Here is a 57,671-nt window from a genome sequence, read left to right on the forward strand (position 1 = left end):
TGATATCACCTTTGACTCCCGCCTGCGCGAGCTGGATATGGGCGTGCTGGAAAAGCGCCAGATCGATTCGCTGACGGAAGAAGAAGAGGGCTGGCGTCGTCAGCTGGTCAACGGCACGCAGGATGGCCGCATTCCCGGTGGGGAATCGATGCAGGAGTTGAGCGATCGCGTTCATGCCGCGCTGGCGTCCTGTCTGGAGCTACCGCAGGGCAGCCGACCTTTATTGGTCAGTCACGGTATCGCGTTGGGCTGTCTGGTCAGTACTATACTGGGACTACCCGCCTGGGCGGAACGCCGGTTACGTTTGCGCAACTGCTCTATTTCCCGCATCGATTACCAGGAAAGTCAGTGGCTGGCGTCTGGGTGGGTGGTAGAAACCGCAGGGGACGTTTCGCATCTGGACGCCCCTGCATTGGATGAGCTACAGCGTTAACGGCGAATCGGGATCAGAAATTCGCAGCGCAGGTTGATAGGGCGATCGCCGGTTTTGGTATCGTCTGACGGGTAGTATCGCTCTATATCCTGTCCTTTACGACGGGTCAGATTCAGCATTGGCATACAGGTGCCGTAAACGGTCAGGATAAAATCCTGCACGCCGGTTCCTAACCCTTCATAGGTGAACATGACGTATTCACCGCCCTGCAACAGCACAGGATGCGCCGACTGAACATAGCCATCGGCCTGCTCTTGCGGCAGTGCGGTGGTATAGAATACTTCCTGCTCATCGTCTTTCTCCATGCTGGGGCGCGTTTCATTAAGCCCATAAAGCACTGGCGGAATAGTTGGCGAATGACCGAGGAAATCATGCCAGAATTGCACGCGCATTTCGTGGCGGAAGTCGGAAATCTGTTCCAGCGAGCAGGAATAGCTCTGCGTGACGCCAAGGAGCGGCGTATCTTCCAGCGTAACGAACTGATGTTCCGGCACGGTAAACTCGCCCAGCCGTAATGGCGGGCGAATGCCAAAGGCGCTCCATTCCGAGGAGCGACGATACAGCGCTGGCGTCTGGGAAAACTGTTTCTTAAAGGCGCGCGTAAAGGTTTGCTGAGAATCGAAGCGGTACTGAAGAGCAATATCCAGAATTGGACGCGCGGTCAAACGCAGCGCCACTGCTGATTTCGATAAACGACGGGCGCGGATGTAAGCGCCAATGGCGTGGCCCGTCACGTCCTTAAACATTCTCTGCAGGTGCCACTTGGAATAGCCTGCTTTTGCCGCCACATTGTCAAGTGACAGCGGCTGATCCAGATGACCTTCCAGCCAGATTAACAGGTCGCGAATTATGCCAGCCTGATCCATAAAATATCCCCATCCTTTCAACAACGAGCACCCGATATCAGGTAAGAGGATAATAGCATTTTTTGTTCTTTTAGCATTCAGTGTTTTTTTTGAGCTTAAATGCTTTTTTTAGGCAACGTGACAGGTAATTATTCTAATCCTGTGATCTATAACCATTTTATTTTAGAATGTCTAATAATTACGCAACGTAACTTTTATGAATGGTAACAATATGAAATACAAGAGCTTAGTACTTTTCTCAATTTTGTTGCTGCTGGGGCAGAGCGCCCGCGCGGAACAAATTGGTTCAGTCGATACGGTATTTAAAATGTTCGGTCCTGACCATAAAATCGTGGTGGAAGCTTTTGACGATCCTGATGTCAAAAACGTGACGTGCTATGTTAGCCGGGCGAAAACGGGCGGCATAAAAGGCGGATTAGGGCTGGCGGAAGATACGTCTGACGCCGCTATCTCTTGCCAGCAGGTCGGGCCTATTGAACTGAGCGACAAAATTAAGAACGGCAAGGCGCAGGGAGAGGTGGTTTTCAAAAAACGCACCTCATTGATATTTAAGTCATTGCAGGTTGTGCGTTTCTATGATGAGAAACGCAACACGCTGGCGTATCTGGCCTACTCCGACAAAGTAGTCGATGGGTCGCCGAAGAACGCCATCAGCGCGGTGCCGGTCATGCCGTGGCGACAATAACAGGGAAAGAGTATGCAGCAACCGCAGGTCTGGTTAGTCGAGGATGAACAGGGAATCGCCGATACGCTCATCTACACCCTGCAACTGGAAGGGTTTACCGTTGAGCTATTCGCTCGCGGGCTGCCCGCGCTGGAAAAAGCGCGTCAGCAACGGCCGGATGCGGTGATTCTCGATGTGGGACTACCGGATATCAGCGGCTTTGAGCTGTGTCGGCAGTTGCTGGAACGCCATCCTGCGCTGCCGATTCTTTTCCTGACTGCCCGTAGCGATGAAGTGGATCGATTGCTTGGTCTGGAGATCGGCGCAGATGATTATGTCGCCAAGCCGTTCTCGCCGCGCGAAGTGAGCGCCCGCGTGCGCACGCTGTTGCGTCGGGTGAAAAAGTTTGCTGCTCCGTCGCCGGTGGTGCGTACCGGACATTTTGAGCTCAATGAACCGGCGGCGCAGATCGCCTGGTTTGGTACGCCGCTCTCGCTGACGCGTTATGAGTTTCTGCTTCTTAAAACCCTGCTGCTGTCGCCGGAGCGCGTGTACTCGCGTCAGCAATTGATGGATATTGTTTGGTCTGATGCCCAGGAGACCTTCGATCGGACGGTCGATACACACATCAAAACCCTGCGCGCTAAGCTACGCGCGATCAACCCGGATCTCTCGCCAATTAACACGCATCGTGGAATGGGATACAGCCTGAGGAGCGTCTGATGCGCATCGGAATGCGTTTGCTACTGGGCTACTTTCTTATTGTCGCCGTCGCCGCCGTGTTTGTGCTGTCTATCTTTGTTCAGGAGATAAAGCCGGGCGTCCGCCGCGCGACGGAAGGGACGCTGATTGACACCGCAACGCTGCTGGCGGCGCTGGCCCGCGACGATCTCCTTTCCGGCAACCCGACTGACGGCCAGTTGGCGAAGGCATTCGCCCAGCTGCAACATCGCCCGTTTCGCGCCAATATCAGCGGGATCGTCAAAGTGCGCAATGAATACCATGTCTACATGACGGATGCGCAGGGGAAGGTGTTGTTTGATTCGGAAAACAAAGCGGTGGGGCAGGATTATTCTCGCTGGAATGACGTCTGGCTTACGCTGCGCGGACAGTATGGCGCCCGCAGCACGGCAAAAGATGCTGCCGATCCCAATAGCACGGTGATGTACGTAGCCGCGCCGATAATCAGCGATGGACGGATTATCGGCGTCCTGACTGTCGGCAAACCGAATGCGGCAATGGCGCCGGTGATTAAGCGCAGCGAACGGCGCATTCTGTGGGCCAGCGCCGTTTTACTGGGAATTGCGCTGGCGATTGGCGCGGGGATGGTCTGGTGGATTAACCGCTCCATCGCCCGGTTGACGCGCTATGCGGATTCTGTCACCGAAAACCGCCCGCTTGCGTTACCTGCATTAGGCAGCAGCGAGCTGCGTAAACTGGCGCAGGCGCTGGAGAGTATGCGCATTAAGCTGGAAGGCAAGAATGAGATTGAGCAGTATGTGTATGCGTTGACTCATGAGCTGAAAAGTCCGCTGGCGGCGATACGCGGCGCGGCGGAGATTCTGCGTGAAGGACCGCCCGCGGATGTGGTTACCCGCTTTACAGAGAATATACTGGCGCAAAATACGCGAATGCAGGCGCTGGTAGAAACCCTGCTGCGCCAGGCGCGGCTGGAAAACCGACAGGATATCCCTCTCGCGCCGGTTGCTGTTGATGAGCTATTTACGCAGCTTAGCGAGGCGCGCAGTATTCAGTTGGCGGCAAAAAATATCACGCTTACTCTACGGTCTTCCTCGCTGGTTGTCGTCGCCGACGCGGAGCTTCTGGCGCAGGCGCTGGGCAATGTGTTGGACAATGCCATCGACTTTACGCCTGAAAATGGCGTTATCACATTAAGCGCTCAGCCGATGGGGGAGAAAGCGATCCTGCAGGTGACGGATTCCGGCTGTGGTATTCCTGATTTTGCGCTGCCGCGCATTTTCGACCGATTCTATTCGTTGCCCCGTGAAAACGGGCGTAAAAGCAGCGGGCTTGGGCTGGCGTTTGTCAGCGAGGCGGCGCGGCTCCTCAACGGTGAGGTGACGTTGTGCAATCGTCCCGAAGGCGGCGTGCTGGCCTCGTTGACACTTCACCGTCACTTCACATAACTTCAAATTCTCCCCACATCGCGTTCTTACACTGCTGGCATTGCAAAGGAGAACGCTATGTTGAAATCCCCCCTGTTGTGGAAAATGATTACGTTAGGCGGCGCCATGATCCTGCTGTTAATTCCCCTGATGATGGTACGGCACACCATCGTGGAGCGTGCTGATTATCGAAGCCATGTGGAGAATGCTATTCGTCAGAGTACCAGCGGCCCACAAAAGGTTGTCGGCCCGCTGGTGGCGATTCCGGTGACAGAGCTCTATACCGTGCTGGAAGAGGAGAAAGAGGTCCAGTATAAGCGCAGCTATCTCTATTTTTGGCTGCCGGAGTCGCTATTGGTCGAAGGCAATCAAAACGTTGAAGCGCGAAAAATAGGTATTTATCAGGGGCAGGTGTGGCATACCGATATGGCGATAAAGGCGGAGTTTGATGTGGCCCGTCTGCATGAGCTGAACAGACCGAACATTACCCTTGGAAAGCCCTTTATCGTCGTGGGCGTCGGCGATGCGCGCGGTATCAGCGCAGTAAAAGCGCCGCAGGTGAATGGTGAAATGCTCACTGTAGAACCGGGGACCGGCTTACCGGAAAGTAGAGAGGGCATTCATATCCCGCTGCCGGACAGTCAGTGGGCGACGCGCAACCTGACGTTGGCGATGTCGTTAAATTTAAGCGGAACCGGCAGCTTTTCACTGGTTCCCGTCGGGCGTAGCAGTGAAATGACCCTGACCAGTAACTGGCCGCACCCAAATTTTGTGGGGGATTTTCTTCCCGGTAAACGCGATATCAGCGGTTCAGGATTTCAGGCCCAGTGGCAAACCAGCCGGTTTGCCACGAATCTCGGCGAACAGTTTGCTGATGCGCAAAAGGTGGATTGGGACAACTTACCGGCGTTTAGCGTCGCTGTATCGACGCCAGCCGATCAGTATCAACTGACGGACAGAGCGACGAAATATGCCATTTTGTTGATTACGCTAACGTTTATGGCTTTCTTTGTCTTCGAAACCCTGACGGGGCAGCGGTTACACCCGATGCAGTATCTGCTGGTGGGGTTATCGCTGGTGATGTTCTACCTGCTGTTGCTGGCACTGTCGGAACATATCGGTTTCACGCCAGCCTGGATCGCCGCAAGCCTGGTGGGCGCGTTGATGAATAGCGTTTATTTGCAGGCGGTGCTGAAAGGATGGCGCAATAGCGTACTGTTTACGTTAGCGTTATTGGCGCTGGATGGCGTGATGTGGGGATTGCTGCGTTCGGAAGATAGCTCGTTGCTTCTGGGGACCGGCGTTCTGCTACTGGCGCTTGGCGGCGTGATGTTCCTGACGCGCCATCTGGACTGGTATTCGCTCTCTTGTCAGCAACGTAAGTCATTACCGCCAGTAAAAGATGACGAATTACGTTTGTGGAAATAAATTTTACGGGCGCGCGCGTTAACGTTTTCCCGCGCAGCGCCAGAAAATGTGATGCCGTTAGTTATAGGTCAGGTTTAATGTTGCCGTGGCATTCGCTTGCCCGGCTGTTACCGTGGCGGCGGTTTTATAGTAGCGCGCGCTAATTTTCAGGGTGGTGGACATATTCATGGTTCCGCCGTTAACCGTCTGGCTGCCATCGGCATTGGTGGTAATCGTGTGAGTAAAGAGATCAATTTTTTGATTGATTGGCAAACTGTCGGTAAAGAAACCGGCGTCCGGCGCCTGAATACCCAACTGTACGCCAACGCCGGTTGCGCTGGTTGGCGCGCTCGCATTGCTCAACTGGATGACTGAATTATCAGGGTTATTTCCGCTGGCCGGTTGGGCGCTTAACGATGCGGAAATAGCGGTGCCTTGTTCGCAGGTCAATAGGATATCCTGCTCGCCTGTGCCCGCGGTTTGACTGTTAGCGAAACTGCCTAAATTGACGCTGCCTAAATCCACGGTGATGGCAGGTGTTTCTACCCGACATCCCATCGCTTTCATAATCAATTGCGTATTCCCCAAATACAGATGGGTCAGGATATCGCCGCCGGAGTCTTCCGTTGCGCTATCGCGAAAAGATACGCGCGCCAGTGGGCTTTGGAATGTCGCGGTACCGGAGGTGATCGGACCGCCTAAGGCGACCAGTTCAACATTGTAGGCGGGAGCCATCGCATGGTGTGTTTTATTGCCATCGCCATTATGGTAGGTATTATCGATTGGCATGACATTATCGTAAGGGCCAGCATTCGTTTGGGTTTTAATCGCAATGCCCACGCCGGAAATCCCGGTGCTAAATACCGGCGTGTTGTTCCCGTCATTCGCATTGATTGTCGCTGATGCATTTGACTGCGCGCTACCGGGTTCATATAAAAAACCGACCTTATAATCGCGACTACAGCCATCCATTGTGACTTCGGAGGTGGAAACCCAGCCCGATTGCCACAACACTTCGCCTGCGGTATAGGCGTGGCTATCCACCACAAGCTGCGACGGCGGGGTGATAGTGATCGCGCCTTCATTTCCGGAACGTTTACAGGAGGCGTAACCATGACCGGAATACGCGAACAGCAGAATAAGCGCCAGATATAACCTTCTCATGAAAAATTCCTGCTTTTATACCAGGTGAAATAGAAAGATGTTATTGCCATGCGATAGTGATCGTCACAACGGACGTGAAATCCCCTGCCGTGACTTTTCCATACGGGGTATACATCCTTGCGGCGACAGGCAAATTGGCTTCATGGGTATTACTGTTGATATCCACCGTGTAAGTGACGTTGTTGGCCAGATTGACCAGACTTTTACCGTCCAGGTTAAAAAGCTGTAATCCTAAATCCTGCGCCGGATTGGCCGCGCTGTTTGCATAAATCGCAGAAGCATAATTTGGATCGGGATAAGGTACGCCGTTAAATGAAATCGCGGCTTTTGTGGTCGTTGCCGGGCAATTCGTCATTTTTATGGTGAAAGGAATGGTGGCGGTATTGCCGCCGGCCACGGCGATATCCGCCCGGGCATATTGTCCAAGAGAGAGCGTGTCGGGGACCGTCACGGTACACGGATCGGCATAAATTAATCCCGTAACGTTAATGTCTACGGCATCTGCGGTATTGTATGCCGCGCTGATCGATGGCGACCATAATGCCAGACCCGTGAACGTTAACAGGGCGGCTAATGCAGCAAATCTGTTCATATTCATCTTTTATCCCACCAGAATCACTGGCATTGCTCGTGTAAGATTTCTACGCCAGAAGCGGAGGGGGAGCTCGGTATACGATAAGAGACCTGACACCGGTCTGCTGCTGTTGGTCCCCACTTCACTAATAACCGCCCTTGTTTTTCCAGTCCGGTTAACCAGGCCTGCCCCGCATCACCAACAAAACTGCTGTGATTGTCTGGTTTTGTTAAAGACGAGACGGTCGCGCCAAAAGGAACAGGCAGATTGTTTATGCGGGTTAATACCATCAATGCCTTGTAACCAATATTGGTTTTATATTCAGCCCTGACCACCGCGCCACGGGTAGGCACCAGCGTTTTACTGGTATCAATGAGCTCAATATTTTTTCTAATGCCAGTCGTATCTAAAGAGACTTCATTACGATGGTAAGGCGAAGCATAAGGTACGACGGCATAACCCCGAAAATCGGTGTCCACGCCCGTTTCGTTATTCACGGGGACACCCGCTGCGCCAGGGGCTTTAACCAATATGATGGTGTCGTCCATTGGCTGGGATAGTGTCAGGCCATTTCGATGTAACAGTACGCCGCCCTGAACGCCATAATTCAGGCGACGCATATGATTATCGTAGCTATATCCGCCGTTAATATCCGCATACGTCCCGTTATAGGTTGCGCTCACATTACCGCTGGTGGCTTTCTCTTGAGAGGAATAACCTTCCTGAACGCTCCATGAGAGATTTTTCTGTGCCAGCGCTGTTCCGTTTAAACCGACAGTATGCGTGGTATCGCCGTCTTTCGCGGAGTTCATATTGTAGGTGGCATACGTTGACGGCATAAAGGCATCTAACGGAATACTAATATTGATTGAAATTTGCTGGTCATTACTGTCTTCCGTATCGTCGTCTTCATCCTGAGAATTATCGGCGTTCAGCGTATAAGAATAGTTAATGCCATAGCTTACGTTATGCCATGTGTTGTTATAGCCAATACCTAATGATGTGGTATGAGTGTCATTCCAGTAATCTTCATTATATAAAGTGAGTGAAATGGAACCGTAGATAATGTCTTGCGATAACGACAGGTCGGTGCGATTACGTACATGATCATAGTGACTATTATCGCTATAGGTATCCAGCACATCCTCAAGAGCGTAGTAATCTTTGGTCGAATAACGGTAGCCGGCGACAGTGAAATTGGTGCCTGTTGACTGAATATCTTTGCTGTAACGAATACGCCAGGATTGTCCGGTAAGCGTATCGCTAACCACATCGCCTGCTTTAATTTTTGACCATGAGTTGGTGACGTCTAAAGACAATGCGCCCAGATCGCCAAGGTTTAAGCCTGTCCCGATGAGCGCCGCATGATAAACATCATTGCTCAGCGTACTCTCTATTCCGCCATAGGCGGTTATGCCGCCTGCTAATCCGTATAAGGCCGTCAGTTCAGCGAAGTTCTGTTGCGCGGAATGCGTATCTGATGAACGCGTGCGGCCTACCGTCAGGTCGTATTTCAGGTGGCCTTCACGCTGTAATACCGGAACGCTGGCGTAGGGCACAATGAAATGCTGTTCAGAACCATCGGATTCTTTGATGGTGACGTACAGGTCGCCCGAACCGCCGGTTGGATAAAGATCGTTGATGGCGAATGGACCCGCCGGAACGTTAGTTTTGTAGATGGTATAACCGTTTTGTTCAACGGTTACCTGCGCGCTGCTTTTGGCCACCCCGCGAATGACCGGGGCGAACCCTTTCATACTGTCCGGCAACATATCGTCATCAGAAGAGATCTGTACGCCCTTAAATGAAATACTGTCAAAGACGTCCGCGGGCGTGTTATTTTCCCCGGCGATCAGCTGTCCTTTTAAAAATTCGATATCGCGAGAAACATAGGTGTAGGCAGAATCCCAGCTATTTTGCCCATCGCTATCATGATTCCAGGTTGAGTAGTTACGAAAACGCCATGCGCCAATGTTAATACCAGGGCGCAGGTTAGCGTATTCGCTATTTTCCGTCCGGTTTTCATCAATATCGTGATCCTGCGATCCGGTAAAACTGTAGTTCAGCAAAAAAGCATTAATGCCTTCATCCCATTCGCTGGTAGGGACGAATTCTCGCGGGTCGGCGATCAACGCGATTTGAGGGATCGCTAAATCCAGCCGGTTACCGATGACATTAAACTTTGCTACAGCGCCAGCCAGCAGACTAAGATCGGTACACCCGTTTGGGTCATTTTTAAGCTCGGGGAAGTTTTCTGTTTTTACGCCCCACTGCTTGAGTTGTTCAACGCTAAGACACGGCTGTAGGGAGAGCTTATTATCTGCTGATTTTTTATTTTTAAAGGCAATATTTTTTGTTTCAACACTGGTGTTATTAATATAAATATCAACGTTATAGGTGCCTTCTGCCTGCCCCCCCTTTTCGAAAACCGATAGATCGACATTCTCCACGCCCGGTTCATCATTTTCCAACGATAATGGATTAAAATGATCATGCGCTAACGCTGGTTTTATGGAACAGCATATAAAGAGAAACGATAACGCTAATTGAGAACGGGGCTCTACTCTGGAGAATTGCACAGTAAAAGTCCTGAAAGGGTAAAAGTAAAGTGAAGTCGTTAATGGCTAGAATGAACCGGAATGCGGCTCTAAACTCATCCCATAATCGCTGATTAATCGCCACGTTACCGTGCCATGAGGGGCGGCAGTAGAACCCAATTTAAATGACGCTGATGATTTTGGCGGAACGAAGGTCGCTGATTTCACTTCATGGTTGTTAAGCGTCACACTGGCAAAGTTCATATAATAGGGGGTAGGGTTATTTACGGTAATAACATCCCCTGCCGTCTGCCATTTTAATTGTTGGCTCTGGCTATCAGGCGTCGATTTTGTTAATGCTGGCGGTCGATAAATAAGCTTTATTTGGGTATTAATGGAGATTTCCACGCGGTTCGCGGAGGCATTATCATCAATAGAAGGAATACCCTTGATATTGAGCCAGTACATAGACTCCCGATCTGCAGGTAGGGGGGCGCCAGAGCGAATAACCTGAATGCTGTTCTTTTGCCCGGCATCAAGGCGAAAAAGAGGCGGGGTGATAATAAACGCCTGCTTATTTGTGACCTGGGGATCGGCAACCGATAACCATGACTGAACAAGATTCGCTTTGCTGTCTTTATTCTCTACATTGATTGACGACTCATCATTATTGCCGTCGAAAACCAGTCGGGTTCCGCCAACAACAATGCTGGCATGGGCAACATGGCTTGTCAGTAATACGACCAACACGGATTTCTTTATGTGTTTCATTTTTTACTCTGTAAAGATGTTTTACGCTATGGACTGGCATCCTGCCTGTCCACATCAGGATGAGAATGCCTTACTGATACGAAACGGTATACGTAACCTGAGTGCTAACATCTCCACCGGTTACGGTTGCGGAACCATCGTTTGCCATGGCGGCGTAATAGGTAAAGTCTGCTGTCGAGCCGTCGGTTGGCAGGTTCACTGCGGCATCATCCGTGTTATCTGTCACATCGCTATGTGAAGCGTTCTGAATAGAAATACCGACACCCGCGGCGCCCGTTTCCGATCCTTCGTCCGCGTTTTTGAAGTACGTTGGGTTGGAATCATCTGTTGCGCCGTGGAAGCGGAACATGGCCTGGGTTGGTACGCCAGTCCCTGCTTCCGGGCAGCTAACCAGGCTTACGATAAACGGCACGTAATCGGTTGTGGCGCCTTTTTCCGCGATGCGTTCTTTGCTGTAATTACCTAAATCAATGGTGGTATCCGTGGAGCCATTAACCTGAACCGTACACGCCTGATCGTAAATTTTGCCATTGAACGTAATCGTGTTCTGGGCAAATACCGGTGTGGATGCTACGGCAGTTAACATTGCCAGGATGATAATTTTCTTATTAAACATATTAATTGTTGCCTGATTCTATTCGCTGAAAAATAAAGATAGCCATATAAAATAAAATATTATATTTTACTCTGTATGCGCTTCTTTCTGTTCTGTAGATAAGCAGGCGGCTATTCTACGTATATCAACTATGAACTCAATAAAAATTCTGATGCAATATTGAACGGCAGTCCAGTTTCGGACCCGGTAACAAAGTTTAATAAAATACCACTAAAGAAGTATGGTTGATGACTGGATTTATAGAGCAAGATCTCTTTTTTGATAATAGTTATTATTTCCTGGAGGATTTATTTAACTCTATATTGCTTTATTTTTAAGAATATACGACGCTTGTCCGTTTAAAATGAAACCGGCAGGTTTCGAAGCTCTAACAGTCTTCCATGCAGTATTTTTATATAGTCTCCCGCTTTTAGTTCTGAAAGTACCTGCATGATACGGCTGCGTGAAAGCCCGGTTCTCTGCTGTATGAAGTTCTGTGCATTGATCTCAAATCGTGAGCTTTCAGGATACGACCACAGTTCAAGTAACAGCGCTTTTATCTGGCTATAGGCGTCCTGCCCGATAAGATTTCTGTCACGGTTAGTCATGAAAGCAATGCGGTACATCAGGATGTTCGAAATGTCACGCCAGAGATGCTTTTCATCAGCTATTTCCACAAAATCTTTTACTGGGACAGGATAATATTCACAGGTGGTTTCGGCGATAAAAAAGACGTCTGAATTCTCTTCTAACTGGTATAAGTCAGCATAGGCATCTACAAGGCCTAAAATCATTGGTGAGACACCGCAGCCCATTACAATGCTGTCGATACGCCGACATACTTTAATAGCGCCTTTAGTGATTAACAGGATGTGGGATTGATTATCAATCTTGATATCCAGTGTTTTACCGGCCGTAATAGTGACAGGGGAGATGTTTTGAATAACGTGCCGATGAATATTTAAAATGGCTTGCAGGTTTTTTTCTTTCCCTGTGGGACGATACACACTCCCGCCGTTTAACTGCTTCATATCTTCCCCATTATTATGGCTGATAAAGTGGTTGACTATTAAAAGGTAAACATAAATTTAATATTTACTTAAAATTATAATTAAGTAAATTAAAATAGCCAACAAGAATATTTAAGTCAATGTATTCACCTTATCAATGCATGAGCGACAACGCTGTTTTTAAGGTTAACCATAGTAAATGTGATGATTTTATTTGCAATCATTTTATGACAGCTATCATAGGTACCGTGCTTAACGAGCGCGTAGAGCGTACAGGATAGCGAAGCGATGAACATCGCTGTTGTAGGATACGAATGAGAGAAAAGTACAAAATGCAGGCGGGCGGCGTTTTACTGAGCGAAATCGCCGCCTGCCGGAACTCCTCCCGGCGGGAGCCATAAGCGGTTAGCGGTACTGGACGATCAGGCTTTGAATCTCCGGATGATCTTTTAACGACACGTGCCGTACCGTGGCGATTCCATTCATCAACGAAATAGCGTTTCCAGACGGTGTGGCGACTGTCTGTAAATGGGGGATATTATTCCGCAAACATGATACCTCGATATTGCGATCGTGAGGCGCAAGATTACAACCATATTCGACAATCTGGCCTTTGAAATGAATAACGCCTGCGGAGACCGGCGCGGTAGCAGCCAGCGCGGCTGATGAAGCTGACATCGCTGCACAAAACAGGTAGCAGCATAATGGTGATTTTTTCATCCTGTGAAACCTCACGTCCTGTGAGCATCCCCTTATTTTTTGGGGACTAACAAATCCCGTGTATTACTCTTTAATGTAAATACACAAACTACCTTAACTTTCGCAAGCTGAGATAAACAGCGCTATACGACAATTTTTATGTAAAAGAGTACGTCATAACGGCAGGTCAGGAGGGAAAGCGAGGCCGTTTAGCGGAAGGGGGACATAAGAAACAGCCAGTAAGAATAACTTACCGGCTGTTTTTACGGTTTGGCGCCTGGGCCGAATTAATCCTGCAGGTCGCCGCAGAAGCGATAACCTTCGCCGTGAATGGTGGCGATGATTTCCGGCGTATCCGGCGTGGATTCGAAATGCTTACGAATACGACGAATGGTAACGTCAACAGTACGGTCATGCGGCTTCAGCTCGCGGCCGGTCATTTTCTTCAACAGCTCTGCGCGCGACTGAATTTTGCCAGGGTTTTCGCAGAAGTGAAGCATCGCGCGGAACTCGCTGCGCGGTAGTTTATACTGCTCGCCGTCCGGGCCGATCAGTGAACGACTGTTGATATCCAGTTCCCAACCGTTGAACTTGTAGCTTTCAACGCTACGACGCTCTTCGCTGACGGTACCCAGGTTCATGGTACGGGACAGCAGGTTGCGGGCACGGATGGTCAATTCGCGTGGGTTAAACGGTTTGGTGATGTAATCATCCGCGCCGATTTCGAGGCCGAGAATTTTGTCGACTTCGTTATCGCGGCCCGTCAGGAACATCAGCGCAACGTTAGCCTGTTCACGCAGTTCACGCGCTAACAGGAGACCGTTTTTCCCTGGCAGATTGATATCCATGATCACCAGGTTGATGTCATATTCAGAGAGGATCTGATGCATTTCCGCGCCATCTGTCGCTTCGAATACATCATAGCCTTCCGCTTCGAAAATACTTTTCAACGTGTTGCGTGTTACCAACTCGTCTTCAACGATAAGAATGTGCGGGGTCTGCATGTTTGCTACCTAAATTGCCAACTAAATCGAAACAGGAAGTACAAAAGTCCCTGACCTGCCTGATGCATGTCGCAAATTAACATGATCGGCGTAACATGACTAAAGTACGTAATTGCGTTCTTGATGCACTTTCCATCAACGTCAACAACATCATTAGCTTGGTCGTGGGTACTTTCCCTCTGGACCCGACAGTGTCAAAAACGGCTGTCATCCTAACCATTTTAACAGCAACATAACAGGCTAAGACGTACCGGACACCTAATAAAACTACGCTTCGTTGACATATATCAAGTTCAATTGTAGCACGTTAACAGTTTGATGAAATCATCGTAGCTAAATGCTAGCTTTCATCACAAATTTGCAATATTCCAACTAGTTACGTAAGCCAACTAATAAATGTGATGAATCCAAAGAACAGGATCTATTTTAAATTAAATTATCCTAAATAAACAGCAGGATAACGATGTTCTGTTAACATAAACAGCAATAGTACAGATACGCAATAGTGTAGCGTCTTTTACGAAATCAAAAATGCTTTTTCAGTGATATCCGTTAAAATTTTGTAAATTTGCGAAGCGTAATATGCTTACAAACGCCAGCTAATTTCCTGTAAATTAGTCAAAAAGAGTAATGAAATGCGTGTAACAATCGTTCTTGTCGCTCCCGCCAGAGCGGAAAATATCGGCGCAGCCGCCCGGGCTATGAAGACCATGGGATTTACTGACCTGCGTATTGTCGACAGCCAGGCGCACCTGGAGCCCGCCACCCGTTGGGTCGCACATGGATCTGGAGATATTATTGATAATATTGAGGTTTTTCGCACCCTTGCCGACGCGCTCCACGATGTGGATTTTACCGTCGCGACGACAGCCCGCAGTAGGGCAAAATTTCATTACTACGCTTCGCCCGCTGAACTGGTTCCCTTATTACAGGAAAAATCACGCTGGATGCGTCATGCCGCGCTGGTTTTTGGCCGTGAGGATTCCGGTCTGACCAATGACGAGCTGGCGCTGGCGGATGTATTGACCGGCGTGCCGATGGCGGCGGATTACCCTTCGCTCAATCTGGGACAGGCAGTCATGGTGTATTGCTATCAATTAGCAGGTTTAATGCAACAGACCACTGAATCCGTTGATATTGCTGATGAATCGCAGTTACAGGCGTTACGCGCGCGCCTTTTACGTCTGTTAACGACTCTGGAGGCGGCCGATGACCACAAATTAACCGACTGGCTACAACAGCGAATCGGCCTGCTGGGACAGCGAGATACGGTAATGTTGCACCGTTTGGTTCATGATATTGAAAAAAAACTAACAAAATAACGTGCTGTAATTTTTAAAATAATAAGAGATTACGTCTGGTTTCAAGAGATCATAACAGGGGGAATTGGTTGAAAATAAATATATCGCCAGCAGCACATGAACAAATTTCGGAATGTGATCAATTTAAAAATTTATTGACTTAGGCGGGCAGATACTTTAACCAATATAGGAATACAAGACAGACAAATAAAAATGACAGAGTACACAACATCCATGAACCGCATCAGCACCACCACCATTACCACCATCACCATTACCACAGGTAACGGTGCGGGCTGACGCGTACAGGAAACACAGAAAAAAGCCCGCACCTGAACAGTGCGGGCTTTTTTTTCGACCAGAGATCACGAGGTAACAACCATGCGAGTGTTGAAGTTCGGCGGTACATCAGTGGCAAATGCAGAACGTTTTCTGCGTGTTGCCGATATTCTGGAAAGCAATGCCAGGCAAGGGCAGGTAGCGACCGTACTTTCCGCCCCCGCGAAAATTACCAACCATCTGGTGGCGATGATTGAAAAAACTATCGGCGGCCAGGATGCTTTGCCGAATATCAGCGATGCCGAACGTATTTTTTCTGACCTGCTCGCAGGACTTGCCAGCGCGCAGCCGGGATTCCCGCTTGCACGGTTGAAAATGGTTGTCGAACAAGAATTCGCTCAGATCAAACATGTTTTGCATGGTATCAGCCTGCTGGGTCAGTGCCCGGATAGCATCAACGCCGCGCTGATTTGCCGTGGCGAAAAAATGTCGATCGCGATTATGGCGGGACTTCTGGAGGCGCGTGGACATCGCGTCACGGTGATCGATCCGGTAGAAAAACTGCTGGCGGTGGGCCATTACCTTGAATCTACCGTCGATATCGCGGAATCGACTCGCCGTATCGCCGCCAGCCAGATCCCGGCCGATCACATGATCCTGATGGCGGGCTTTACTGCCGGTAATGAAAAGGGTGAACTGGTGGTGCTGGGGCGTAATGGCTCTGACTACTCTGCCGCCGTGCTGGCCGCCTGTTTACGCGCTGACTGCTGTGAAATCTGGACTGACGTCGATGGCGTGTATACCTGTGACCCGCGCCAGGTGCCGGACGCCAGACTGCTGAAATCGATGTCCTACCAGGAAGCGATGGAACTCTCTTACTTCGGCGCCAAAGTCCTTCACCCTCGCACCATAACGCCTATCGCCCAGTTCCAGATCCCCTGTCTGATTAAAAATACCGGTAATCCGCAGGCGCCAGGAACGCTGATCGGCGCGTCCAGCGACGATGATAATCTGCCGGTTAAAGGGATCTCTAACCTTAACAACATGGCGATGTTTAGCGTCTCCGGCCCGGGAATGAAAGGGATGATTGGGATGGCGGCGCGTGTTTTCGCCGCCATGTCTCGCGCCGGGATCTCGGTGGTGCTCATTACCCAGTCCTCCTCTGAGTACAGCATCAGCTTCTGTGTGCCGCAGAGTGACTGCGCGCGTGCCCGCCGTGCGATGCAGGATGAGTTCTATCTGGAGCTGAAAGAGGGGCTGCTGGAGCCGCTGGCGGTTACTGAGCGGTTGGCGATTATCTCTGTTGTCGGCGACGGTATGCGCACGCTACGCGGCATTTCAGCGAAATTCTTCGCCGCGCTGGCGCGGGCCAATATCAATATCGTGGCGATCGCTCAGGGATCTTCTGAGCGTTCCATTTCTGTGGTGGTGAATAACGACGATGCCACCACCGGCGTGCGGGTAACGCACCAGATGCTGTTCAATACCGATCAGGTGATTGAAGTGTTTGTCATTGGCGTCGGCGGCGTCGGCGGCGCGCTACTGGAACAGCTTAAACGTCAGCAAACCTGGCTGAAGAACAAGCACATCGATCTACGCGTGTGCGGCGTGGCGAACTCAAAGGCGTTGCTAACCAATGTGCATGGCCTGAATCTGGACAACTGGCAGGCGGAACTGGCGCAAGCGAACGCGCCGTTCAATCTGGGACGCTTAATTCGCCTGGTGAAAGAATATCATCTACTCAATCCGGTGATTGTTGATTGTACCTCCAGTCAGGCGGTGGCCGACCAGTATGCCGACTTCCTGCGTGAAGGATTCCATGTGGTGACGCCAAACAAGAAAGCGAACACCTCGTCGATGGACTACTACCATCAGCTACGTTTCGCCGCCGCGCAATCACGGCGAAAATTCTTGTATGATACCAACGTCGGCGCCGGTTTGCCGGTAATCGAAAACCTGCAAAACCTGCTGAATGCCGGTGATGAACTGCAAAAATTTTCCGGCATTCTTTCCGGGTCGCTCTCTTTTATTTTCGGTAAACTGGAAGAGGGGATGAGTCTCTCACAGGCGACCGCCCTGGCGCGCGAGATGGGCTATACCGAACCCGATCCGCGCGACGATCTTTCCGGTATGGATGTGGCGCGGAAACTGTTGATCCTCGCCCGCGAGACGGGCCGCGAGCTGGAGCTTTCCGATATTGTGATTGAACCGGTGTTGCCGGACGAGTTTGACGCCTCCGGCGATGTGACCGCCTTTATGGCGCATCTGCCGCAGCTTGACGACGCGTTTGCCGCCCGTGTGGCGAAAGCTCGTGATGAAGGTAAGGTATTGCGCTATGTGGGCAATATCGAAGAGGATGGCGTGTGCCGCGTGAAGATTGCCGAAGTTGATGGTAACGATCCGCTCTTCAAAGTGAAAAACGGTGAAAACGCGCTGGCGTTCTACAGCCATTATTATCAGCCCTTGCCGTTGGTGCTGCGCGGCTACGGCGCAGGCAATGATGTGACGGCGGCGGGCGTGTTTGCCGATCTGTTACGGACCCTCTCATGGAAGTTAGGAGTTTAACATGGTGAAAGTGTATGCCCCGGCTTCCAGCGCGAACATGAGCGTCGGTTTCGACGTGTTGGGCGCGGCCGTCACACCCGTTGACGGCACGTTGCTGGGCGATGTGGTATCCGTTGAAGCAGCGGACCATTTCCGTCTGCATAACCTGGGGCGATTTGCCGATAAACTGCCGCCGGAGCCGCGTGAAAATATTGTTTATCAGTGCTGGGAACGTTTTTGCCAGGCATTGGGGAAAACCATCCCGGTGGCGATGACGCTGGAAAAAAATATGCCGATTGGTTCCGGGTTAGGGTCCAGCGCCTGTTCCGTCGTCGCCGCGCTGGTCGCGATGAATGAGCACTGCGGCAAACCGTTAAACGACACGCGTCTGTTGGCGCTGATGGGCGAGCTGGAAGGCCGTATCTCCGGCAGCATCCATTACGATAACGTCGCGCCGTGCTTTCTTGGCGGTATGCAGTTGATGATTGAAGAAAACGGCATTATTAGTCAGCAGGTGCCGGGCTTTGATGAGTGGCTATGGGTACTGGCTTATCCGGGCATTAAAGTTTCCACCGCAGAAGCACGGGCCATTTTGCCTGCGCAGTATCGCCGTCAGGATTGCATTGCGCATGGACGGCATCTGGCCGGTTTTATTCACGCCTGTTACTCGCGGCAGCCGCAGCTTGCCGCCGCGCTGATGAAAGATGTTATTGCCGAACCATACCGCGCGCGTTTACTGCCGGGCTTTAGCCAGGCGCGACAGGCGGTGTCGGAGATCGGCGCGCTGGCGAGCGGGATTTCCGGGTCGGGGCCGACGCTGTTTGCGCTATGCGATAAACCGGAGACGGCGCAGCGCGTCGCGGACTGGCTGAGCAAACATTATCTGCAAAATCAGGCAGGCTTCGTTCATATTTGCCGGCTGGATACGGCGGGCGCACGAGTAGTGGGATAATCAATGAAACTCTATAATCTGAAAGACCATAATGAGCAGGTCAGCTTTGCGCAGGCCGTCACGCAAGGACTGGGCAAACAGCAGGGACTTTTTTTTCCGCACGAACTGCCGGAGTTTAGCCTGACGGAAATTGATGAGATGCTCAACCAGGACTTTGTCAGCCGTAGCGCAAAGATCCTCTCGGCATTTATTGGCGATGAAATACCGCAGCAAATTCTGGAAGAGCGCGTCCGCGCGGCGTTTGCGTTCCCGGCGCCGGTAGCGCAGGTAGAAAGCGATGTCGGCTGCCTGGAGCTGTTCCATGGTCCGACGCTGGCCTTTAAAGACTTCGGCGGGCGTTTTATGGCGCAAATGCTGACGCATATCAGCGGCGACAAACCGGTGACGATTCTGACCGCAACGTCAGGTGATACCGGCGCGGCGGTGGCTCACGCGTTCTATGGCCTGGAAAATGTGCGGGTCGTTATTCTCTACCCGCGCGGTAAAATCAGTCCGTTGCAGGAAAAACTGTTCTGTACGCTGGGCGGCAACATTGAAACCGTGGCGATCGACGGCGATTTCGACGCTTGCCAGGCGCTGGTGAAACAGGCATTTGATGACGAAGAACTGAAAACGGCGCTGGGGCTGAATTCGGCTAATTCGATTAATATCAGCCGCCTGTTGGCGCAAATTTGCTACTACTTTGAAGCCGTGGCGCAACTGCCGCAGGGGGCGCGTAACCAACTGGTGATCTCCGTCCCCAGCGGCAACTTTGGCGATTTGACGGCAGGACTGCTGGCGAAGTCGTTAGGCCTACCGGTGAAACGCTTTATCGCCGCCACCAACATTAACGATACGGTGCCGCGTTTCCTGCAGGACGGGAAGTGGGCGCCAAAAGCGACGCAGGCGACCCTGTCGAATGCGATGGATGTCAGCCAGCCGAATAACTGGCCGCGCGTGGAGGAGCTATTCCGCCGTAAAATCTGGCGTCTGACTGAGCTGGGCTATGCGGCGGTGGATGACACTACGACACAACAGACGATGCGCGAGCTGAAAGCGAAAGGTTATATCTCGGAACCTCATGCGGCGGTAGCGTATCGGGCATTACGCGACCAGTTAAACCCTGGCGAGTATGGCTTGTTTCTCGGAACGGCGCATCCGGCGAAGTTTAAAGAAAGCGTGGAGTCCATTCTGGGAGAAACGCTGGCCTTGCCTGAAGCGCTCGCCGAACGCGCCGATCTGCCGCTGCTTTCACATCATCTGCCTGCGGATTTTGCCGCCCTGCGTAAGCTGATGATGACCCGCCAGTAACCATTGCGCCCGGTGGCGCTGTCGCTTACCGGGCCTATGGGGTGGTGTCGATTTGTAGGCCGGATAAGGCGTAACCGCCATCCGGCGATGCCGTTACTGCTCGTAGCGTTTAAAGACCAGCTCGTCTTGTGTGGAGGTTTCTTCATCAAAGAAATACCCTTCACGGTCAAACGCGGTAAGCTGTTCCGGCTTCGTTAAGCGGTTTTCAATAATAAAACGGCTCATCAGTCCGCGCGCTTTTTTGGCGTAGAAGCTTACCACCTTAAACTTGCCGTTTTTCTCATCAAGGAACACGGGCTTAATCAGTTCGGCATTCAGTTTCTTCGGCTTCACCGATTTAAAATATTCCTCGGAGGCCAGATTCACTACCACCCGATCGCCCTGCGCCTCAAGCGCTTCGTTGAGCTTATCGGTAATGATATCGCCCCAGAATTGATAAAGATCTTTGCCGCGCGGATTCTCCAGGCGAATCCCCATCTCCAGACGATAAGGCTGCATTAAATCCAGCGGGCGCAATACGCCATACAAGCCAGAAAGCATACGCAGATGTTGTTGAGCAAAATCAAAATCCGCGTCGTTGAACGTTTCCGCCTGTAGGCCGGTATAAACATCGCCTTTGAACGCCAGAATCGCCTGGCGTGCATTATCCGGCGTAAAATGAGGCTGCCAGTCATGAAAACGCGTGGCGTTGAGATCCGCCAGTTTGTCGCTAATTCCCATCAGCCTGGAAATTTGCGGCGCCGAAAGCTGGCGGGCCTGTTGAATAAGCTGCTGGCTGTGATCCAATAGCTCCGGCTGGGTATAGCGGGTCGTGGCCAGCGGGCTTTGATAATCAAGCGTTTTTGCAGGTGAAATCAGAATCAGCATATCCAGTCCTTGCAGGGAATTTTCTGCGACTTTAGCAAAAAAACGCCGCAGAGTTGACCGATGGTTGCGATTGTCGGCTTAATCGCGCGATGCCGCATCCCAGGTATCTGGCGCCAGTTGTGGTTCGATATCCGGGAAGCGCCGCGGATCGAACTGCGGTCTTACGCCCAGTTTCCGTTGTCGCAGATAATCGCCGGCGAGGGTATACACCACCGGTGAGAGCAACAAAATCGCCGTCAGATTGGTAATAGCCATACAGGCCATGATCATGTCAGCGAGCTGCCATATCAGCGGAAAACTGATGAGCGTACCGGCGATGACCATGCCAAGCGTCGCAAGGCGTAATAGCCAGATGGCCTTTGCGTTATGTAACCGCAGAAAAAACAGATTGTTCTCGGCGTAAATATAGTTGGCGACGATAGAACTGAACGCGAACAGAATGACGATAAGCGCGACAAAACTGGCGCCCCATTCACCGGTCAACGAAACCATTGCATGTTGGAGAAGCTGAATGCCTTCTGTTGACGAATGGGACGCGTGATTCCCCGCCAGCAGGATAATCATCGCGCTGGCGGTACAGATGATAATGGTGTCGCTGAATACGCCAATCATTTGCACAATCCCCTGCGCGACAGGATGAGGTGGATACGACGTTGCCGCTGCGGCCGCATTAGGCGTTGACCCCATTCCCGCTTCATTAGAGAACATCCCACGCTGAAAACCGCTGGTAATAGCCTGGGTGAGCGTATATCCGGCTGCGCCTGCCGCGGCTTCCTGCCAGCCAAATGCGCTTTTGACTATCGAGGCGATAACGCCAGGCATTTGCTCAATATGCCAGAGGCAAATGAATACGCTGCCGGCGACCCACAATAACGCGATGATGGGAATCAACCATTGCATCAGACGGGCGACGCCTTTGATGCCGCGAATGATAATTAACAGGGCACAGAACGCCAGAGCAATGCCGGAGATAAGCGGCGGAATGTTGAAGGCGAAATGGAGCGCGCGTGAGACGGCATTCGCCTGCACGCTATTAAAAATCAACCCGTAGGCGACGAGCAGAAAGAGGGCGAAAACCACGCCCATCCAGCGCATTCCCAGCCCACGCGCCATATACCACGCCGGGCCGCCGCGGAACTGGCCTGTCGGGTCACGTTCTTTATAAAGCTGGGCAAGCGAACACTCGGCGAAGGAGGTCGCCATGCCAATGATGGCCGAGACCCACATCCAGAATACCGCGCCGGGACCGCCTGCGGCGATAGCCAGCGCCACGCCGGCCAGATTACCGCTGCCAATCCGCGCCGCGAGGCTGGTACACAGTGCCTGAAATGACGTCAGGCCGCCTGGCTGCGGGCTAAGGCTGCCTTTCAGACTGCGGCTAAATTGGCGAATATAACGAAATTGAATGAATCCGGTACGCCAGGTAAACCAACATCCTGCGCCGAGCAGCAGGTAAATCATTACCGAGCCCCAGAGTATTTCGTTAATAAAACTGAAAAACTCAGGCATTAACGTCCCTCTTGTTGATGCCGTCACGCTTTGATGATCCTGTATAAGCGTGACCCATGATGTAGATGACCTTGTCAGACTAATATTAACGGCAGTTTACCATAAATACGGCGGTATCCTTTAATTGCGCATCAACCGTCGGCAGATACGCAAACAGTTCACAAGGGCAGCCAGGTGCATGTAGGCGGTTGCGCTGTGAGTGCGTCGTGTTATCATCAGGGTAGACCGGTTACATCCCCTAACAAGCTGTTTAAAGAGAAACTCTATCATGACGGACAAATTGACCTCCCTTCGTCAGTTCACCACCGTAGTGGCTGATACCGGAGATATCGCGGCAATGAAGCTGTACCAGCCGCAGGATGCTACAACTAACCCTTCTCTCATTCTTAACGCAGCGCAAATCCCGGAATATCGTAAGCTGATTGACGATGCTGTCGCCTGGGCGAAGCAGCAGAGCAGCGACCGCGCGCAGCAGGTTGTTGACGCGACCGATAAGCTGGCGGTGAATATTGGCCTGGAAATCCTGAAGCTGGTGCCGGGGCGTATTTCTACCGAAGTTGACGCGCGTCTGTCTTATGACACTGAAGCGTCTATCGCCAAAGCAAAACGTATCATTAAACTCTACAATGATGCGGGTATCAGCAACGATCGTATCCTGATCAAGCTGGCGTCCACCTGGCAGGGCATTCGTGCAGCCGAACAGCTGGAAAAAGAAGGCATCAACTGTAACCTGACGCTGCTGTTCTCCTTCGCGCAGGCGCGTGCGTGCGCCGAAGCGGGCGTCTACCTGATCTCGCCGTTCGTAGGTCGTATTCTTGACTGGTATAAAGCCAATACCGACAAGAAAGACTATGCGCCAGCTGAAGATCCGGGCGTGGTTTCCGTAACGGAAATCTACGAGTACTACAAACAGCATGGTTACGAAACCGTCGTTATGGGCGCAAGCTTCCGTAACGTAGGCGAAATTCTGGAACTGGCGGGCTGCGACCGTCTGACTATCGCGCCGGCATTGCTGAAAGAACTGGCGGAAAGCGAAGGGGCGATTGAGCGTAAGCTCTCTTTCTCCGGCGAAGTCAAAGCGCGCCCGGAACGCATTACCGAAGCCGAGTTCCTGTGGCAGCATCACCAGGACCCCATGGCGGTTGACAAACTGGCGGATGGTATCCGTAAGTTTGCGGTAGACCAGGAAAAACTGGAAAAAATGATCGGCGATCTGCTGTAATCATTAACGCGTGGCCCTGATATGGGTCACGCTACCTCTTCTGAAACCTGTCTGTCCTTCCCTTCGCAGTGTATCATTCTGTTTAACGAGACTGTTTAAACGGAATAATCATGGATACCTTACGTATTGGCTTAGTTTCTATCTCCGACCGCGCTTCAAGCGGCGTTTACCAGGATAAAGGCATTCCTGCGCTTGAGGAGTGGCTCGCTTCTGCGCTGACCACGCCTTTCGAGGTCCAACGGCGCTTAATTCCTGATGAACAGGAAATTATCGAGCAAACGTTGTGTGAACTGGTTGATGAGATGAGCTGTCATCTGGTGCTGACCACTGGCGGTACCGGTCCGGCGCGTCGCGACGTCACGCCGGACGCGACCCTTGCCATCGCCGACCGTGAAATGCCAGGTTTTGGCGAGCAGATGCGCCAGATCAGCCTGCGCTTTGTGCCGACCGCCATTCTTTCCCGCCAGGTGGGCGTTATCCGTAAACAGGCGTTAATTCTTAATTTGCCTGGACAGCCAAAATCGATCAAAGAAACGCTGGAAGGCGTAAAAGCGGACGATGGCAGCGTTAGCGTGCCGGGCATTTTTGCGAGCGTGCCGTATTGCATACAGCTGCTTGACGGGCCGTATGTCGAAACCGCGCCGGAAGTGGTTGCCGCTTTCCGTCCGAAGAGCGCCAGACGTGAGAATATGTCATCCTGACCGGAAGAGACTGATAGTAGGGTTATTCCTCCCGGTGCGGGAGGAATAAAAGAGATTTAGTGCGCCTCGCCGATTGGCAGAATAGTGCGGCCAAATTGCTCGTTTAGCACTTCACCCATCGCCAGATAAATAGCGCTGGCGCCGCAAACCAGACCAACCCAGCCTGCGATATGGATAATGGCTTCGTTACCGGTGATATTGCCGACCGCCAGCAGAGCGAACAGTACGGTCAGGCTCAGGAAAACAAATTGCAGCGCGCGGGCGGCTTTCAGCGTACCGAAGAACATAAACAGCGTGAACACGCCCCACAGACCCAAATAAGCGCCGAGTAGCTGAGCGTCAGGCGCATCCGTCAGGCCCATTTTCGGCATCAGCAGGATAGCGACCAGCGTCAGCCAGAACGAACCGTAAGAGGTAAAGGCCGTTAAACCAAAGGTATTGCCTTTTTTATACTCCAGCAGACCGGCAAAAATTTGCGCGATACCGCCGTAGAAAATCCCCATCGCCAGAATAATACCGTCCAGGGCGAAAAAACCGGCATTGTGCAGGTTAAGCAGAATGGTGGTCATGCCGAAGCCCATCAGGCCCAGCGGTGCCGGATTAGCCAACTTAGTGTTGCCCATAATTCCTCAAAATCATCATAATTGAATGGTGAAATAGTTTCCCAGAATAACGAGTTCCGTATTCGGGGCGCGGCATAATAATCAGGGGGAAGAGGACTGTCTATGATCTAATAAGGGGGAAAAGAAAATATTTCCCCCTGTGAGGGCATTCACGCCTGAACGGCTGCCATCATTCGTCGCAGGCAGGCTATTTGCAACACCGCCGGAATAGTCACGCAATACGCGCTGCCGCTCATCGCTTTGACGCCGTTTAACGCCGCGCCGACTGGGCCGCCAAGACCTGCGCCGCGCAGCAATCCGTGGCCCAGGATGCTCATTGCGGCATGGGTACGCAAAATGCGGGTAAGCTGGGTGGAAAGCAGGTGGGAGACCCCTTTTGCCAGACTGCGATCTTTCATGAGCAGCGGCAGCAGTTCTTCCAGTTCAGAAACTTTGGCGTCTACGGCTTGCAGAAATTCCTGCTTATGCGCCGCGTCCATCTTCTGCCAGGTATGACGTAAAAAATGCTCCAGCAGTTGCTGTTCTATTTCAAACGTCGACATGCTTTTATCTGCTTTGAGTTTTAGCCGTTTTGCGACATCCAGCAGAATCGCGCGGTACTGTTTTCCGTGTCCGCGCAATTTGTTGGCGATACTGTCGCCGCCGTAATGCTGAAACTCGCCGGCAATGAGCTGCCAGTTACGGCGGTGTTGCTCCGGGTGACCTTCCATCGCTTTGAACAGTTCGTTATGACTAAGGACGCTTGACAAGCGAGCTTTGCCCTTTTCGTTATGCGTCAGCAAACGGGCGAAATCGGCGAGTTGTTCTTCGCTACAATGCTGAAGAAAGTCTAAATCCTCGTCGTGTAAATAGGTGACGTTCATTTTCAGTCTGGCTTTTGGAATAGAAATAACAGCGATTAATCGTCGCCAATGACTTTAAGTCTCGCCATATCGGAAGAATTTACCGTATGGCCTGAGAAGGTAATCTTTGATACGCAGCGTTTGTTGTCGTTATCGCTATTAATATTGATCCAGCCTGTTGTCTGGCCCTCTTTGATTGAGGAAGGGACGTTCAGGCTTTGGCTGGCGCTACGCGCAGTTTTAAAATAGACGGATGCGCCGCTAAGTTCGATGTCGCCGTGATCCGCCGTGAGTTGAATGCGCTTCACGATGCGGCAGACGGGAATTTTCAGCGTGAGATCGTTCGTTTCATTTCTGGGCATGGCAATAACACCCAGTATTTTATGGTCGTTCGCGTGCGCGACGCTACTTAACGCCAGGCCGAAAAGCAGGCTGGCGGAAATCGTTAACACAGATCGCATGAAATTTCTCTTTGACGGGTTCAATAAGCAATTACCGTCTATCATACTCTGCTCATGGCAACGATTCAGTTTTGTAATCTTTTCTTTTTATTACAATTTTTCTGTGAATGGTATTCGTTTTTTAATTTATTTCATGAATATTTATCTGTCTGGTTTTCCATCGCGCCCTCTCGTCACTAAAAAAATTTTTTCATCTCCCCCTTGATGACGTGGGTTACGACCCCATCTTGTAGTCAACCGCAGTGGTGAGTCTGAAAAAAAACGATTCAGGGTAGTTGAAACCGCACGTTTCGCCCTTATTACAGATTCACAACCACATGATGACCGAATTTTTAGTGGAGACGTTTAGATGGGTAAAATTATTGGTATCGACCTGGGTACTACCAACTCTTGTGTAGCGATTATGGATGGAACGCAGGCACGCGTGCTGGAGAACGCCGAGGGCGATCGCACTACGCCTTCTATCATTGCTTATACCCAGGATGGTGAAACTCTGGTTGGTCAGCCGGCTAAACGTCAGGCAGTGACAAACCCGCAAAACACCCTGTTTGCGATTAAACGCCTGATTGGCCGCCGCTTCCAGGACGAAGAAGTTCAACGTGACGTTTCTATCATGCCGTACAAAATCATCGGCGCCGACAACGGCGACGCATGGCTTGATGTGAAAGGTCAGAAAATGGCGCCGCCGCAGATTTCTGCCGAAGTGCTGAAGAAAATGAAGAAAACGGCTGAAGATTATCTGGGCGAACCGGTAACTGAAGCGGTTATCACCGTACCGGCTTACTTTAACGATGCGCAGCGTCAGGCTACCAAAGATGCTGGTCGTATCGCGGGGCTGGAAGTTAAACGTATCATCAACGAACCAACTGCCGCAGCGCTGGCTTACGGTCTGGATAAAGAAGTCGGCAACCGTACTATCGCGGTTTACGACCTCGGTGGTGGTACTTTCGATATCTCTATTATCGAAATCGACGAAGTTGATGGCGAAAAAACCTTTGAAGTTCTGGCAACCAACGGTGATACCCACCTGGGTGGTGAAGACTTCGATACCCGCCTGATCAACTACCTCGTTGACGAGTTTAAGAAAGATCAGGGCATTGACCTGCGTAACGATCCGCTGGCAATGCAGCGCCTGAAAGAAGCCGCAGAAAAAGCCAAAATCGAGCTGTCTTCTGCGCAGCAGACCGACGTGAACCTGCCGTACATTACCGCAGATGCCACCGGTCCGAAACACATGAACATCAAAGTGACTCGTGCGAAACTGGAAAGCCTGGTTGAAGATCTGGTGAACCGTTCTATCGAGCCGCTGAAAGTCGCACTGCAGGACGCTGGCCTGTCCGTGTCTGATATCAACGACGTGATCCTCGTCGGCGGTCAGACCCGTATGCCAATGGTGCAGAAAAAAGTGGCTGAATTCTTTGGTAAAGAGCCGCGTAAAGACGTTAACCCGGACGAAGCTGTGGCTATCGGCGCAGCGGTACAGGGCGGCGTGTTGACCGGTGATGTGAAAGACGTACTGCTGCTGGACGTTACCCCGCTGTCTCTGGGTATCGAAACGATGGGTGGCGTGATGACTCCGCTTATCACCAAAAACACCACCATCCCGACCAAGCACAGCCAGGTGTTCTCTACTGCGGAAGACAACCAGTCTGCGGTAACCATCCATGTGCTGCAGGGTGAGCGTAAACGTGCGTCTGATAACAAATCTCTGGGTCAATTCAACCTGGATGGCATCAACCCGGCGCCGCGCGGTATGCCGCAGATCGAAGTCACCTTCGATATCGATGCTGACGGTATCCTGCACGTCTCCGCGAAAGATAAAAATAGCGGCAAAGAGCAGAAGATCACTATCAAGGCGTCTTCTGGTCTGAACGAGGAAGAAATTCAGAAAATGGTTCGCGATGCAGAAGCGAACGCTGAATCCGACCGTAAGTTCGAAGAGCTGGTTCAGACCCGTAACCAGGGCGACCATCTGCTGCACAGCACCCGTAAGCAGGTTGAAGAAGCAGGCGATAAACTGCCGGCTGATGACAAAACCGCTATCGAGTCTGCCCTGAACGCGCTGGAAACTGCCCTGAAAGGCGAAGATAAAGCCGCTATCGAAGCGAAAATGCAGGAACTGGCGCAGGTTTCCCAGAAACTGATGGAAATCGCTCAGCAGCAACATGCGCAGCAGCAGGCTGGCTCCGCTGACGCTTCTGCAAACAACGCGAAAGATGACGACGTTGTCGACGCTGAGTTTGAAGAAGTAAAAGATAAAAAATAATCGCCCTTTGAACGGGTAATTACTGGCACGGGCGAAGAGGTTTCCTCTCCGCCCGTGTATGCATGTTAAGGGCAGATAAAAAGAGATGGCGAAAAGAGATTACTACGAGATTTTAGGCGTTTCCAAAACAGCGGAAGAGCGTGAAATCAAAAAGGCGTATAAGCGCCTGGCCATGAAATATCATCCGGACCGCAATCAGGGTGATAAAGAGGCCGAAGCTAAGTTTAAAGAGATTAAAGAAGCCTACGAAGTGCTGACCGATGCGCAAAAACGCGCAGCCTACGATCAGTATGGTCACGCCGCGTTTGAACAAGGCGGTATGGGCGGCGGATTTGGCGGCGGCTTTAATGGCGGCGCTGATTTCAGTGATATCTTTGGTGACGTTTTTGGCGATATCTTTGGCGGCGGGCGTGGTCGCCAACGTGCGGCGCGTGGGGCTGATTTGCGTTATAACATGGATCTCACCCTGGAAGAAGCGGTGCGTGGCGTGACCAAAGAGATCCGTATTCCGACGCTGGAGGAGTGCGACGTTTGCCACGGCAGCGGCGCGAAAGCTGGTACGCAACCGCAAACCTGTCCGACCTGTCATGGTTCTGGTCAGGTACAGATGCGCCAGGGATTCTTTGCTGTACAGCAGACCTGCCCACACTGTCAGGGCCGCGGTACGCTGATCAAAGATCCGTGCCATAAATGTCACGGTCATGGGCGTGTTGAAAAGAGTAAAACTCTGTCCGTTAAAATCCCGGCGGGCGTGGATACCGGCGATCGTATTCGTCTGGCAGGCGAGGGCGAAGCGGGCGAGCATGGCGCACCGGCAGGCGACTTGTACGTTCAGGTCCAGGTGAAACAACACCCTATTTTCGAGCGTGAAGGCAATAATCTTTATTGCGAAGTGCCGATCAACTTTGCGATGGCGGCGCTGGGCGGTGAAATTGAAGTGCCGACGTTAGATGGTCGTGTGATGCTGAAAGTACCGAGCGAAACACAAACGGGCAAGCTGTTCCGTATGCGCGGCAAAGGCGTGAAGTCCGTACGCGGTGGCGCGCAGGGCGATTTGCTGTGCCGTGTGGTGGTTGAAACGCCGGTCGGTCTGAGCGAAAAACAGAAGCAATTGCTAAAAGATCTTCAGGAAAGTTTTGGCGGCCCGACGGGAGAGAAAAACAGCCCGCGTTCAAAAAGCTTCTTTGACGGCGTGAAAAAATTCTTTGACGATTTGACTCGCTAATCTTTTTCCCGTTGTATTTTTCTTCAGCCCGGGTGTATATCCGGGCTTTTTTCTGCCTGTACGCGCCCAGGCTTCTGTTAAACGCATCGTATCCTCTCATTTGTTGATATTTTGTTTTTACTGATAAACAAATTGATGTTAATCAGCAGTTTTGTATACGCTTATTCTTTAAAAAAACGTGATGTGATGACATTAATGATTGCTTTTTTAGATGCTGTGAATTGATTTATCTTGAGTATTATCTATATTGCTTTTTTTAGTTTCCGGAGGCAGACAGCGAATGGGATCGAAAGGTGCCAACAAGAGCTTTGATTATAATTTAATCAAAATTCTTGACGCTGTTATTTTGTCAGGAAATGTGGCTATGGCGGCAAAAAAGTTAGGCATTACACCGGCTGCCGTTTCTCTGGCGTTAAAGCGCCTGCAGAGTTATTACCCGGAAGAACTGTTTAGCAGAGGGAAAGGCGGGCTCATCCCCACAGCTAAGGCTGTCGACATTCACCAAAATTTCAGTCAGGTGATGAAACTGGTGGATGACACATTTCTCTGTAATAGCAAAAAAGATGAAGCGTTCCAGATAACGTTATTAGGCAGTGATATTGTTGAAAGCTATTATCTTTCTCAGCTCTATAACAGCGATATATTTGACCGTATTTTGATAAATCATTTCACTGTCAGAAATATGAGTCGGGAGCATATCAGCGAACTTCTGTTTACTGCGCAAGGCGATCTGTTGATTAGTGCCGAACCTTTGCTGGAGTCCGGCATAGAGAATCAAATTATTGATAGTTTTAAATCATTTGTTTGTATCTGTAGCAGTAAACACATGCTGAGTACCCTCTCACAACTGTCGCTACATCATTTTTATTCTTCGCGTCATGCGTTATATCAGCCGGGAATGGGGGCTTCAGTGATATATCATGATAGCGAGTTATTTAAGGATGAGCTCTACTATACTGGCAGGCGTATTGTCGGCTATCGCAGTGATTCGCTTAACGGTTTGATGAGCATGATCGAACGAACCTCATTGATTGCATTGATGCCTTTGAAATTAGCGCTTTTTTATAAAAATCATCGTAAATATGACATTAAATTTATTCAGCCTCCGCCCGAACTGGCTTTGAAGTCAGTTCAGGTCTATGCATCCTGGAATAAAAATAGTAGAAATATATCGACGATTAATGAGATGGTAAGTATGTTACAAACGCTTTCCTCCTTCCGTCGCTAATACACCTCATTTTTACGCTTTGATTTAATATGGTTTTAAATGATGTGCTTTGATTTTTACCCTTCTGACAGGGCGCTTACACTCCTTGTGTTAATTATTCATTTATAATGATTTCGGAGTGTTAAAATGTCTATTCCCAACCATGTGTCGACAACGGAAGTTGTGCTATTGGAGCTAGAGATCTTACTCACTATTATTTCGATTGGCGCGTGGGGAGGCTTTGTCAGCTATCTTTTACGCAAAGATAAGACAGAATATAATAGTTCTCATGAAAGTATTAAATATTGCTTAACGCAGATCGTGATTTCCTGCTTCACCAGTTTCTTGTTAAGCGCGATTGCAATCGAAAAAGAGTGCAGTTTCAACATTGTTCTGTTGGCGGCAGGCTTAGGCGGTGTTTTCGCGAGTCCGATCTTAAAAATTCTTGGGCGACGGATTAAAAAAATTATCGAAGGTAATAATTCAGACTAATTATCATTCGCAGTATCAGGCTCATCCGTGAGCCTTTTACGCGTCTTTTTTCAGCCTGGTCTAGGTCACTCTGTTCTTGATCCAGCCATAAATAAATTGTTCGTTATTGTGGTTTTTCTCAGCAACGTTTAAGTAGTACGTGCCCTGACTGCAATTGAGGGCTTTCACCAAAACGGCTTCCCCTTCCTGGCCTCGCCAGGCCAAATAATGTTCGAGAGCGGCAAGCGTCCGCGGGCCAATATTGCCATCCACATGAATATCCGGGTAGCGTTTACCTTCATGATTAAAGACGTTCAACCAGCGTTGCAGCCACGCGCTGGGGTGGTAAGCGCCTATGTTGACTGCCGCATCGCACAGCTCGAAGGAGACTGGCCACGATAGCGTCGAGATGACGTCAAAGCCTGGTTTTATCCAGTAATCCTCTTCGAGAATCGCGTAGGCTTCAGCGTGGGTCAGATCCCGCATATCGCCAGCATAGCCATGCGCTCGCGCCGTGGCTTCGGTAATGCCCCAATGGGTGGCGCCGCCTTTATCTTTAGGGTTAAATACGTAACCGCCTTCAAGCGCAATAATTCCATCTATAATTGGATTCATCTTCCCTTTCCTTCGCTTAGTGAATATGCAGATACATGAGAGAACCTAACGTTACTGAAAATACGGTCGTCAGGGCAGCGATGGTTTGCCGTACAATCTGTTTTTTTCTTCCCTTTGTTTCGCTATCCGTCGCGATAATAGCGATATCACTATTCACTTTGAGACCTTGTCTTGGAATGGTAATAAAAAGATCGTTAATACCAAGCGCTTTAAGGTCACGTCTGATTAAATAGAGAATCTGCGTTAGATTTGCATCATTAACATAGTGGCTTCGACTTCCCCATAACGCAGTGGTTATTTTTTGTCGCTCGATAATCTCCAGATGAGCATTCTCGATGATGAAACTGAGACATTTGGCTCTCATCGCAGTCATTTTAATAACCTGTGAATTTGAGACCGTCCTCAGTTCATATTTACCTTCATTGTAAATGCAGTTGCTATTAATGATATAAGTTTTCATAACGTCTTCCTTTAGAAATGTACATCCTGGTTGTCTGTGGTGACTATATTGTATGAGAAATGTCTTAATCCAATAAATGTCACTGGTTTTATTGTATTGTCATTGTCTATAGCGAGTGTAATCACATTATTTCATTGAAATTAAATGATATTTAATTACATGATAAATGATATTTACTATGCTCTCACCAGAACGGACTAAGCGGGCGCTGAGAGATGTTGTTTTCTCTTCGACAGACGGTGTTGTTAACCTCATTTTTATGATTTTTATATCATCTAAAAAGATGATGTTTTGTGATTAGCTATTTTTTATGCCTGTAACGATTATGGACCCCGCAGAACGAGCTGCGACAATTTTGAAACGTAAAAGGAAATTTGAAAATGGCTACAAGCAAACTGATTCAAGGCGATACAATTACTGAAACTACCCATGCAGCGAATGGTTTTGACCCTGCAACAAGCGATGATAAAATAAGCTATACTTCCGCTCGTGTTGCGAAACCGGTATACAATAAATATAAAAATTCCACGACTAAACCGAAGGTATTTGGTTATTACACCGACTGGTCACAGTATGACAGCCGTCTGCAAGGCAATATGTCCCAACCGGGCCGTGGTTATGATTTAACCAAAGTTTCACCGACGGCTTATGACAAACTGATTTTTGGCTTTGTTGGCATCACCGGTTTCAGAAAAATTGATACAGAAGACCGCGATGTCGTAGCAGAAGCGGCAGCGTTGTGCGGCAAAGTGAAATATGAGCCGACCTTCCTCGACCCATGGGGCGACTTCCAGTCTTATATCAACCTCGGCTTTGATGTCAGCGGCTGGGATGTGGATCCGAAGACTGTAACTCAGTCTAACGCCAAGGGTCTGCTGGGCGCGCTGCGTGATATGCAGGCAAAAGCGAAAGCCGCAGGTCACACGCTGGCGCTCTCCATGAGTATCGGCGGCTGGAGCATGAGTAACGGGTTCCACGAAACCGCCGCTTCTGACTCTTCTCGTAAAATCTTCGCCAAAGGCGTGGTGAAACTGTTCAAACAGTTCCCGATGTTCAGCGAAGTGGATATTGACTGGGAATACCCGAACAATGAAGGGGCGGGCAACCCGTTTGGTCCGGAAGATGGCGCTAACTACGCGCTGCTGATTGCCGAACTGCGTAAACAGCTGGATTCCGCTGGTCTGAGCAATGTGAAGATCTCTATTGCCGCTTCTGCTGTCACTACTATTTTTGACTATGCGAAAGTAAAAGATCTGATGGCTGCCGGCCTATATGGCATCAACCTGATGACCTATGACTTCTTCGGTACGCCGTGGGCGGAAACGCTGGGCCACCACACCAACCGCAAAGCGCTGGAAGAGGGCGGCTGGGCTGTCGAAACTATCGTTGATCACCTGCTGGCGGAAGGTTTCTCCGCTGACCGTATCAACATCGGTTATGCCGGCTATACCCGTAACGCTCGTCAGGTAGAAATTGAATCCCTGTCGCCGCTGAAAGGTTCTTACAACCCAGGTTCAGGCCCTACTACCGGTTCCTTCGAATCCGGCACCAGCGAATGGTATGACGTCATTTATAGCTACCTGGATCTGGAAAACCAGAAAGGCCGTAACGGTTTCAACGTTTACACCGACCAGGTCGCTGATGCTGACTACCTGTATAGCCCGGAATCCAAACTGTTTTTATCCCTGGATACGCCGCGTACTGTCAAAGCAAAAGGCGAATATGCAGCGAAACTGGGCCTGGGCGGCGTGTTTACCTGGACTATCGATCAGGACAACGGCGTGCTGGTTAACGCCGTGCGTGAAGGTCTGGGTTATGAAATCGAATCTGAAGTTATCGATATGGAACCGTTCTACTTTGAAGGTATCAATGTAGAAAAAGATGAAGAGCAGAGCGACAGCGACGACGCGCAGAAGGTCAACCACGCGCCGAAAGCGGCGATTGAACTGATGGTTGTAGGCGGATCTACGGTACAGCTGTCTGGCGCAGGTTCTTCTGATGAAGATAACGATGAGTTGTCCTTTAGCTGGGGCGTGCCTTCTCAAATCGATGTGGCAGACAAAACGGCAGAAATCATTGAGGTTGTGGTACCGGAAGTTAGCGAAAAAACAGCCTTTCAGTTCACCCTGTTTGTACGCGACTGCTACAACGAACCGTCCTCTCAACAGCGCTTTGTTCTGACGGCTGTGCCTGCGCTATCTCAGGTTCAACCGGAACCGGAAGAGGAAGAAGAGATTATCGTTCCTGTACCGGACGAGGAAGAAGATACCACGCCGGCTGAGGATGATACGCCAGCAGATGACAAAACGTCACCTTACGCGCAGTGGGATGCTTCTACCGTTTATGGCGCAAACTGGGGTTCTTTCGAAATCGTTAGCTGGAAAGGCCATAACTATCAGGTGAAATGGTGGTCTATGGGCAACCAGCCTGACCTGAACTGCGGTGTCGGCGGTGCATGGACCGATCTTGGCGCTTACTAATACACGGCATTAAGCACGATGTATTGGGCTTCATGATTCAAGCCCCGGTTTACCGGGGCTTTTCTCCACCAGGGACAGAGGAAGAGCAGACCATGACCATTTCCATCCATGCCAGCGCATTTGACGTCAACAGCTGGTATCAAAAAATCACCTTAACCTTCATCAATGAGAGCGGTAATGCGGTCGATATGAACCATGCCGCAATATCATTCACGGCTTCCGGGCACATCGATCCATGGGGAAATAGCGGCGGTACGCTCAAAGGGAACCTGCCGCTTACGCTGAATGAGAGTTCGTATGGCACGCTGGAAACTAACAACATCATCATTAATAACAGCGATGCATTACTTCTTCAGCCGGGCGAACGCGGGACGCTCTCTTTCAGCCTCGCGGCGACGCAGGTGCCGGTAAAAATGTCCGCCATCACCTTGACGCTGGCGTCATCGTCATCCGAAGACGCAGAGTCTGCAACCCCATCCGATCAGGAGACGCCAGCGATACCCGCCGCAGACGAACAACCCGCCGAACCCGATGTGCCGGAAAAGGACAATGACCTTCAGGAACACGGCCTTACGCTTAACGTTAGCGAGTTGAATACCGCAAGTTGGTATCAACGCGTCACCTTTACGCTGACCAACCTCTACGCCCAGGCGGTAGATCTCAATCAGCTTCAACTGAATTTTACGGCCAGCGCGCACCCCGATCCCTACAGTCCGTTTCAGGGAACAATGTTGGGGAATCAGGCCGTGACGCTGGCCAGCGATGGGGGATGGCCCATCGAGAAGAATACCATCACCATTAATCATGACGGCGCGCTGATGCTGGCGGCGGGGGATACCGCCGAATTACAGTGCTATTTGGCCGCCACGCAGACGCCAGTTGCCATCAGCGATTTGAACGCGACGTTGGCCCATGACCCTGCCCGCCAGGGAAAAGTTTGCGTTCACTTTCCTGCCATGACGCAGACCGTGGCGCTCAAACCGGTGATTGAGCTGCTGTTTCCTGCCGGCGAAACCCGGCGCTTTGTCGGTGAGTGGGGCGAGGTTCTGACAATAGGCGATCTTAGCGCAGGAACGTATCGGCTTACCGTACCGGTACTGGCGAATGATGAGATGCAAATCGCGCCAGTCGAGTCCTCTTTTACCGTTACGCTGCAATCCGGCGATGCCGCCGCGCAGGTCCAGGTATCCTGTCTGCCAATTGTCCGTTATGCCAGCGCGCGTCTGATGATTGACGCCCCTGCGCTTGGTAATGCGAAATTGACCGTTGAGATCGCCGATGTTACGCAAGCGGATGAGCGTACCGTCACGCTGATCGCCAACCAACCGCAGTTAATCCCCCGGCTACTGGCGGGGCATCATTATACGGTCAATCTACAGCCTGCGATGATTAATAACCGCTTTATAGCGGCACCCATACAGCTTACGGGTTTTATCCCTGCTGCGGCGCAGGTTGCCGAGGTTGCTGTCGCTTACCAACAGTCAGCGCTCGACACGGCGAGTTTCGTGACGGTGGATGCCACTATACTGGGTCTGCCCGATGGCGTCGCGCCGCAGCGTTATCTGTTCAGCAGCGGTAAATATCAATACTCATTAATGCTGGAGAGCGGCAGCGATCGGCAGACGTTGGCATTACGCTTTGCGCCTGGGCTGTATGATGTTCAGACGGACGATATTTTCATCGACAGCGTGCCGTGGCGTTGTGAACAGGCCGGGCCGCTACGGTTGTTGCAAAAGGTCAACCATGTGGCGCTGGAGTTTCTGCCCGGCGTGACGCTACAGGTAAAAGGTTGGCCTGATTACCTTGCTCATGGCGGCGTGACGGTTAACGCGCCAGAGACGGTTTCTCTTTATCGCGATATACCGTTTAGCGCGTTGTTTAAATACGATGGTTTTGACGGCGGCGGCGATCCGGTTCCGGCCGCGGAGGTTGACGTGAACGGGGATGGTTTTCTGGATTACGCGACGTTACCGATCCATAAAACCGTTGCGCTGGTGCGCCAGATAGAAAAAGAAGCCGGGCGTAGCGTCATGCCGGTAATGGTCATTTATACCGCGAATGCCAGCGGCGGTAGCGCGCTGGCGGATTTACAGGATGCGCAAAAGCTACGTAACCATTTTGGTAACTTTATTACCCAGTGTCTGGCGGCGCAGTCATACAAAGATGAGACGCATCCTGTCCCGGCCACCTTTGTGCTTAACCCGGATTTTCTCGGGGCGCTACAGCAAGGACCGTATGGCTATACCGTAGTACGGCAAAAAAACAGTGTGCCGGTGAATGCCCAACTGGCGGCGGCGATACAAGCATTACCGGCGATGGCTGGCTTTATCGTGCCTTCGTTGCCGACGTTTAGCGACGATCTCTACGGCTATATTCAGGCGGTGAACTATCTTGTTCGTCAGTTTGCCCCGGATGTGGCTTTTGGCTGGCAGACGAATGTCTGGGCGACAGGAACGGCGGACTGGGTGCTGCGCGATACCGCTGATCCGGTAGCTGAAGGGCAGGCGATCGCCGGATTTATTCATGAACTGGGCGTTTATAGCGGAGAATATGCGCCGGACTTTATTGCGTTTGATAAATTTGAGCGTGACTGTTTCAGTCCTGATGCGCTTGCCCACTATGGCTGGAATGCGACATGCTGGCTTAATTACCTGGCGATGGTCAAACAGGTGACGAAAGCGCTGCTGACGCCCGCCATGCTGTGGCAAATCCCTGGCGGCCATATGCCTACAGTAGAAGAGGGCGTCAGTAAAATCAGCGCTGCGCACTTTGCATCCGGCGGAACCTTTTTTATGGGTGACGCCCGTATTGGCAGCGATCCTGACACGCTCTCTTTGCAGCTACTCAATACGGCCTTAAATAGCGCGACTTACGGCGTCCCGACCGTCGGCGACTTTTTACGTAAAGATAAAGGGTATGACTGGGGCCAGATGCAGGCGCTGAACCTACCGGACTTTAACGTCTTTTCGATCTTATGGGGCGGTGGTTCTACTATCAGTATTACGACAATCCATTCTAACGGTGAAGACGGCGGCTGGCTGGCGGATAAAATGGTAGAGTATTATGCTGCCCCTCGCTATTTCAGATAATATCACTGCTTATTTGCATTAATCTGGACTATTAGTTTGAGATTCGAAGGCGCGTTCTTTCGAATCTCTTTTCCTGCGCCCCCTGACCTCTCATTCTTTATGCGTAATTTGTTATTAATTTTCTGTAATCATTTTGTATTAAGAATTGTCTTAATCTTAAAAATATTGCGTATTAGTGCGTTGTGAATACAGAAATACTGCATAGCGATGTTATTTATTATTAATTTAAGTACTTTTTGAGAGGTTATACTGTGACGCTACATTGAGTAGACAACCGTTAATGAAAAAAATGATGAACGACGCTTTTGCTAAAGATAATAATGAGAATTCATTACACTCTTTTCTTTTTTCTCAGCAGGCTAAACCTCACGCGGCAATTGATGCCTTATTTTCGGCCTTGTTGCCATTTGGTCAACCGTTTACGCTGGGTATCGGCGATGAGTTTTATTTACAGGCAAATGATGAACACTACATTGTATTACTGGAGTCAGGCGTTGTTTCTTTCTGTCATGATGACAAACGACTCCATATATCTTCATCGTTTGCGCCATCGGTCGTGGGTATGGTTGACAGCTATGGCGCTACCTATAACGTCCCCGCGCGACCGGAACACTTTTTGCTCGCAGAAACGGTTTGTACCGGTAGATTTGTTCGCCTGCCGGATTTTATAAAAATCGCCGATGAATGCGATTTGTGGCACGACGTGGCCCGTTGTCTGGCTTACCGTCTGATGGTGATGAGCGCGCGCGATCGTGAATTAGTCGGCGTCGATTCTTATCTGAAAGTTCGGGCGTTGCTGACTGAAATCTGGGCTTATCCACAGGCCTACCGGGAAAGCATTATCGTGTTGAATTTTATTCAACGGCGTACCGGGATATCGCGCAGTCGGACTATGAAGATTCTGTCTGAACTAAAAAAAGGCGGGTATATCCATATTGATAATGGGCGGCTGACGGCGCTCGGAAAACTACCAGTGGCGTATTAATGTACTATACGCAACGATATATTTACATATCTCGACTGAATTTGCCTGGTATCGTTAATAGAATGTTTTACTGAAGGTTGTTATGAAAGCTATTTTTAAAAAGTCAATATGGCTAAAGGAGATAGGCCGAACGACTGGTGTAAAGTTAATATAAAACAACAGGTTATGCCTGGTCCTATAAAACCAAATGTCGATGATTGCAACTTGCCGTTGGCTTGCTAATAATTAATAACATCGTTATCTCATTATAACGTAAAGATTAACTCACGACGTTGAGTGGCTGTTTTATTGCCTCTGACATTTATATCAGAACAAGAAGACACTTTTTTTCGCATAAGAAAAAGTCGTGATATTGCTGTGAAGAAATATCAGCAGCCGTTTCGTTAAAAAATCTGATTACCCTTATTTTTATATTTAAAAGGAGCTTGAATGAAAAAGCCTGTACTAGCATTAATGGTCTCTGCCATTGCCTTTGGCGGAATGTTGTCCACCGCGCAAGCGGATACTACAACCGTCACTGGCGGTACGGTAAATTTTGTCGGACAGGTCGTTGACGCTGCCTGTTCTGTTTCCGCTGACTCTGTCGATCAGACCGTGACATTAGGCCAGGTTCGCGCCAGTAAATTAACCGAGGCCGGTATGGTGGCGAATCAAAAAGAAGATTTCACCATCAAACTGGAAGACTGCGATACTCAGACCAGCCAGAATGCGGCGGTGATTTTTAATGGCCAACAGGACGCAAACCAGCCGGGGTCGCTGGCGAATACCGCTGGGGCAGGTTCGGCGACGAATGTGGCATTACAACTTTATGGACCAGATGGCCAGGCGCTGAATATCGGTGAATCGTCCAGTACTGTTACCTTGAACGATGGCGAAAACGTTATTCCGCTTAGCGTGGATTATATCGCTACCGGTACGGCGACTGCCGGTAATGTTACCGCGACGGCGACATTTAGCATGGTTTATTCCTGATTCCTTATCGGGATTTTTTCTCGTCTGTTGGGAGGCGAGAAAGGGGCGTTACGCGCGTCACTGCGCGTAACAAACCGACGGCATCAGGATATTACGCAGATGAAAAAAAACGTACCGATTTTCCTTCGATTATTGCTACTGCTGTCGGCGGCCGGCCTGTCGTTTGCCGCGCAGGCGGGAGGCATTGCGCTGGGCGCGACCAGGGTGATTTATCCGCAGGGAAGTAAGCAAACCTCCTTGCCGATTATTAATTCTTCTGCCAGCAATGTTTTTTTAATTCAGTCATGGGTCGCCAATGCCGATGGTTCACGCTCGACGGATTTTATCATTACGCCGCCTCTCTTTGTGATCCAGCCTAAAAAAGAAAATATATTACGTATTATGTATGTCGGGCCGTCATTACCGACCGATCGCGAAAGCGTATTTTATTTAAACAGTAAAGCGATACCCTCTGTCGATAAAAATAAATTGACCGGCAACTCCCTGCAAATTGCGACGCAAAGCGTGATTAAGCTATTTATCCGCCCGAAAAATCTGGCGGAGGCGCCAGCTCATGCCCCGTCGACGCTTCGCTGCCGTAACGAGCGCGGCCAGCTAACGATTACTAACCCTTCGCCGTACTACGTTTCGATGGTTGAACTGTATAGCGCGGGGAAAAAACTGCCGAATACTATGGTACCGCCGAAAGGCGCGATCACTCTCCCGGCGACGCCCGGCCAGGTATCTTTGCGCACGGTAAACGATTTTGGCGCAACGACGCCAGCACGCGTTTGTCCAGCTTCATGATGTTATGCGTAATCAGCTTTTCATGACGCGATATTACTCCAGCGTAACTAAACCCGTATTAACCCCGCTGGCGTTGGCTATCGCACTGGCGCCTGCGCCGGGGTGGGCGGAAAACTATTTCAACCCGGCATTTCTGTCTGACGACCCGTCTGCGGTGGCCGACCTATCGACCTTTTCCCGTAATGCCCAGGCGGCGGGGATGTATCGCGTTGACGTTTACCTGAACAATACGTTTCTCGCAACCAGAGACATTGCCTTCCAGGCGGTGAAAACGACGGGAAAAAGCGCGCCCACCGATGACAGCGGATTACGCGCCTGCCTGACGCCTGAAATGCTTAAAAATATGGGGGTAAACACCGGGGCGTTTCCACTGTTGGCGAAGGCGGCGGCGGGAAGTTGCCCGGATCTCGCCAGTGCGATACCGGCCGCCCGGACCCGCTTTGATTTTGCGCAGCAACGTCTCGACATTAGCATCCCGCAGGCGGCGATGGTTGCCAGCGCCAGAGGCTATATCCCACCGCAATACTGGGATGAAGGTATTAATGCGTTGCTATTGAATTACACCTTTACCGGCGCGAATAGTCAGGATCGGAGCCCAGGCGGCAGTGCGGAGAACAGCTATTTTCTTGGATTGAATAGCGGCCTTAATCTGGGGGCCTGGCGGTTACGCGACTACTCCACATGGAACGCGAATAGCGGCGATCAGAATAGCGACAGCGACTGGCAGCACATCAGTACTTATCTGGAACGTGATGTGGTCTTTTTGCAGGGAGAACTGACGGCAGGCGATAGTTATACCCCCTCCGCATTATTCGACAGCCTTCCTTTTCGCGGGCTACAACTGGCGTCTGACGACAATATGTTGCCAGACAGCATGAAGGGCTTCGCACCGACCATTCACGGCATTGCCAGAAGCAACGCGCAAGTGACCATTCGGCAAAACGGCTACATCATTAATCAGCGCTATGTGCCGCCCGGGGCATTTACTATTAATGATCTCTATCCTACCGCCGCCAGCGGCGATTTGACTGTGGAAGTCAAAGAGTCCGACGGTTCTATTAATCGTTATAACGTGCCCTATTCCGCCGTGCCGATTCTACAACGAGAAGGGCGGCTGAAGTATGCGGCGACGGTGGCGGAGTATCGCAGCGATAGTAGTCAAAAAGAGAAGGTGAAATTCAGTCAGGCGACCTTGATATGGGGGTTACCGCATGGTTTTACGCTGTATGGCGGAACACAACTTTCCAGTCATTATCACGCGCTGGCGATCGGCAGCGGCGCAAATCTGGGCGACTGGGGCGCGGTGTCGCTGGATGTCACCCAGGCTACCAGTACGCTGGCGGATAATAACACCTACCAGGGGCAATCGCTGCGTTTCCTGTATGCCAAATCGCTTGCACAGTCAGGAACCAATTTACAGCTTATGGGCTATCGCTATTCAACCTCGGGCTTTTACACGTTGGATGATACCACGTGGAAACGGATGAGCGGCTATGACGATGACAGTCGGACTGACAGCGATAAAAGCAGGCCGGAATGGGCGGATTATTACAATCTTTATTATACCAGGAGGGGCAAAGTACAACTCGATATTAACCAACAGCTAGGCGGGTTAGGATCGCTTTTTATTACCGGCAGTCAGCAAAGTTATTGGCACACTGATGAAAAGGATTCTTTGTTGCAGGTGGGATACAGCGATACGCTGGCAGGGATTGCATGGAGCGTTTCTTACAACAATAACAAATCCGCAGGCGATGCGGAGCGCGATCAAATTTTCGCGCTGAATATCTCGGTGCCGCTAAGTCAATGGCTGCAACACGATGATGAAGTCACGCGCCATCACAATGTTTACGCTACCTTTAGCACCAGTACGGACAAACAGCATAACGTTACGCAGAATGCGGGCCTTAGCGGCACACTGCTGGACGAAAACAATCTTAGTTACAACATACAGCAAGGTTATCAGAATCACGGTATTGGCGAAAGCGGCGCCGCCAGTCTGGAATACGATGGCGCGAAAGGCAACGCCAACATTGGCTATAACGTTAGCGATAACGGCGATTACCAGCAGGTGAATTATGGCCTGAGCGGCGGCCTGGTGGCGCACGCGCATGGAGTGACACTAAGCCAGCCGCTGGGCAATACCAATATTTTGATTGCCGCGCCGGGCGCAGCCAACGTCGGCGTTGTCGACCAGCCGGGTATTCATACGGACGCGCGTGGCTATGCGGTGGTGCCGTATGCGACAACATATCGCCAAAACCGTATGGCGCTGGACGTTAACGCCATGGCTGATGATGTCGATATTGATGACGCGGTGACTCGCGTTGTGCCGACCGAAGGCGCGCTGGTTCTGGCCCGCTTTAAAGCGCGAGTCGGCGCGCGTGCCCTGGTAACGCTGAATCATAACGGTAAGCCTGTACCCTTTGGCGCAACGGTGACGGTGAATGATCGCCATGCGGAGGCGATTGTTGACGAGGCCGGGTAGGTCTATCTTTCCGGGTTGTCAGCGCAAGGCGTTCTGCACGTTCGCTGGGGGAACCTGCCGGATCAACAGTGCGTCGCGTCCTATCATCTCTCTTCCTCCCGTCAGATTCTGAGTCGACAACATGCGGAGTGTCATTAAATGAAAATACCTCTTTTATTTGCTCTGCTGGCGGGAAGTGTCGTATCGCAGTACGCACACGCAGACGTGTGTAAAAACGTTAACGGTGTACCTTCCAGTATTAATTACGATTTAACGACCACTCTGACGGCAGAACAAAACCAGGTGGGAAAGACGGTTCAACTGGAAAAAAGCCAGGAAGTTAATGTACAGGCGGTGTGCCCCGCCGGCGCGTCGACCTATAGCCAGACTTATCGCTCCTATGTGTCGCCATATCCGGTCGTAGAAACGAGCGGTAACTGGAAATATTTAAAGCTGGACCCGGACTACCTTGAAGGCGGAATGCGAATTGAGGATTCTTCGGCGGGCGATATCTATCCGCCAATGAACAACGTTCTGATGGGATATGATGAAAATGTGAAAGCGGGTCAACCGTTTTACGTTCGTGACTCAAATCTGGAGTTTCAGCTCAAAATTGTTAAACCGTTCGTCGGCACGGTGAATATTAGTCCTAAGACTATGTTCAATGTTTATGTCATGACCGCCGCAGGCGATCCGCTGACAGATGTCGTGTACAGCATTCTTTATAGTGGAACGGTGACCGTACCGCAAAGCTGTGAAATCAACGCCGGACAAACGATTCTGGTAAATTTCGGCGCATTATACAGCGGCAATTTCAACCATGCAGGCCAAAAGCCGGAGGGGGTACGAGCGAAAAAATTCAGCGTACCGGTAAAGTGCAGCGGTCTGGATTCGCAGGTCAATTTAACAATGCGTCTTATCGCTACGCCGGATAGCCACGTTCCCCAGGCTATCGCTTCGGATAATGCCGATGTCGGCGTAGTGGTCGAAACCGATGAAGGAAACGCGCTTATCCCCAATGATGTACAGAGCGTCGCGCCTTTTATCACCGATAGCGCCGGACGCGCTAACATCACATTGCAAGCCTACCCGGTGAGTACAACAGGCGAAACGCCAGCGGAAGGGGCGTTTACCGCGCTGGCCAGTCTGCGAGTGGACTTTGACTAAATGAACAGATCACACTGCGCTCTTTTTGCTATGGGACTAATGCTGTGTCCGCAAATCAATGCCAGCGCTGACGACCTCGCTTATAACCTCGAATTTACCGGCACTATTGTGGCGCAAACCTGCGACATAGATATTTCCAGCCTCAGTCAAAGTATTGATTTAGGCCAGTTTGCGGTTGGCGATTTTCCTTCGACGGGAACAACGACAAAATTTAAGCCCTTTAATATCAACCTCAAAAATTGTTCCCGAGGAATTGCCGGGGCGAAGATCTGGTTTACCGGCGAACCCGATCCGGACAATCCCGCGCTACTGGCGATCACCGATACCGGAATGGGAAGCGGAAACATGTTAGCAAGCGGGGTTGGGGTGGAAATTCTGAATGATGATCAGGATACCATCAGTATCAATAATGCCGACTCGGTGGTCTATCCGTTGAAAGCCGGACGCAACACGCTGTCTTTTTATATTCGCTATAAATCGACCCGGCCGACGGTCACGTCCGGGAACGCGACGGCGGTCATGTATTTCGATATGCAGTATGAATGAGGAGCCATCGTAATTATGCGTAACGATATCCTGTACGGCATCGGGATGCTGCTGGCGGCATCCGGCGTCCAGGCGCACGATGGCCGGGTTTATGTCTCCGGAACCATCACGGACAATACGTGTTCGCTCTCTCCAGACTCGGAAAATATTAACGTGGCGATGGGCGCGGTTTCTCAACGGCAGTTTTATCGCGCGGGCGACGGTTCCGCCTGGCAACCTTTTGCTATCGATTTACAAAACTGCGGCAGCACTGCCAGCGGCGTAACGGTCAGTTTTAGCGGTGCGGCGGACAGCCGTAATACGGATTTATTGGCGCTTACCGCAGGGGAAAGCGACGCTTCAGGCATTGGGATTGCGCTTTATGATCAAAATAAAACCTTAATCCCACTGGGGCAGGAGAGTGATATGGTGACGCTCAGTCCGGGTCAGGCGTCGGCGCATCTGCAATTTTACGCGCGTTATCTTGCCGATGGCGGCGCGGTAACGCCCGGGGACGCCAATGCCTCCGCAACCTTCATTCTTGCCTATGAATAAGTTCTTTTTACGCTGCGCGATATATTGGTGCTTGCTTCCCATATCATGGGCACAGGCTGGCGTGGTAATTGGCGGTACTCGCTTTATCTATCGTGCGGGCGCCCCGGCATTAAGCGTACCGGTAAGTAACCATTCAGAAGCGTCCTGGTTAATTGATACGCATATTTTACCTGGTGGCCGCTGGCCAGGAACCAAAAACGAAGGGAATATCACGCCCTTCGTGGTCACGCCGCCATTATTTATGCTTTCAGCGCGCCAGGAAAACTCAATGCGGGTGGTTTATACCGGCGCACCGCTACCCGCCGACAGGGAAAGTCTGTTTACCTTGAGTATCGCCGCTATTCCCTCCGGTAAACCGGAAGCGAACCGTGTACAAATGGCGTTTCGTTCGGCTTTAAAATTGCTCTATCGCCCTGAGGGACTCGCCGGCAATCCGCAGCAGGCCTACCGGCATCTGATCTGGTCGCTTACCCCCGATGGCGCGACGGTACGCAATCCGACACCCTATTACGTTACGCTCTTTTTATTACGCGCTAACGAGCGCGCCCAGGACAACGCCGGGGTCGTGGCTCCCTTTGCAACGCGTCAAACGGACTGGTGCCGGCACACGGTTCGCTGCACTGTGCGCTGGCAAAGTATTAATGACTATGGGCGGGTAATGACAGCGCAAACCGTGGATCTGACGCGTATTCATTAACTTTTTTTCAGGCGTCTCCCGATAGCGGGAGGCTTTCCGAACTTATCGAACGAGACTTTTATTATGTATTATCACGCGTTAAAACTTTCCCGGCTGGCGATGTTGACGTTGGCAGGCGTTGCCGTATCCGCCTCGGCAATCGCCGCCGATTCTGCCCCGACGTCGCAAATTGGCCCGACGGCGGAAGCCTACATCGTCAGTCATCCGGATAAAGTGGGAGAGGTGGTGGCAACGTATTTGGCCGAACATCCGGAATTTTTGGTCGCCGCCAGCGAGACGTTGCATCAGCGTCAGCAGATTGCGCAACAACAGGCGTATGTTCAACTGGCATTACAGTATCGTGCTGAGTTGCTCAGTAGCAGCAGTCCTTCCGTTGGGCCCAACGAGGCAAAAGCGGCGGTGGTGATGTTCTTTGATTACCAGTGCTCGTGGTGCAGCAAAATGGCGCCTGTGGTCGAAAACCTGATTAAGGCGAACCCGGATACCCGGTTTATTTTCAAAGAGTTTCCTATTTTTTCCTCCCGCTGGCCGGTATCCGGACTGGCGGCCAGAGTCGGCGAACAGGTATGGCTTACACAGGGCGGGGCGAAATATCTCGACTGGCATAATGCGCTTTATGTCACAGGGAAGGTGGAAGGCGCGTTAACGGAACACGATGTCTACACCCTGGCGCAACATTATCTAACGCCGACGCAGCTGGCCGCCGTAAAAGAAGCGCAAAGCAGCGGTGCAGTACATGATGCGCTCCTCACTAACCAGGCACTGGCGCAGCATATGGACTTTAGCGGCACGCCTGCTTTTGTCGTCATGCCTCAGACGCAAGACGGTGATGTAAAACGGGTGACCGTGATCCCGGGAAGCACGACTCAGGATATGTTGCAAATGGCGATTCAGAAAGCGAAGGGGTGATATTCGCTCAGAGGAGAACGCACAGGAGTGAAAGTAAAATGAAGTCTATGCGTTGCGTCATACCGGTGATTTTACTTTCCTTTATCGTTCATGAAGGGACAGCGAAACCGACCGCTCAGATTCATTTTATGGGATCGGTTGTTGAGGCAGGCTGCTGGAATGACGTAGGAACCTTAGAAATTCAATGCCATAATAAAGATGGAGTTGAACGTTATATTATTGTCGAGAATATTATCACGCCGATATCGTCTCCTCATGCAACGGTAAAACGAGATTATTTGGATGAAGATAAGCAATTAACAGTGCTACGCATTGTCTATGACTGAACCGCGTAGCAGACCGCAGGTGGTGTCCCGTCAGTGTCGTGTGAGGATATTATGAAAAATGTTCTCACCTTCCCGGGACACGGTCTACAGACTTTATCTTCAGATAAACGGCGCTAAAAAGAAAAGCACGATCAATAAAAAAAGAGTGGGAATACCAATGGATATAATTTTATTACATCGGTGAGTATGATATTGAATAGCTTGTGGCGGTATGTCAGCAGCGTCAATGATAAATCTTTCATCGATTTTTATCCCCTGCCTGGGGAGCGTAACAAACAGTTCGAAAAGCCCGATTTGTTGTAAATCTCGTCGCAGCAGATAAAGAAGTTGCGTCAAATTAGCATCGCTAACAAATTGACTTCGCTCTCCCCAAACTGCGTACGCGACACCTTCACGGATAATCAATTCCTGATGTGCGTTTTCTATTAAATAGCTCAGGCACCAGGCCCGCATAAATGTCATTTTGAACGCTGCATTGCTGCGCAAGGACGTGATTTCCCTTAATGATTCATTGTAAATAAACTCATTATTTATTTTATGCTGTCTCATGATTACTCCATTTGTGCTTTCAGGCCATGACATCCCACTTGTTCCGTATAGTCAGCATCGTTGCAACGTGTCCGCTATGCTATGAGCAAGGATAGGTTGGGGCGACAGGCCTGAAAAATCAACTGTCATTAAATTGGCTAAATTGTTTAAGTGAAATAAATGTTATTGTGTTATTGTTTTTGTGTTCTTTCTATAAGCATGTTGATTCTGTTTTATCAATATTTAATGAGGTATGCATATAACGTGTCGTTTAAGGATTCTCAAACCATGTTTTTGAGCGGTAAATAATATGTATGTCATTATTTTTTATTCAGTTGATGAGAATTGTCTGTTGTGATTCATTAATTTGAAAATGCGGTTAGTTACAAAAAAGGACATAAAAATAATATTTTGCCACCGTTTATGATTAATTTTATTAAGTGGTGCTATGATTTTAGGTTAAGCATTTTTTATGTGCTTGAATGATAATTTATGTTATCTGGTGTAACTTTTATTTCGGCCTATTGGTCGGTCTTATGGATGCTATAGGATATAGGTAAAAAGAACTAAATAAATATTCGATGATGACTTGCTTTCTCAGGATGAAATTTTATGAGTAGATGGTGATATAAAATATTTTTATGATTTTTTTTGTTATTGCGTTATACATGATAACTATGCTGAACATCTTCGGAATATTACGTTGGACGGGCAGAGAAATTGCCTCTGCATTGCAGAAGTCTCATAACGTATAGTCTGGAGAGCATTATGTACGTAAACCAACAGTCCTCACTCGCCATGCCTGCACCAAGAGCGCCGATGAATCAGAAAATTGATACCGATAACGCGATGGTGCAAAACCATAACGCCATATACCAACAGCTCCTCGACCAAATTCGTGATGACAATACATATACACATGCCGTTATTACCTTAATCCTTATGGCACCGCGCCGTTAAGCCTTTATCCTGGTGTCTGAGTTGAAAGCAGCGAACCGGGTATCGTGGAGTTTCTGGTTTTTGACAACGGTAATTACCGTTTCCGCGAAGATAATATCAATCTGCCGCCACCGGGTAACGACCGCATGAGAGTTGTTTTATTTACTGATGTCGTCAACACGCATGGTGTGATCCGGAACGATGTTATTGATATGTTCCATATAATCAGCAATTGCCTGCGAGGTTTACAGCCCTTTAATGTCTTTGACATTTTTACCTTTCGTGAAGTCAAATCCGCCACGGCCTTTACCGATAAAGGAGTCAGCGCGACGGTACTGAATATCTTGTCTGCGACCTGTTTACCTTTGATATCAAATTCGACAATACGCTGTCCCAGCGGTTTTGTGTTGTAGTGTTTGAATTTGGCCGTTTTCGACACATGCAGCATGCCGTTCTTCGGATCGGCTGCATGAGACATCATCGCCTTCAGATCTTTACCGCTAATTTCCACGTTCATTACGTCGTTAGTAAAAGGATACATACTCAGAACATCGCCGAGCAGGTAATCATCGTCATATCAATAATGGTGTGATGGAGGGCACCGTTGTTGTGATGGCTGTGCTGGCAGGTTTTCAGGTATTGCTTACAGCGATAGAGTTGCACTCCTGAGGGGGAAATGACCGTTTCGGATCACCCCCTGAGTTACGGAACAGCGGGGCAAATCACATCAATCTTTGCTATCAGTTATCCAAAAGGTAAAGCTTAGTACAACACTAAATCTGCGGTATGACCTAAAAAGATGAAGTGTTGATTTAATAATAAACATTGAGTTATTTTTTATAAAAAAACATTTCTCGACACATTATTTTTAAATACTTTTATCCTGCGTGATGTGAGATTTATATCACTATTCTATAACTAGATTTGGTTAAACTTCGACACCGGAGTAAAACATATTCATTGATGAATAAAATATAACTATGGGAAATATATTCAATGTCTCTGATAAAGCGAACAGTATTATTTAGTCTCTTACTTACAATATCTACTGTTTTTAGCCATTCTGTACATGCACTGGAATATAAGAATTCATTTGGATCAATTAATGCCGGTTATGCTGACTGGAATAGTGGATTCGTCAATGTACATCGTGGGGAGGTGTGGAAAGTAACTGCTGACTTTGGTGTCAATTTCAAAGAGGCAGAATTCTATTCATTTATTGAAAGCAACGTGTTAAATCACGCTGTTGCTGGAAGAAATCATACTGTTTCTGCCATGACTCATGTACGACTCTTTGATTCAGATTATACTTTCTTCGGTAAGATATATGGTCAATGGGATAACTCATGGGGCGATGACCTCGATATGTTTTATGGAGCGGGGTATTTAGGTTGGAGCGGGAGTTGGGGGTTCTTCAAACCCTATATTGGTCTGCATAATCAATCTGGTGATTATGTCTCGCAGAAATATGGGCAGACAAGCGGCTGGAATGGCTATGTTATTGGCTGGACTGCAGCCTATAATTTTAATTTATTTGGTGAAGATTTTGTTTTATCTGACTGGAATGAAATCGAACTAGATAGAAATGACGCTTATACGGAGCAGCAATTCGGTCGAAATGGATTAAATGGTGGATTAACACTGGCATGGAAATTTTATCCCCGCTGGAAAGCTACTGTGACATATCGTTATTTCGCGAACAAACTAGGTTATGACGGATATGGAGACCAGATGATTTATATGGTCGGATATTCATTTTAAATAAAATCAAAGGAGTTGAAATGAAAAAAACAGTCATTGCCAGCATGATTGGACTGGCGCTTTGTGCGACAAGTACGTTATCTGTCGTGCACGCGGCTGCCGAAAAACGCCCGAACTTAGTTTTTATTGTGGCAGATGATCTTGGCTATGGTGATTTGGCGACTTACGGTCACCAGATAGTGAAAACCCCGAATATTGACCGCCTGGCGAAAGAAGGGGTCAAATTCACTGAATACTATGCGCCGGCTCCTTTGTGTTCTCCTTCCCGCGCCGGGATGTTAACAGGCCGTATGCCCTTCCGCACCGGTGTACGCTCCTGGATCCCTGAAGGTACTAATGTTTCTATTGGACGTAACGAATTGACCATAGCCAATCTGCTGAAACAGCAGGGTTACGATACCGCGATGATGGGTAAACTGCATCTCAACGCCGGGGGCGATCGTACCGATCAGCCGCAGCCGAAAGAGTTAGGTTTTGATTACTCTCTGGTGAACCCGGCTGGCTTTGTGACCGATGCTACGCTGGATAATGCCAAAGAGCGCCCGCGTTACGGCGTCGTCCACCCAACCGGCTGGATGCGTAACGGCAAACATATTGATCGTGCCGATAGCATCAGCGGCGAATTTGTCAGTTCTGAAGTGGTGAACTGGCTAGATAACAAGAAAGACGACAAACCGTTCTTCTTATACGTTGCCTTTACGGAAGTTCACAGCCCACTGGCCTCGCCGAAAAAATACCTCGATATGTATTCACAATACATGAGCGAATACCAGAAGCAGCATCCCGATCTGTTCTACGGCGACTGGGCGGATAAACCGTGGCGCGGTACCGGTGAATATTACGCCAATATCAGCTATATGGATGCGCAAGTCGGTAAAGTACTGGATAAAATTAAAGCGATGGGGGAAGAAGATAATACCATTGTCATCTTCACCAGTGATAACGGCCCGGTGACGCGTGAAGCGCGTAAAGTCTACGAGCTGAACCTCGCAGGCGAGACTGACGGTCTGCGCGGACGTAAAGATAACCTGTGGGAAGGCGGTATTCGCGTTCCGGCAATTATCAAATACGGTAAACACATTCCACAGGGCGTCGTTACCGATACGCCTGTGTATGGTCTGGACTGGATGCCGACGCTGGCGAACATGATGGATTTCAAACTGCCTACTGATCGTACATACGACGGGCAATCGCTGGTTCCGCTGTTGGAGCAGAAAACGTTAAAACGTAATAAGCCGCTGATCTTCGGTATTGATATGCCGTTCCAGGATGATCCGACCGATGAATGGGCGATCCGCGACGGTGACTGGAAAATGATCATCGATCGTGAAAATAAACCTAAATACCTCTATAACCTGAAAAAAGATCGGTTCGAAACGCTGAACCAAATTGGCAAACAGCCTGAAATTGAAAAACAGCTGTATGGCAAGTTCCTGAAAATGAAACAGGACATCGATAACGACTCGTTAATGAAAGCCCGTGGCGACAAACCAACGCCGGTGACCTGGGGCTAAAAGGATAATTATAAAAAATTAAGTATGCCACTTAGGGCTCTGCCCGCCTGATTCAGCGCCCTCGTGCTGAGTCAGGTTCTTTTATTTTAGGGATACGGAAAATATGCAACGGAAAAGCTGTCAGGTAATGATCAAACCGACCGGGTCGGTGTGTAATCTTGATTGTAAATATTGCTTCTATCTGGAAAAGGAAATGCTCTATCCCGATAGAAAAAACCATTACAAGATGACGGAAGAAACGCTGGCGTTGTTTGTGCAACAGCATATTGCGGCGCAGGACGTGGATGAAGTGATTTTTGCGTGGCAGGGTGGGGAACCGACGCTGATGGGGCTGCCATTTTACCGCCAGGCTGTAGCGCTCCAGCAACGTTATGCTAATGGAAAAGCCATCGTTAATACTTTTCAGACCAATGGCATTCTGATTGATGATGAATGGGCGAGATTCTTCAGGGCGCATGACTTTCTGGTTGGTATTTCGATTGATGGCGATGCGGCGCTGCACGACGAATGGCGAGTAACTCGCGCAGGGCAACCTACCCATCATAAAGTTGAACAGGCGATAAAATGCCTGGCGAGTCATGGCGTTGAATTTAATACTCTCACGGTGGTGAGTCAGAGCAATATGCTGCACCCGCAGCGGGTTTATGCGTATCTGAAATCTATCGGCAGCCGCTATATGCAGTTTATTCCGCTAGTGGAAAGAGCGGCAAATAAAGACGGAATGCTGGCGCATCCGCAGGACGAGCAAACCGCAGTAACCCCCTGGTCAGTGGACGGATTACAGTTTGGAAAGTTCCTGAATGCCATTTTTGATATCTGGATCCGCGAAGATATTGGTGATATCGGCATTCAACTCTTTGAACAAACGCTGGCGGCATGGTGTGGACTCCCCCCTCAGGTTTGCGTTTTTGCGCCCGTTTGCGGTAGCGCTTTTGCAATGGAAATGAATGGCGATGTGTATAACTGCGATCATTTCGTTTACCCGCAATATAAGCTCGGCAATATTAACGACACGCCGCTGCGTCAGATGAATAATAGCGCGCAAAACCAGCAGTTTGGTCTCGATAAAAGCCGCACGATGGCGCAGGAATGCCATACCTGCCCGTGGCAATTCGCCTGTTATGGCGGTTGCCCTAAACACCGCTTTTTGCCTTCGGCTTGCGGACCGATGAAGCAAAACTATCTTTGTGCCGGCTATCAGTGCTTTTTCTCTCATACCGCGCCAATGATGAAAGCGATGAAAACCCTTTACGTAAATAACCTGTCACCGGCGGAGATCCGGTCTGTTTTTTTTAAGTAATGCTCAAGGAGGAACGCATGTTTGCCAATATTAATGTGGACTGCTGTAAAACGCCGGGATGTAAAAATCTGGGCGTGTTGAACAGTCCGGATTATGTCCGCCAGGGAAAAGATGTTCTTTGTCGGGAATGTGGTTTCCTGTTTCCTGTTATTTCCGCTGGGGCGTTAAATCTTTTTCGCCACACGGTAAACCGGGGATGGAAAGGCCTGGTCAAACAGTGTCCTGCCTGCGGCAGCACCTCATTAAAGAAATACGGCTTCTCGACTCAGGGCGAACACCGCATGGCGTGTAGTCAGTGTCGGAAAACGTTCATCGTCCCCGAAAAGGCAAAAAGCGATTGCCGACAGGACGAGCTGGCAACCCTAATTGAGGAAGGGACGTCGCTTGCCGGGATCCGCTCACAGCTGAAATTAGACAGCACAGGTCTTAACCGGGCGCTGTTTAAACTATCCCGTAATGCAAACCTTGCAGAGCGATGCCAGCAGTTTCCGGCCTTCGATATCGCACTCAGCACCCGCGCTTTCAGGGTGAACTATAACGGTGGAGACAGCAGCCTGTATGTTCTGGTGACGGCAGAAGAACAAAGCGGAAGGGTGGTGGCGATTTCGTCAAATTATTCAGCACAGCCGCTGGATAAAGCCTGGCAGTATCAGTCGTATTATGAAGAACGGCTACCTCCGGGTACGCTGGCGCATATGGTGCAACGTAAGGAAGCGATTACAGCGCGCCGCGAAACTTTATTTGATATCGACTACGGTCCGGCCTCGTTATATAAGAATGACTCCGGAATGATCGTAAAGCCGGTGTTGCCTGCCTACCGCCATTTTGAACTGGTGCGGATGCTGACGGACGAACGCTCCTTAAACGTTCAGCATTACCTCGATCATGAATGCTTTATTCTGGGGGGATGCATGATGGCGAATATGCCGCATGTCCATCAGGGCCGTTGCCATATTTCATTTGTCAAAGAACGCGGTACGACGCCGCTGCAAAAAGATATTCCGCCACGCCTGTTTTTAAGCGGCGGTATCCGTAACAATGTCTGGCGTACTTTTTCTACCCGCGATTATGCTATGGCGGTGTGTAATCTCACCGGTAATAAAAAAATTACCCAGCAACGTTATGCTACGTTACAAGGCGCGACGGCGTTCATTAATTATCTGTATGCGCATCCTTTTTTGGCGCAGCTTAATCGTCTGTCACCGGCAAATGTGACGGCAACGCTGGATTATCTGAAGTATGAATATAATCAATCCCGTAAGGTCGGGTAACGCATCGCATGCCGTGTGATAGAGCTGAGTCGATGGCTTTTGATTATCAGCCCAACCCTCTCCAGCGTATCTATTTCGTTGTTCCAGCAAGGAACGACAACGATATACTGGAGAGATCATGGGGCCATTCAAACATCAAAAGAATACGCTTCCTGCCCCGTGTCTTGCCGTCAATCAGAGGCTTGATAAGCAAAATGCGATGGTGCTCAACCATACGGCGATTTATGAGCACAGCCTCAGCCAGATTACAGAAAGTAATACAGTACAAAATGCGCTGATTATTCTTAATCCGCTTATGGCCGCGCCATCTCTTGCCAGCCTGGCGAGAGCGATATTATCGATCCGCAGGCGGGCAGCGAGGCGATGGGGCTGCTAATTTTACAGGAGATTGCGCCTACGGAGAAAACCGTGCTTTTTGAAGCGACCATGACGTCAGGTTACTACAAAAACGCGGAAACGAACGGGGAAGGCTATCGCTACGATATTACCAGTTTCCGGGTGTATAAAATGGATCTGTACGCGTAGCGGTCTATCATCAATGACTGACTGCACTAAAAAAGTCCGGCGTAAGTCGGACTTCATTTCGTAAAAAACGAGCTATTCATCATATATAATCTAATTTTAACGATGAGTCAGGCGAGGTAAGATAGTAGATCCGAAGAATTCACCTGATTGAGAGAATAAAAAGTGAAACATCTGCACCGATTTTTTAGCAGCGATGCCTCTGGGGGCATCATTCTCATCATCGCCGCTGCGCTGGCTATGCTGATGGCCAATATGGGCGCGACCAGTGGATGGTATCATGATTTTCTGGAGACGCCGGTTCAGCTACGGGTTGGGGCGCTTGAGATCAACAAAAACATGCTGTTGTGGATCAACGATGCGCTGATGGCCGTGTTTTTCCTGTTGATTGGCCTGGAAGTTAAGCGCGAACTGATGCAAGGCTCGTTAGCCAGTCTGCGCCAGGCCGCTTTTCCGGTGATTGCCGCCATCGGCGGGATGATTGTACCGGCATTGCTCTATCTGGCCTTTAACTACTCCGATCCGGTCACTCGCGAGGGCTGGGCTATTCCTGCCGCGACGGATATCGCCTTTGCGCTGGGCGTGTTGGCGCTGTTGGGCAGCCGGGTTCCGCTGGCGCTGAAAATTTTCCTGATGGCGCTGGCGATCATCGATGATCTCGGCGCCATCGTTATTATCGCACTGTTTTATACCAGCGATCTTTCTATCGTCTCGCTGGGCGTGGCGGCGTTCGCGATTGCCGTGCTGGCGCTGCTGAACCTGTGCGGCGTCAGACGGACTGGGGTATATATTCTGGTCGGGGCAGTGCTGTGGACGGCGGTACTGAAGTCCGGCGTTCACGCGACGCTGGCAGGCGTCATTGTCGGTTTCTTTATTCCGCTGAAAGAAAAACACGGTCGCTCGCCGGCGAAGCGTCTGGAGCATGTTCTGCACCCGTGGGTCGCGTACCTGATCCTGCCGCTCTTCGCTTTTGCGAATGCTGGCGTTTCTCTTCAGGGCGTCACGATTGACGGTCTGACCTCCATGCTGCCGTTGGGAATTATTGCCGGTCTGCTGATTGGCAAGCCGCTGGGGATTAGCCTGTTTTGCTGGCTGGCGCTGCGTTTCAAGCTGGCGCATCTGCCGCAAGGGACCACTTATCAGCAAATCATGGCGGTCGGCATTTTGTGTGGCATTGGCTTTACGATGTCCATCTTTATCGCCAGCCTGGCATTTGGCAATGTCGATCCGGAACTTATTAACTGGGCGAAATTGGGCATTTTGATTGGTTCATTGCTCTCCGCAGTGGTGGGGTATAGCTGGTTGCGCGCGCGTTTGAACGCGCCGGCATAACCAGTACGAAGGAAAGGGGGAGCGATGTATCGCTCCCTTGCGACATTGAACAGGGAGAGGAATGAGCATGTCTCATATTAACTACAACCATCTTTATTACTTCTGGCATGTCTATAAAGAAGGTTCTGTCGTGGGTGCCGCAGAGGCGCTTTTTCTGACGCCGCAAACCATTACTGGTCAAATTAAAGCCCTGGAAGAGCGTTTACAGGGGAAGCTATTTAAACGTAAGGGACGCGGTCTTGAACCCAGCGAACTGGGCGAGCTGGTTTTTCGCTATGCGGACAAAATGTTTACGCTAAGCCAGGAGATGCTGGATATCGTCAATTACCGCAAAGAATCAAACCTGTTGTTTGATGTCGGCGTCGCCGATGCTTTATCCAAGCGTCTGGTCAGCAGCGTTCTGGATGCGGCGGTGGTGGTGGACGAACCCATACATCTGCGTTGCTTCGAGTCCACGCACGAAATGTTGCTCGAACAGCTCAGCCAGCACAAGCTGGATATGATTATCTCCGACTGCCCGATAGATTCCACGCAGCAGGAGGGGCTATTCTCAGTCAAAATCGGCGAATGTAGCGTCAGTTTCTGGTGTACGAATCCGCTTCCTGAAAAAGCGTTCCCTGCCTGCCTGGAAGAGCGACGGTTGCTGGTGCCGGGACGGCGCTCAATGCTGGGGCGTAAGTTGTTGAACTGGTTTAATTCACAGGGGTTGCAGGTTGAGATCCTCGGTGAATTTGATGACGCGGCCTTAATGAAGGCGTTTGGCGCGACGCACGATGCGATTTTTGTGGCGCCGAGCCTTTATTCGCTGGATTTTTATGCCGATGAGTCGGTAATAGAGATTGGGCGCGTGGAGAATGTCAT

Annotated in this window: 53 protein-coding genes, 3 pseudogenes and 1 other annotated feature (2 of these 57 only partly in view); of the genes and pseudogenes, 38 read left to right on the forward strand and 18 right to left on the reverse strand. The window is 50.2% G+C overall.

All coding sequences use genetic code 11. The features are described from left to right. Positions 1–433, forward strand: partial view of a 2,3-diphosphoglycerate-dependent phosphoglycerate mutase GpmB gene (gpmB, locus tag J4613_RS08005; RefSeq protein WP_000942363.1) — the 3' portion only. Its footprint begins 215 nt before the window's first position; only the last 433 of its 648 coding nucleotides appear in the window; the start codon falls outside the window, past its left edge; the stop codon is at positions 431–433. Here gpmB and robA read toward each other — a convergent pair. Next, entirely contained in the window at positions 430–1,299 is an 870-nt protein-coding gene (robA, locus tag J4613_RS08010) for an MDR efflux pump AcrAB transcriptional activator RobA (RefSeq protein WP_111742485.1), read from the reverse strand. The genes gpmB and robA overlap by 4 nt on opposite strands. Before the next feature lie 211 nt (positions 1,300–1,510). On the opposite strand from robA, the gene creA reads away from it, so the two are divergent. From creA to creD, 4 genes are read left to right on the forward strand one after another with little or no spacing between them, the layout of a single operon-like run. Further along, positions 1,511–1,984: a protein CreA gene (creA, locus tag J4613_RS08015; protein WP_000875811.1), complete on the forward strand. Its 474-nt coding sequence runs from the start codon at positions 1,511–1,513 to the stop codon at positions 1,982–1,984. 12 nt (positions 1,985–1,996) lie between these two features. Continuing rightward, positions 1,997–2,686 (forward strand): two-component system response regulator CreB, encoded by a 690-nt coding sequence (gene creB, locus J4613_RS08020; protein ID WP_001187046.1) that lies wholly within the window; start codon positions 1,997–1,999, stop codon positions 2,684–2,686. Continuing rightward, entirely contained in the window at positions 2,686–4,110 is a 1,425-nt protein-coding gene (gene creC, locus J4613_RS08025; protein WP_111742484.1) for a two-component system sensor histidine kinase CreC, read from the forward strand. Before creB ends, creC begins: the two co-directional genes overlap by 1 nt. 57 nt (positions 4,111–4,167) lie before the next feature. After that, positions 4,168–5,517 carry a cell envelope integrity protein CreD gene (gene creD, locus J4613_RS08030; protein ID WP_111742483.1) on the forward strand — a complete coding sequence of 450 codons (1,350 nt, stop codon included), beginning with the start codon at positions 4,168–4,170 and terminating at the stop codon, positions 5,515–5,517. 57 nt (positions 5,518–5,574) lie between these two features. Here the strand turns inward: creD and sthE are convergent, their stop codons facing one another. The 8 genes from sthE to arcA form a co-directional block, all read right to left on the reverse strand. Then, the gene (sthE, locus tag J4613_RS08035; protein WP_021001129.1) at positions 5,575–6,660 is read right to left on the reverse strand and encodes a fimbrial major subunit SthE; all 1,086 of its coding nucleotides are present in this window, start codon (positions 6,658–6,660) and stop codon (positions 5,575–5,577) included. A gap of 40 nt (positions 6,661–6,700) precedes the next feature. Then, positions 6,701–7,258, reverse strand: a complete 558-nt coding sequence (locus J4613_RS08040) for a fimbrial protein (RefSeq protein WP_001056984.1) — start codon at positions 7,256–7,258, stop codon at positions 6,701–6,703. A gap of 17 nt (positions 7,259–7,275) precedes the next feature. Next, positions 7,276–9,813, reverse strand: coding sequence for a fimbrial outer membrane usher protein (locus J4613_RS08045; protein ID WP_001160707.1), 2,538 nt, complete (start codon positions 9,811–9,813; stop codon positions 7,276–7,278). 45 nt (positions 9,814–9,858) lie between these two features. Beyond that, positions 9,859–10,542 carry a fimbrial biogenesis chaperone SthA gene (gene sthA / locus J4613_RS08050; RefSeq protein ID WP_111742482.1) on the reverse strand — a complete coding sequence of 228 codons (684 nt, stop codon included), beginning with the start codon at positions 10,540–10,542 and terminating at the stop codon, positions 9,859–9,861. 70 nt (positions 10,543–10,612) lie between these two features. Then, the gene (locus J4613_RS08055; RefSeq protein WP_001647479.1) at positions 10,613–11,158 is read right to left on the reverse strand and encodes a fimbrial protein; all 546 of its coding nucleotides are present in this window, start codon (positions 11,156–11,158) and stop codon (positions 10,613–10,615) included. Between the two features lie 338 nt (positions 11,159–11,496). Continuing rightward, the gene (locus tag J4613_RS08060) at positions 11,497–12,168 is read right to left on the reverse strand and encodes a winged helix-turn-helix transcriptional regulator (RefSeq protein ID WP_000811641.1); all 672 of its coding nucleotides are present in this window, start codon (positions 12,166–12,168) and stop codon (positions 11,497–11,499) included. A 384-nt stretch (positions 12,169–12,552) separates the two neighbouring features. Continuing rightward, on the reverse strand, positions 12,553–12,867 hold the full coding sequence (locus J4613_RS08065; protein WP_000749515.1) for a hypothetical protein: 315 nt from the start codon (positions 12,865–12,867) through the stop codon (positions 12,553–12,555). A 266-nt stretch (positions 12,868–13,133) separates the two neighbouring features. Beyond that, positions 13,134–13,850, reverse strand: a complete 717-nt coding sequence (gene arcA, locus J4613_RS08070; protein WP_001194359.1) for a two-component system response regulator ArcA — start codon at positions 13,848–13,850, stop codon at positions 13,134–13,136. 95 nt (positions 13,851–13,945) lie between these two features. Between arcA and yjjY the strand changes: the two genes are divergently transcribed. The 6 genes from yjjY to thrC all read left to right on the forward strand — a co-directional run bounded on the left by yjjY (position 13,946) and on the right by thrC (position 20,216). After that, positions 13,946–14,086 carry a protein YjjY gene (yjjY, locus tag J4613_RS08075; RefSeq protein WP_001541509.1) on the forward strand — a complete coding sequence of 47 codons (141 nt, stop codon included), beginning with the start codon at positions 13,946–13,948 and terminating at the stop codon, positions 14,084–14,086. A 399-nt stretch (positions 14,087–14,485) separates the two neighbouring features. Next, a complete protein-coding gene (locus J4613_RS08080) occupies positions 14,486–15,172 on the forward strand; it encodes a tRNA/rRNA methyltransferase (protein ID WP_001266780.1) in 687 nt (228 codons plus the stop codon). A gap of 213 nt (positions 15,173–15,385) precedes the next feature. Beyond that, positions 15,386–15,451 (forward strand): thr operon leader peptide, encoded by a 66-nt coding sequence (thrL, locus tag J4613_RS08085; RefSeq protein WP_001575544.1) that lies wholly within the window; start codon positions 15,386–15,388, stop codon positions 15,449–15,451. After that, positions 15,387–15,507, forward strand: a sequence feature (Thr leader region). (Overlaps the previous gene by 65 nt.) A 25-nt stretch (positions 15,508–15,532) precedes the next feature. Next, entirely contained in the window at positions 15,533–17,995 is a 2,463-nt protein-coding gene (thrA, locus tag J4613_RS08090) for a bifunctional aspartate kinase/homoserine dehydrogenase I (RefSeq protein WP_001264677.1), read from the forward strand. Between the two features lies 1 nt (position 17,996). Beyond that, complete coding sequence (gene thrB, locus J4613_RS08095) at positions 17,997–18,926, forward strand: homoserine kinase (RefSeq protein WP_001615299.1); 930 nt, start codon at positions 17,997–17,999, stop codon at positions 18,924–18,926. A gap of 3 nt (positions 18,927–18,929) precedes the next feature. Then, the gene (gene thrC / locus J4613_RS08100) at positions 18,930–20,216 is read left to right on the forward strand and encodes a threonine synthase (RefSeq protein WP_000781109.1); all 1,287 of its coding nucleotides are present in this window, start codon (positions 18,930–18,932) and stop codon (positions 20,214–20,216) included. A 93-nt stretch (positions 20,217–20,309) separates the two neighbouring features. On the opposite strand, the gene yaaA is transcribed toward thrC, so the two are convergent. Then, entirely contained in the window at positions 20,310–21,083 is a 774-nt protein-coding gene (gene yaaA / locus J4613_RS08105; RefSeq protein WP_000906175.1) for a peroxide stress protein YaaA, read from the reverse strand. Positions 21,084–21,161: 78 nt separating this feature from the next. Beyond that, on the reverse strand, positions 21,162–22,592 hold the full coding sequence (locus J4613_RS08110) for a sodium:alanine symporter family protein (RefSeq protein ID WP_001113812.1): 1,431 nt from the start codon (positions 22,590–22,592) through the stop codon (positions 21,162–21,164). A gap of 268 nt (positions 22,593–22,860) precedes the next feature. On the opposite strand from J4613_RS08110, the gene tal reads away from it, so the two are divergent. Then, positions 22,861–23,814, forward strand: coding sequence for a transaldolase (tal, locus tag J4613_RS08115; RefSeq protein ID WP_000130175.1), 954 nt, complete (start codon positions 22,861–22,863; stop codon positions 23,812–23,814). A 110-nt stretch (positions 23,815–23,924) separates the two neighbouring features. Further along, positions 23,925–24,515, forward strand: a complete 591-nt coding sequence (mog, locus tag J4613_RS08120) for a molybdopterin adenylyltransferase (protein WP_000380373.1) — start codon at positions 23,925–23,927, stop codon at positions 24,513–24,515. A gap of 56 nt (positions 24,516–24,571) precedes the next feature. Here mog and satP read toward each other — a convergent pair whose 3' ends face one another. From satP to J4613_RS08135, 3 genes are all read right to left on the reverse strand, one after another. Beyond that, on the reverse strand, positions 24,572–25,138 hold the full coding sequence (gene satP / locus J4613_RS08125; RefSeq protein ID WP_000528525.1) for an acetate uptake transporter: 567 nt from the start codon (positions 25,136–25,138) through the stop codon (positions 24,572–24,574). Between the two features lie 149 nt (positions 25,139–25,287). Further along, on the reverse strand, positions 25,288–26,001 hold the full coding sequence (msyB, locus tag J4613_RS08130; RefSeq protein WP_001103476.1) for an acidic protein MsyB: 714 nt from the start codon (positions 25,999–26,001) through the stop codon (positions 25,288–25,290). A gap of 35 nt (positions 26,002–26,036) precedes the next feature. Next, complete coding sequence (locus J4613_RS08135; protein ID WP_001258090.1) at positions 26,037–26,441, reverse strand: DUF2541 family protein; 405 nt, start codon at positions 26,439–26,441, stop codon at positions 26,037–26,039. Between the two features lie 349 nt (positions 26,442–26,790). On the opposite strand from J4613_RS08135, the gene dnaK reads away from it, so the two are divergent. From dnaK to J4613_RS08155, 4 genes are all read left to right on the forward strand, one after another. Next, complete coding sequence (dnaK, locus tag J4613_RS08140) at positions 26,791–28,707, forward strand: molecular chaperone DnaK (RefSeq protein WP_000516125.1); 1,917 nt, start codon at positions 26,791–26,793, stop codon at positions 28,705–28,707. Positions 28,708–28,792: 85 nt separating this feature from the next. After that, the gene (dnaJ, locus tag J4613_RS08145) at positions 28,793–29,932 is read left to right on the forward strand and encodes a molecular chaperone DnaJ (RefSeq protein ID WP_001119009.1); all 1,140 of its coding nucleotides are present in this window, start codon (positions 28,793–28,795) and stop codon (positions 29,930–29,932) included. A gap of 280 nt (positions 29,933–30,212) precedes the next feature. Beyond that, positions 30,213–31,160 carry a LysR family transcriptional regulator gene (locus J4613_RS08150; RefSeq protein ID WP_111742481.1) on the forward strand — a complete coding sequence of 316 codons (948 nt, stop codon included), beginning with the start codon at positions 30,213–30,215 and terminating at the stop codon, positions 31,158–31,160. Positions 31,161–31,286: 126 nt separating this feature from the next. Then, complete coding sequence (locus J4613_RS08155) at positions 31,287–31,631, forward strand: phage holin family protein (RefSeq protein WP_000026889.1); 345 nt, start codon at positions 31,287–31,289, stop codon at positions 31,629–31,631. Positions 31,632–31,691: 60 nt separating this feature from the next. Here J4613_RS08155 and J4613_RS08160 read toward each other — a convergent pair whose 3' ends face one another. Both J4613_RS08160 and J4613_RS08165 read right to left on the reverse strand, forming a co-directional pair. Then, positions 31,692–32,225: a glycoside hydrolase family 108 protein gene (locus tag J4613_RS08160; protein ID WP_001068132.1), complete on the reverse strand. Its 534-nt coding sequence runs from the start codon at positions 32,223–32,225 to the stop codon at positions 31,692–31,694. A gap of 16 nt (positions 32,226–32,241) precedes the next feature. After that, the gene (locus J4613_RS08165) at positions 32,242–32,685 is read right to left on the reverse strand and encodes a transcriptional regulator (protein WP_000860681.1); all 444 of its coding nucleotides are present in this window, start codon (positions 32,683–32,685) and stop codon (positions 32,242–32,244) included. Between the two features lie 380 nt (positions 32,686–33,065). Here J4613_RS08165 and J4613_RS08170 point away from each other — a divergent pair, with 380 nt between their 5' ends. The 12 genes and pseudogenes from J4613_RS08170 (at position 33,066) to J4613_RS08225 (ending at position 47,643) form a co-directional block, all read left to right on the forward strand. Continuing rightward, on the forward strand, positions 33,066–35,165 hold the full coding sequence (locus J4613_RS08170; protein WP_000235798.1) for a glycosyl hydrolase family 18 protein: 2,100 nt from the start codon (positions 33,066–33,068) through the stop codon (positions 35,163–35,165). A 92-nt stretch (positions 35,166–35,257) separates the two neighbouring features. After that, a complete protein-coding gene (locus J4613_RS08175) occupies positions 35,258–38,254 on the forward strand; it encodes a chitinase (RefSeq protein WP_111742480.1) in 2,997 nt (998 codons plus the stop codon). A 280-nt stretch (positions 38,255–38,534) separates the two neighbouring features. Then, complete coding sequence (locus J4613_RS08180) at positions 38,535–39,239, forward strand: winged helix-turn-helix transcriptional regulator (protein ID WP_000738617.1); 705 nt, start codon at positions 38,535–38,537, stop codon at positions 39,237–39,239. Positions 39,240–39,668: 429 nt separating this feature from the next. Further along, positions 39,669–40,211, forward strand: coding sequence for a fimbrial protein BcfA (locus J4613_RS08185; RefSeq protein WP_000743357.1), 543 nt, complete (start codon positions 39,669–39,671; stop codon positions 40,209–40,211). A gap of 99 nt (positions 40,212–40,310) precedes the next feature. Next, positions 40,311–40,997, forward strand: coding sequence for a fimbrial biogenesis chaperone BcfB (bcfB, locus tag J4613_RS08190; protein WP_000742551.1), 687 nt, complete (start codon positions 40,311–40,313; stop codon positions 40,995–40,997). A 4-nt stretch (positions 40,998–41,001) separates the two neighbouring features. Beyond that, a pseudogene (gene bcfC / locus J4613_RS08195) lies at positions 41,002–43,623 on the forward strand (fimbrial usher BcfC). Beyond that, entirely contained in the window at positions 43,624–44,631 is a 1,008-nt protein-coding gene (locus J4613_RS08200; RefSeq protein WP_000701251.1) for a fimbrial protein BcfD, read from the forward strand. After that, positions 44,632–45,177, forward strand: coding sequence for a fimbrial protein BcfE (locus tag J4613_RS08205; protein WP_001082038.1), 546 nt, complete (start codon positions 44,632–44,634; stop codon positions 45,175–45,177). A gap of 15 nt (positions 45,178–45,192) precedes the next feature. Then, a complete protein-coding gene (locus J4613_RS08210) occupies positions 45,193–45,711 on the forward strand; it encodes a fimbrial protein BcfF (RefSeq protein WP_111742479.1) in 519 nt (172 codons plus the stop codon). Continuing rightward, on the forward strand, positions 45,677–46,408 hold the full coding sequence (bcfG, locus tag J4613_RS08215) for a fimbrial chaperone BcfG (protein ID WP_001135041.1): 732 nt from the start codon (positions 45,677–45,679) through the stop codon (positions 46,406–46,408). Before J4613_RS08210 ends, bcfG begins: the two co-directional genes overlap by 35 nt. Positions 46,409–46,471: 63 nt before the next feature. After that, positions 46,472–47,317 (forward strand): DsbA family protein, encoded by an 846-nt coding sequence (locus tag J4613_RS08220; protein ID WP_111742478.1) that lies wholly within the window; start codon positions 46,472–46,474, stop codon positions 47,315–47,317. A 38-nt stretch (positions 47,318–47,355) separates the two neighbouring features. Then, positions 47,356–47,643 (forward strand): hypothetical protein, encoded by a 288-nt coding sequence (locus tag J4613_RS08225; RefSeq protein WP_023194334.1) that lies wholly within the window; start codon positions 47,356–47,358, stop codon positions 47,641–47,643. A 99-nt stretch (positions 47,644–47,742) separates the two neighbouring features. On the opposite strand, the gene J4613_RS08230 is transcribed toward J4613_RS08225, so the two are convergent. After that, the gene (locus tag J4613_RS08230; protein ID WP_001248821.1) at positions 47,743–48,192 is read right to left on the reverse strand and encodes a transcriptional regulator; all 450 of its coding nucleotides are present in this window, start codon (positions 48,190–48,192) and stop codon (positions 47,743–47,745) included. Between the two features lie 747 nt (positions 48,193–48,939). Between J4613_RS08230 and J4613_RS08235 the strand changes: the two genes are divergently transcribed. After that, entirely contained in the window at positions 48,940–49,131 is a 192-nt protein-coding gene (locus J4613_RS08235; protein WP_012218477.1) for a hypothetical protein, read from the forward strand. A gap of 137 nt (positions 49,132–49,268) precedes the next feature. Here the strand turns inward: J4613_RS08235 and J4613_RS08240 are convergent. Further along, positions 49,269–49,666, reverse strand: a pseudogene (locus J4613_RS08240) (5'-nucleotidase C-terminal domain-containing protein); the annotation flags it as partial. Between the two features lie 440 nt (positions 49,667–50,106). Here J4613_RS08240 and J4613_RS08245 point away from each other — a divergent pair. From J4613_RS08245 to nhaR, 8 genes and pseudogenes are all read left to right on the forward strand, one after another. Continuing rightward, positions 50,107–50,871 carry an outer membrane protein OmpK gene (locus J4613_RS08245; protein WP_000052612.1) on the forward strand — a complete coding sequence of 255 codons (765 nt, stop codon included), beginning with the start codon at positions 50,107–50,109 and terminating at the stop codon, positions 50,869–50,871. Between the two features lie 20 nt (positions 50,872–50,891). Further along, entirely contained in the window at positions 50,892–52,385 is a 1,494-nt protein-coding gene (locus J4613_RS08250) for a sulfatase-like hydrolase/transferase (RefSeq protein ID WP_000754366.1), read from the forward strand. A 103-nt stretch (positions 52,386–52,488) separates the two neighbouring features. Next, positions 52,489–53,685 carry an anaerobic sulfatase maturase gene (locus J4613_RS08255; protein WP_001189145.1) on the forward strand — a complete coding sequence of 399 codons (1,197 nt, stop codon included), beginning with the start codon at positions 52,489–52,491 and terminating at the stop codon, positions 53,683–53,685. A gap of 17 nt (positions 53,686–53,702) precedes the next feature. Beyond that, a complete protein-coding gene (locus J4613_RS08260) occupies positions 53,703–54,956 on the forward strand; it encodes a hypothetical protein (RefSeq protein ID WP_000457885.1) in 1,254 nt (417 codons plus the stop codon). A gap of 118 nt (positions 54,957–55,074) precedes the next feature. Next, a complete protein-coding gene (locus tag J4613_RS08265; protein ID WP_000528983.1) occupies positions 55,075–55,332 on the forward strand; it encodes a hypothetical protein in 258 nt (85 codons plus the stop codon). Further along, a pseudogene (locus tag J4613_RS08270) lies at positions 55,254–55,481 on the forward strand (arylsulfatase); the annotation flags it as partial. The gene J4613_RS08265 and the pseudogene J4613_RS08270, both read left to right, overlap by 79 nt. Before the next feature lie 162 nt (positions 55,482–55,643). Then, a complete protein-coding gene (gene nhaA / locus J4613_RS08275) occupies positions 55,644–56,810 on the forward strand; it encodes a Na+/H+ antiporter NhaA (protein WP_000681340.1) in 1,167 nt (388 codons plus the stop codon). Positions 56,811–56,871: 61 nt separating this feature from the next. Next, on the forward strand, positions 56,872–57,671 hold the 5' portion of the coding sequence (gene nhaR / locus J4613_RS08280) for a transcriptional activator NhaR (protein WP_000062872.1). The gene runs 100 nt beyond the window's last position; only the first 800 of its 900 coding nucleotides appear in the window; it begins with the start codon at positions 56,872–56,874; its stop codon lies beyond the right edge, outside the window.

The organism is Salmonella sp. 32020114201800008SM, from assembly GCF_017572025.1.
In the GTDB taxonomy this organism is placed as follows: domain Bacteria; phylum Pseudomonadota; class Gammaproteobacteria; order Enterobacterales; family Enterobacteriaceae; genus Salmonella; species Salmonella enterica.

What these genes read in the sequence shown, in the direction of transcription:
- robA (WP_111742485.1), bottom strand. Translation starts at nt 1,299, where the DNA reads ATGGATCAGGCTGGCATAATTCGCGACCTGTTAATCTGGCTGGAAGGT.
- creA (WP_000875811.1), top strand. Translation starts at nt 1,511, where the DNA reads ATGAAATACAAGAGCTTAGTACTTTTCTCAATTTTGTTGCTGCTGGGG.
- creB (WP_001187046.1), top strand. Translation starts at nt 1,997, where the DNA reads ATGCAGCAACCGCAGGTCTGGTTAGTCGAGGATGAACAGGGAATCGCC.
- creC (WP_111742484.1), top strand. Translation starts at nt 2,686, where the DNA reads ATGCGCATCGGAATGCGTTTGCTACTGGGCTACTTTCTTATTGTCGCC.
- creD (WP_111742483.1), top strand. Translation starts at nt 4,168, where the DNA reads ATGTTGAAATCCCCCCTGTTGTGGAAAATGATTACGTTAGGCGGCGCC.
- sthE (WP_021001129.1), bottom strand. Translation starts at nt 6,660, where the DNA reads ATGAGAAGGTTATATCTGGCGCTTATTCTGCTGTTCGCGTATTCCGGT.
- J4613_RS08040 (WP_001056984.1), bottom strand. Translation starts at nt 7,258, where the DNA reads ATGAATATGAACAGATTTGCTGCATTAGCCGCCCTGTTAACGTTCACG.
- sthA (WP_111742482.1), bottom strand. Translation starts at nt 10,542, where the DNA reads ATGAAACACATAAAGAAATCCGTGTTGGTCGTATTACTGACAAGCCAT.
- J4613_RS08055 (WP_001647479.1), bottom strand. Translation starts at nt 11,158, where the DNA reads ATGTTTAATAAGAAAATTATCATCCTGGCAATGTTAACTGCCGTAGCA.
- J4613_RS08060 (WP_000811641.1), bottom strand. Translation starts at nt 12,168, where the DNA reads ATGAAGCAGTTAAACGGCGGGAGTGTGTATCGTCCCACAGGGAAAGAA.
- J4613_RS08065 (WP_000749515.1), bottom strand. Translation starts at nt 12,867, where the DNA reads ATGAAAAAATCACCATTATGCTGCTACCTGTTTTGTGCAGCGATGTCA.
- arcA (WP_001194359.1), bottom strand. Translation starts at nt 13,850, where the DNA reads ATGCAGACCCCGCACATTCTTATCGTTGAAGACGAGTTGGTAACACGC.
- yjjY (WP_001541509.1), top strand. Translation starts at nt 13,946, where the DNA reads ATGACTAAAGTACGTAATTGCGTTCTTGATGCACTTTCCATCAACGTC.
- J4613_RS08080 (WP_001266780.1), top strand. Translation starts at nt 14,486, where the DNA reads ATGCGTGTAACAATCGTTCTTGTCGCTCCCGCCAGAGCGGAAAATATC.
- thrA (WP_001264677.1), top strand. Translation starts at nt 15,533, where the DNA reads ATGCGAGTGTTGAAGTTCGGCGGTACATCAGTGGCAAATGCAGAACGT.
- thrB (WP_001615299.1), top strand. Translation starts at nt 17,997, where the DNA reads ATGGTGAAAGTGTATGCCCCGGCTTCCAGCGCGAACATGAGCGTCGGT.
- thrC (WP_000781109.1), top strand. Translation starts at nt 18,930, where the DNA reads ATGAAACTCTATAATCTGAAAGACCATAATGAGCAGGTCAGCTTTGCG.
- yaaA (WP_000906175.1), bottom strand. Translation starts at nt 21,083, where the DNA reads ATGCTGATTCTGATTTCACCTGCAAAAACGCTTGATTATCAAAGCCCG.
- J4613_RS08110 (WP_001113812.1), bottom strand. Translation starts at nt 22,592, where the DNA reads ATGCCTGAGTTTTTCAGTTTTATTAACGAAATACTCTGGGGCTCGGTA.
- tal (WP_000130175.1), top strand. Translation starts at nt 22,861, where the DNA reads ATGACGGACAAATTGACCTCCCTTCGTCAGTTCACCACCGTAGTGGCT.
- mog (WP_000380373.1), top strand. Translation starts at nt 23,925, where the DNA reads ATGGATACCTTACGTATTGGCTTAGTTTCTATCTCCGACCGCGCTTCA.
- satP (WP_000528525.1), bottom strand. Translation starts at nt 25,138, where the DNA reads ATGGGCAACACTAAGTTGGCTAATCCGGCACCGCTGGGCCTGATGGGC.
- msyB (WP_001103476.1), bottom strand. Translation starts at nt 26,001, where the DNA reads ATGAACGTCACCTATTTACACGACGAGGATTTAGACTTTCTTCAGCAT.
- J4613_RS08135 (WP_001258090.1), bottom strand. Translation starts at nt 26,441, where the DNA reads ATGCGATCTGTGTTAACGATTTCCGCCAGCCTGCTTTTCGGCCTGGCG.
- dnaK (WP_000516125.1), top strand. Translation starts at nt 26,791, where the DNA reads ATGGGTAAAATTATTGGTATCGACCTGGGTACTACCAACTCTTGTGTA.
- dnaJ (WP_001119009.1), top strand. Translation starts at nt 28,793, where the DNA reads ATGGCGAAAAGAGATTACTACGAGATTTTAGGCGTTTCCAAAACAGCG.
- J4613_RS08150 (WP_111742481.1), top strand. Translation starts at nt 30,213, where the DNA reads ATGGGATCGAAAGGTGCCAACAAGAGCTTTGATTATAATTTAATCAAA.
- J4613_RS08155 (WP_000026889.1), top strand. Translation starts at nt 31,287, where the DNA reads ATGTCTATTCCCAACCATGTGTCGACAACGGAAGTTGTGCTATTGGAG.
- J4613_RS08160 (WP_001068132.1), bottom strand. Translation starts at nt 32,225, where the DNA reads ATGAATCCAATTATAGATGGAATTATTGCGCTTGAAGGCGGTTACGTA.
- J4613_RS08165 (WP_000860681.1), bottom strand. Translation starts at nt 32,685, where the DNA reads ATGAAAACTTATATCATTAATAGCAACTGCATTTACAATGAAGGTAAA.
- J4613_RS08170 (WP_000235798.1), top strand. Translation starts at nt 33,066, where the DNA reads ATGGCTACAAGCAAACTGATTCAAGGCGATACAATTACTGAAACTACC.
- J4613_RS08175 (WP_111742480.1), top strand. Translation starts at nt 35,258, where the DNA reads ATGACCATTTCCATCCATGCCAGCGCATTTGACGTCAACAGCTGGTAT.
- J4613_RS08180 (WP_000738617.1), top strand. Translation starts at nt 38,535, where the DNA reads ATGAAAAAAATGATGAACGACGCTTTTGCTAAAGATAATAATGAGAAT.
- J4613_RS08185 (WP_000743357.1), top strand. Translation starts at nt 39,669, where the DNA reads ATGAAAAAGCCTGTACTAGCATTAATGGTCTCTGCCATTGCCTTTGGC.
- bcfB (WP_000742551.1), top strand. Translation starts at nt 40,311, where the DNA reads ATGAAAAAAAACGTACCGATTTTCCTTCGATTATTGCTACTGCTGTCG.
- J4613_RS08200 (WP_000701251.1), top strand. Translation starts at nt 43,624, where the DNA reads ATGAAAATACCTCTTTTATTTGCTCTGCTGGCGGGAAGTGTCGTATCG.
- J4613_RS08205 (WP_001082038.1), top strand. Translation starts at nt 44,632, where the DNA reads ATGAACAGATCACACTGCGCTCTTTTTGCTATGGGACTAATGCTGTGT.
- J4613_RS08210 (WP_111742479.1), top strand. Translation starts at nt 45,193, where the DNA reads ATGCGTAACGATATCCTGTACGGCATCGGGATGCTGCTGGCGGCATCC.
- bcfG (WP_001135041.1), top strand. Translation starts at nt 45,677, where the DNA reads ATGCCTCCGCAACCTTCATTCTTGCCTATGAATAAGTTCTTTTTACGC.
- J4613_RS08220 (WP_111742478.1), top strand. Translation starts at nt 46,472, where the DNA reads ATGTATTATCACGCGTTAAAACTTTCCCGGCTGGCGATGTTGACGTTG.
- J4613_RS08225 (WP_023194334.1), top strand. Translation starts at nt 47,356, where the DNA reads ATGAAGTCTATGCGTTGCGTCATACCGGTGATTTTACTTTCCTTTATC.
- J4613_RS08230 (WP_001248821.1), bottom strand. Translation starts at nt 48,192, where the DNA reads ATGAGACAGCATAAAATAAATAATGAGTTTATTTACAATGAATCATTA.
- J4613_RS08235 (WP_012218477.1), top strand. Translation starts at nt 48,940, where the DNA reads ATGTACGTAAACCAACAGTCCTCACTCGCCATGCCTGCACCAAGAGCG.
- J4613_RS08245 (WP_000052612.1), top strand. Translation starts at nt 50,107, where the DNA reads ATGTCTCTGATAAAGCGAACAGTATTATTTAGTCTCTTACTTACAATA.
- J4613_RS08250 (WP_000754366.1), top strand. Translation starts at nt 50,892, where the DNA reads ATGAAAAAAACAGTCATTGCCAGCATGATTGGACTGGCGCTTTGTGCG.
- J4613_RS08255 (WP_001189145.1), top strand. Translation starts at nt 52,489, where the DNA reads ATGCAACGGAAAAGCTGTCAGGTAATGATCAAACCGACCGGGTCGGTG.
- J4613_RS08260 (WP_000457885.1), top strand. Translation starts at nt 53,703, where the DNA reads ATGTTTGCCAATATTAATGTGGACTGCTGTAAAACGCCGGGATGTAAA.
- J4613_RS08265 (WP_000528983.1), top strand. Translation starts at nt 55,075, where the DNA reads ATGGGGCCATTCAAACATCAAAAGAATACGCTTCCTGCCCCGTGTCTT.